This window comes from Pseudocitrobacter sp. 73 (genome assembly GCF_008369545.1).
GTDB classification, from domain to species: Bacteria; Pseudomonadota; Gammaproteobacteria; order Enterobacterales; family Enterobacteriaceae; genus Pseudocitrobacter; species Pseudocitrobacter vendiensis.
The window spans coordinates 1-57,545 of the sequence record NZ_VTZO01000026.1 but is presented as its reverse complement, the minus strand read 5'-3'; the positions used below and the strand labels follow the sequence as shown (position 1 = coordinate 57,545).

At 52.7% G+C, this 57,545-nt stretch carries 56 protein-coding genes and 2 pseudogenes (1 of these 58 running past the window's edge); 19 read left to right on the top strand and 39 right to left on the bottom strand.

Translation table 11 applies throughout. The features are described 5' to 3' along the window. The 5 genes from fabD to yceD form a co-directional block, all read right to left on the bottom strand. Positions 1-238, bottom strand: partial view of an ACP S-malonyltransferase gene (fabD, locus tag F0Q32_RS21850; protein ID WP_149464702.1) — the start only. 692 nt of this gene lie to the left of the window's left edge; only the first 238 of its 930 coding nucleotides appear in the window; it begins with the start codon at positions 236-238; its stop codon lies beyond the left edge, outside the window. A 16-nt stretch (positions 239-254) separates the two neighbouring features. Next, positions 255-1,208 (bottom strand): beta-ketoacyl-ACP synthase III, encoded by a 954-nt coding sequence (locus tag F0Q32_RS21845; RefSeq protein ID WP_015964858.1) that lies wholly within the window; start codon positions 1,206-1,208, stop codon positions 255-257. 60 nt (positions 1,209-1,268) lie between these two features. Next, positions 1,269-2,327: a phosphate acyltransferase PlsX gene (gene plsX / locus F0Q32_RS21840; protein ID WP_149464701.1), complete on the bottom strand. Its 1,059-nt coding sequence runs from the start codon at positions 2,325-2,327 to the stop codon at positions 1,269-1,271. A gap of 203 nt (positions 2,328-2,530) precedes the next feature. Beyond that, entirely contained in the window at positions 2,531-2,704 is a 174-nt protein-coding gene (rpmF, locus tag F0Q32_RS21835) for a 50S ribosomal protein L32 (protein ID WP_002440227.1), read from the bottom strand. Between the two features lie 16 nt (positions 2,705-2,720). After that, the gene (yceD, locus tag F0Q32_RS21830; RefSeq protein WP_149464700.1) at positions 2,721-3,242 is read right to left on the bottom strand and encodes a 23S rRNA accumulation protein YceD; all 522 of its coding nucleotides are present in this window, start codon (positions 3,240-3,242) and stop codon (positions 2,721-2,723) included. A 142-nt stretch (positions 3,243-3,384) separates the two neighbouring features. Here yceD and F0Q32_RS21825 point away from each other — a divergent pair, with 142 nt between their 5' ends. Then, positions 3,385-3,969: a nucleoside triphosphate pyrophosphatase gene (locus F0Q32_RS21825; RefSeq protein WP_149464699.1), complete on the top strand. Its 585-nt coding sequence runs from the start codon at positions 3,385-3,387 to the stop codon at positions 3,967-3,969. A 43-nt stretch (positions 3,970-4,012) separates the two neighbouring features. Here F0Q32_RS21825 and F0Q32_RS21820 read toward each other — a convergent pair whose 3' ends face one another. The 7 genes from F0Q32_RS21820 to rluC all read right to left on the bottom strand — a co-directional run bounded on the left by F0Q32_RS21820 (position 4,013) and on the right by rluC (position 13,788). Next, positions 4,013-4,798 carry a sulfite exporter TauE/SafE family protein gene (locus F0Q32_RS21820; RefSeq protein WP_149464698.1) on the bottom strand — a complete coding sequence of 262 codons (786 nt, stop codon included), beginning with the start codon at positions 4,796-4,798 and terminating at the stop codon, positions 4,013-4,015. Between the two features lie 83 nt (positions 4,799-4,881). Further along, positions 4,882-7,362, bottom strand: a complete 2,481-nt coding sequence (locus F0Q32_RS21815; RefSeq protein ID WP_149464697.1) for a formate C-acetyltransferase/glycerol dehydratase family glycyl radical enzyme — start codon at positions 7,360-7,362, stop codon at positions 4,882-4,884. 34 nt (positions 7,363-7,396) lie between these two features. Continuing rightward, the gene (locus F0Q32_RS21810) at positions 7,397-8,353 is read right to left on the bottom strand and encodes a glycyl-radical enzyme activating protein (protein ID WP_255475685.1); all 957 of its coding nucleotides are present in this window, start codon (positions 8,351-8,353) and stop codon (positions 7,397-7,399) included. Between the two features lie 173 nt (positions 8,354-8,526). Then, complete coding sequence (locus F0Q32_RS21805) at positions 8,527-9,630, bottom strand: response regulator transcription factor (protein WP_149464696.1); 1,104 nt, start codon at positions 9,628-9,630, stop codon at positions 8,527-8,529. A 157-nt stretch (positions 9,631-9,787) separates the two neighbouring features. Beyond that, entirely contained in the window at positions 9,788-10,939 is a 1,152-nt protein-coding gene (locus F0Q32_RS21800) for an iron-containing alcohol dehydrogenase (protein ID WP_255475684.1), read from the bottom strand. 34 nt (positions 10,940-10,973) lie between these two features. Then, entirely contained in the window at positions 10,974-12,404 is a 1,431-nt protein-coding gene (locus F0Q32_RS21795; RefSeq protein WP_149464695.1) for an SLC13 family permease, read from the bottom strand. Positions 12,405-12,828: 424 nt separating this feature from the next. Further along, positions 12,829-13,788: a 23S rRNA pseudouridine(955/2504/2580) synthase RluC gene (rluC, locus tag F0Q32_RS21790; protein WP_149464694.1), complete on the bottom strand. Its 960-nt coding sequence runs from the start codon at positions 13,786-13,788 to the stop codon at positions 12,829-12,831. Positions 13,789-14,608: 820 nt separating this feature from the next. Between rluC and rne the strand changes: the two genes are divergently transcribed. Further along, complete coding sequence (rne, locus tag F0Q32_RS21785) at positions 14,609-17,830, top strand: ribonuclease E (protein ID WP_149464693.1); 3,222 nt, start codon at positions 14,609-14,611, stop codon at positions 17,828-17,830. A gap of 42 nt (positions 17,831-17,872) precedes the next feature. On the opposite strand, the gene F0Q32_RS21780 is transcribed toward rne, so the two are convergent. After that, complete coding sequence (locus F0Q32_RS21780; protein ID WP_149464692.1) at positions 17,873-18,802, bottom strand: LysR family transcriptional regulator; 930 nt, start codon at positions 18,800-18,802, stop codon at positions 17,873-17,875. A 109-nt stretch (positions 18,803-18,911) separates the two neighbouring features. Between F0Q32_RS21780 and F0Q32_RS21775 the strand changes: the two genes are divergently transcribed. Continuing rightward, complete coding sequence (locus F0Q32_RS21775; RefSeq protein ID WP_149464691.1) at positions 18,912-20,114, top strand: MFS transporter; 1,203 nt, start codon at positions 18,912-18,914, stop codon at positions 20,112-20,114. Positions 20,115-20,154: 40 nt separating this feature from the next. Here F0Q32_RS21775 and flgL read toward each other — a convergent pair whose 3' ends face one another. The 11 genes from flgL to flgB form a co-directional block, all read right to left on the bottom strand. Then, on the bottom strand, positions 20,155-21,090 hold the full coding sequence (gene flgL / locus F0Q32_RS21770; protein WP_149464690.1) for a flagellar hook-associated protein FlgL: 936 nt from the start codon (positions 21,088-21,090) through the stop codon (positions 20,155-20,157). A 15-nt stretch (positions 21,091-21,105) separates the two neighbouring features. Next, on the bottom strand, positions 21,106-22,746 hold the full coding sequence (gene flgK, locus F0Q32_RS21765) for a flagellar hook-associated protein FlgK (RefSeq protein WP_149464689.1): 1,641 nt from the start codon (positions 22,744-22,746) through the stop codon (positions 21,106-21,108). Positions 22,747-22,819: 73 nt separating this feature from the next. Beyond that, a complete protein-coding gene (flgJ, locus tag F0Q32_RS21760) occupies positions 22,820-23,767 on the bottom strand; it encodes a flagellar assembly peptidoglycan hydrolase FlgJ (RefSeq protein WP_149464688.1) in 948 nt (315 codons plus the stop codon). After that, positions 23,767-24,864: a flagellar basal body P-ring protein FlgI gene (locus F0Q32_RS21755; protein WP_149464687.1), complete on the bottom strand. Its 1,098-nt coding sequence runs from the start codon at positions 24,862-24,864 to the stop codon at positions 23,767-23,769. Before F0Q32_RS21755 ends, flgJ begins: the two co-directional genes overlap by 1 nt. A gap of 11 nt (positions 24,865-24,875) precedes the next feature. After that, the gene (gene flgH, locus F0Q32_RS21750) at positions 24,876-25,574 is read right to left on the bottom strand and encodes a flagellar basal body L-ring protein FlgH (RefSeq protein WP_149464686.1); all 699 of its coding nucleotides are present in this window, start codon (positions 25,572-25,574) and stop codon (positions 24,876-24,878) included. Positions 25,575-25,710: 136 nt separating this feature from the next. Next, positions 25,711-26,493 carry a flagellar basal-body rod protein FlgG gene (gene flgG, locus F0Q32_RS21745; RefSeq protein ID WP_015964871.1) on the bottom strand — a complete coding sequence of 261 codons (783 nt, stop codon included), beginning with the start codon at positions 26,491-26,493 and terminating at the stop codon, positions 25,711-25,713. An 8-nt stretch (positions 26,494-26,501) separates the two neighbouring features. Continuing rightward, the gene (locus tag F0Q32_RS21740; protein WP_149464685.1) at positions 26,502-27,257 is read right to left on the bottom strand and encodes a flagellar basal body rod protein FlgF; all 756 of its coding nucleotides are present in this window, start codon (positions 27,255-27,257) and stop codon (positions 26,502-26,504) included. A gap of 18 nt (positions 27,258-27,275) precedes the next feature. Continuing rightward, positions 27,276-28,529 (bottom strand): flagellar hook protein FlgE, encoded by a 1,254-nt coding sequence (flgE, locus tag F0Q32_RS21735; protein ID WP_149464684.1) that lies wholly within the window; start codon positions 28,527-28,529, stop codon positions 27,276-27,278. Between the two features lie 14 nt (positions 28,530-28,543). Further along, positions 28,544-29,233 carry a flagellar hook assembly protein FlgD gene (gene flgD / locus F0Q32_RS21730; RefSeq protein WP_108475748.1) on the bottom strand — a complete coding sequence of 230 codons (690 nt, stop codon included), beginning with the start codon at positions 29,231-29,233 and terminating at the stop codon, positions 28,544-28,546. An 11-nt stretch (positions 29,234-29,244) separates the two neighbouring features. Then, a complete protein-coding gene (gene flgC / locus F0Q32_RS21725) occupies positions 29,245-29,649 on the bottom strand; it encodes a flagellar basal body rod protein FlgC (RefSeq protein WP_149464683.1) in 405 nt (134 codons plus the stop codon). Positions 29,650-29,652: 3 nt separating this feature from the next. Next, positions 29,653-30,069, bottom strand: coding sequence for a flagellar basal body rod protein FlgB (flgB, locus tag F0Q32_RS21720; RefSeq protein WP_149464682.1), 417 nt, complete (start codon positions 30,067-30,069; stop codon positions 29,653-29,655). Between the two features lie 157 nt (positions 30,070-30,226). Between flgB and flgA the strand changes: the two genes are divergently transcribed. The 3 genes from flgA to flgN all read left to right on the top strand — a co-directional run bounded on the left by flgA (position 30,227) and on the right by flgN (position 31,703). Further along, positions 30,227-30,886: a flagellar basal body P-ring formation chaperone FlgA gene (gene flgA / locus F0Q32_RS21715; protein ID WP_149464681.1), complete on the top strand. Its 660-nt coding sequence runs from the start codon at positions 30,227-30,229 to the stop codon at positions 30,884-30,886. 93 nt (positions 30,887-30,979) lie between these two features. Beyond that, positions 30,980-31,273, top strand: a complete 294-nt coding sequence (gene flgM, locus F0Q32_RS21710; protein ID WP_149464680.1) for a flagellar biosynthesis anti-sigma factor FlgM — start codon at positions 30,980-30,982, stop codon at positions 31,271-31,273. A gap of 4 nt (positions 31,274-31,277) precedes the next feature. After that, complete coding sequence (gene flgN / locus F0Q32_RS21705; RefSeq protein WP_149464679.1) at positions 31,278-31,703, top strand: flagella biosynthesis chaperone FlgN; 426 nt, start codon at positions 31,278-31,280, stop codon at positions 31,701-31,703. Positions 31,704-31,751: 48 nt separating this feature from the next. Here the strand turns inward: flgN and murJ are convergent, their stop codons facing one another. From murJ to rimJ, 4 genes are all read right to left on the bottom strand, one after another. Next, on the bottom strand, positions 31,752-33,287 hold the full coding sequence (gene murJ / locus F0Q32_RS21700) for a murein biosynthesis integral membrane protein MurJ (RefSeq protein ID WP_149464678.1): 1,536 nt from the start codon (positions 33,285-33,287) through the stop codon (positions 31,752-31,754). Between the two features lie 142 nt (positions 33,288-33,429). Further along, positions 33,430-34,353, bottom strand: a complete 924-nt coding sequence (locus tag F0Q32_RS21695; protein WP_149464677.1) for a Gfo/Idh/MocA family protein — start codon at positions 34,351-34,353, stop codon at positions 33,430-33,432. A 2-nt stretch (positions 34,354-34,355) separates the two neighbouring features. Beyond that, positions 34,356-35,003 (bottom strand): YceH family protein, encoded by a 648-nt coding sequence (locus F0Q32_RS21690; RefSeq protein ID WP_149464676.1) that lies wholly within the window; start codon positions 35,001-35,003, stop codon positions 34,356-34,358. 9 nt (positions 35,004-35,012) lie between these two features. Continuing rightward, positions 35,013-35,597, bottom strand: a complete 585-nt coding sequence (rimJ, locus tag F0Q32_RS21685; RefSeq protein WP_108475757.1) for a ribosomal protein S5-alanine N-acetyltransferase — start codon at positions 35,595-35,597, stop codon at positions 35,013-35,015. A gap of 230 nt (positions 35,598-35,827) precedes the next feature. On the opposite strand from rimJ, the gene mdtH reads away from it, so the two are divergent. The 7 genes from mdtH to F0Q32_RS21650 all read left to right on the top strand — a co-directional run bounded on the left by mdtH (position 35,828) and on the right by F0Q32_RS21650 (position 41,442). Continuing rightward, positions 35,828-37,036, top strand: a complete 1,209-nt coding sequence (gene mdtH / locus F0Q32_RS21680) for a multidrug efflux MFS transporter MdtH (RefSeq protein ID WP_149464675.1) — start codon at positions 35,828-35,830, stop codon at positions 37,034-37,036. 171 nt (positions 37,037-37,207) lie between these two features. Beyond that, positions 37,208-37,768: a lipoprotein gene (locus F0Q32_RS21675; protein WP_149464674.1), complete on the top strand. Its 561-nt coding sequence runs from the start codon at positions 37,208-37,210 to the stop codon at positions 37,766-37,768. A gap of 146 nt (positions 37,769-37,914) precedes the next feature. Beyond that, on the top strand, positions 37,915-38,961 hold the full coding sequence (gene pyrC, locus F0Q32_RS21670; RefSeq protein WP_149464673.1) for a dihydroorotase: 1,047 nt from the start codon (positions 37,915-37,917) through the stop codon (positions 38,959-38,961). A 71-nt stretch (positions 38,962-39,032) separates the two neighbouring features. Beyond that, complete coding sequence (gene dinI / locus F0Q32_RS21665) at positions 39,033-39,275, top strand: DNA damage-inducible protein I (protein WP_149464672.1); 243 nt, start codon at positions 39,033-39,035, stop codon at positions 39,273-39,275. A 399-nt stretch (positions 39,276-39,674) separates the two neighbouring features. Continuing rightward, entirely contained in the window at positions 39,675-39,929 is a 255-nt protein-coding gene (gene bssS / locus F0Q32_RS21660; RefSeq protein WP_015964888.1) for a biofilm formation regulator BssS, read from the top strand. Positions 39,930-40,078: 149 nt separating this feature from the next. Further along, entirely contained in the window at positions 40,079-41,197 is a 1,119-nt protein-coding gene (gene solA, locus F0Q32_RS21655) for an N-methyl-L-tryptophan oxidase (protein WP_149464671.1), read from the top strand. 131 nt (positions 41,198-41,328) lie between these two features. Then, positions 41,329-41,442: a DUF2770 family protein gene (locus F0Q32_RS21650; protein ID WP_149464670.1), complete on the top strand. Its 114-nt coding sequence runs from the start codon at positions 41,329-41,331 to the stop codon at positions 41,440-41,442. Here the strand turns inward: F0Q32_RS21650 and F0Q32_RS21645 are convergent, their stop codons facing one another. After that, on the bottom strand, positions 41,443-42,492 hold the full coding sequence (locus F0Q32_RS21645; RefSeq protein ID WP_149464669.1) for a rhodanese-related sulfurtransferase: 1,050 nt from the start codon (positions 42,490-42,492) through the stop codon (positions 41,443-41,445). Between the two features lie 221 nt (positions 42,493-42,713). On the opposite strand from F0Q32_RS21645, the gene F0Q32_RS21640 reads away from it, so the two are divergent. From F0Q32_RS21640 to F0Q32_RS21630, 3 genes are all read left to right on the top strand, one after another. Next, positions 42,714-43,634, top strand: a complete 921-nt coding sequence (locus tag F0Q32_RS21640) for a Kdo(2)-lipid IV(A) acyltransferase (RefSeq protein ID WP_149464668.1) — start codon at positions 42,714-42,716, stop codon at positions 43,632-43,634. Positions 43,635-43,752: 118 nt separating this feature from the next. Then, positions 43,753-44,979, top strand: coding sequence for a multidrug efflux MFS transporter MdtG (gene mdtG / locus F0Q32_RS21635; RefSeq protein ID WP_149464667.1), 1,227 nt, complete (start codon positions 43,753-43,755; stop codon positions 44,977-44,979). A gap of 121 nt (positions 44,980-45,100) precedes the next feature. Next, a complete protein-coding gene (locus F0Q32_RS21630) occupies positions 45,101-45,475 on the top strand; it encodes a MysB family protein (protein ID WP_149464666.1) in 375 nt (124 codons plus the stop codon). Here F0Q32_RS21630 and F0Q32_RS21625 read toward each other — a convergent pair whose 3' ends face one another. From F0Q32_RS21625 to mdoG, 3 genes are all read right to left on the bottom strand, one after another. Then, on the bottom strand, positions 45,476-45,703 hold the full coding sequence (locus F0Q32_RS21625; RefSeq protein ID WP_149464665.1) for a YceK/YidQ family lipoprotein: 228 nt from the start codon (positions 45,701-45,703) through the stop codon (positions 45,476-45,478). 65 nt (positions 45,704-45,768) lie between these two features. Further along, positions 45,769-48,297, bottom strand: a complete 2,529-nt coding sequence (gene mdoH / locus F0Q32_RS21620) for a glucans biosynthesis glucosyltransferase MdoH (RefSeq protein ID WP_149464664.1) — start codon at positions 48,295-48,297, stop codon at positions 45,769-45,771. Then, entirely contained in the window at positions 48,290-49,843 is a 1,554-nt protein-coding gene (gene mdoG / locus F0Q32_RS21615; protein ID WP_188016900.1) for a glucans biosynthesis protein MdoG, read from the bottom strand. The genes mdoH and mdoG overlap by 8 nt, the downstream gene beginning before the upstream one ends. Before the next feature lie 252 nt (positions 49,844-50,095). Between mdoG and mdoC the strand changes: the two genes are divergently transcribed. After that, a complete protein-coding gene (mdoC, locus tag F0Q32_RS21610) occupies positions 50,096-51,247 on the top strand; it encodes a glucans biosynthesis protein MdoC (RefSeq protein WP_149464663.1) in 1,152 nt (383 codons plus the stop codon). Positions 51,248-51,292: 45 nt separating this feature from the next. Here mdoC and ymdB read toward each other — a convergent pair whose 3' ends face one another. The 3 genes from ymdB to csgC form a co-directional block, all read right to left on the bottom strand. Further along, positions 51,293-51,835 (bottom strand): O-acetyl-ADP-ribose deacetylase, encoded by a 543-nt coding sequence (gene ymdB / locus F0Q32_RS21605; protein WP_149464662.1) that lies wholly within the window; start codon positions 51,833-51,835, stop codon positions 51,293-51,295. Positions 51,836-51,929: 94 nt separating this feature from the next. Beyond that, positions 51,930-52,253 (bottom strand): hypothetical protein, encoded by a 324-nt coding sequence (locus F0Q32_RS21600; RefSeq protein ID WP_149464661.1) that lies wholly within the window; start codon positions 52,251-52,253, stop codon positions 51,930-51,932. A 248-nt stretch (positions 52,254-52,501) separates the two neighbouring features. Beyond that, positions 52,502-52,834 carry a curli assembly chaperone CsgC gene (gene csgC, locus F0Q32_RS21595; protein WP_149464660.1) on the bottom strand — a complete coding sequence of 111 codons (333 nt, stop codon included), beginning with the start codon at positions 52,832-52,834 and terminating at the stop codon, positions 52,502-52,504. Positions 52,835-53,348: 514 nt separating this feature from the next. Here csgC and csgD point away from each other — a divergent pair. Further along, positions 53,349-53,999 (top strand): biofilm master transcriptional regulator CsgD, encoded by a 651-nt coding sequence (csgD, locus tag F0Q32_RS21590; RefSeq protein ID WP_149464659.1) that lies wholly within the window; start codon positions 53,349-53,351, stop codon positions 53,997-53,999. A 174-nt stretch (positions 54,000-54,173) separates the two neighbouring features. On the opposite strand, the pseudogene F0Q32_RS21585 reads toward csgD, so the two are convergent. The 4 genes and pseudogenes from F0Q32_RS21585 to dfrA14 all read right to left on the bottom strand — a co-directional run. Then, positions 54,174-55,121, bottom strand: a pseudogene (locus tag F0Q32_RS21585) (type II site-specific deoxyribonuclease); the annotation flags it as partial. Between the two features lie 266 nt (positions 55,122-55,387). After that, positions 55,388-56,152, bottom strand: a complete 765-nt coding sequence (locus F0Q32_RS21575) for an IS6-like element IS6100 family transposase (protein WP_001389365.1) — start codon at positions 56,150-56,152, stop codon at positions 55,388-55,390. A 142-nt stretch (positions 56,153-56,294) separates the two neighbouring features. Then, positions 56,295-56,561: a plasmid mobilization relaxosome protein MobC gene (gene mobC / locus F0Q32_RS26845; protein WP_001144737.1), complete on the bottom strand. Its 267-nt coding sequence runs from the start codon at positions 56,559-56,561 to the stop codon at positions 56,295-56,297. A gap of 220 nt (positions 56,562-56,781) precedes the next feature. Then, entirely contained in the window at positions 56,782-57,255 is a 474-nt protein-coding gene (gene dfrA14 / locus F0Q32_RS21560; protein WP_004201280.1) for a trimethoprim-resistant dihydrofolate reductase DfrA14, read from the bottom strand. Positions 57,256-57,410: 155 nt separating this feature from the next. Between dfrA14 and F0Q32_RS21555 the strand changes: the two are divergent. Then, positions 57,411-57,545: pseudogene (locus tag F0Q32_RS21555) on the top strand (integrase); the annotation flags it as partial.

Here is a 57,545-nt window from a genome sequence, read left to right as displayed (position 1 = left end):
GCTGCTGCCACAAACGGTACAGCGCAACGGATGCGGTCAGCAGCGCAGGCTGTGTCTGCCAGGTTTTGTTCAGCTCTTCAGCCGGGCCCTGTTGGGTCAATGCCCACAGATCATAACCCAGTGCGTCAGACGCTTCACGGAAAGTCTCTTCAATAATTGGGTAAGTTGCCGCTAATTCAGACAACATCCCAACCGTTTGAGAACCCTGCCCAGGGAACACAAAAGCAAATTGCGTCATTTTTTTATCCTTATACTTAGAAACGAACCAGTGCAGAGCCCCAGGTGAACCCGCCACCAAAGGCTTCCAGCAGCACCAGCTGCCCGCGCTTAATACGACCATCGCGCACAGCTTCATCAAATGCGCACGGCACAGAGGCCGCAGAGGTATTGCCGTGGCGGTCCAGCGTCACCACAACGTTATCCATTGGCATACCGAGTTTTCTCGCCGTCGCGCTGATGATACGCAGGTTGGCCTGATGCGGCACTAACCAGTCGAGTTCAGCACGGTCAAGATTGTTGGCCGCCAGCGTCTCTTCAACGATGTGTGCCAGTTCAGTGACCGCAACCTTGAACACTTCGTTCCCGGCCATGGTCAGATAAATGGAATTTTCTGGATTAACGCGATCGGCATTAGGCAGCGTCAGCAGGTCGCCATAGCTTCCGTCTGCGTGCAGGTGGGTGGAGATGATGCCCTGTTCTTCGGACTGGCCAAGAACCACGGCGCCCGCACCGTCACCGAAAATAATGATCGTACCGCGATCGGTCGGATCGCAGGTACGTGCCAGCACATCGGAACCGATCACCAGCGCATTTTTCACTGCACCAGATTTTACGTACTGGTCAGCTACGCTCAGGGCATAGGTGAAACCCGCACAGGCCGCAGCGACGTCAAACGCCGGGCAGCCTTTGATGCCTAACATGCTCTGAATTTGGCAGGCAGCGCTGGGGAAAGCGTGCGTTGCAGAGGTGGTAGCAACAACGATCAAGCCGATATCATTTTTATCCACGCCCGCCATTTCCAGCGCGCGCTGAGCAGCTTCAAAGCCCATTGTTGCAACGGATTCATCCGGGCCTGCAATACGGCGTTCACGGATACCTGTGCGCGTGACAATCCACTCGTCAGTCGTATCCACCATTTTTTCCAGGTCGGCGTTCGTACGCACTTGCTTGGGCAGATAACTGCCGGTACCAATAATCTTCGTATACATGTACGCTCAATCTTATCCGGTAATATACCCATCAGCCTGGCACATCAGCACGTCGCCCGCTTACTTTGCGTCGCCGTCCTGCGGCTTAAAACCAGCCGGGTATAACAATTCCAGGCGAGCGGCAATCCGCTGAGGGACTTGTCGCTGCACCGCCTGCACTGCCTGTTCGATCGCCACGCAAAATGCGCGTTGATTCGCCGCACCATGACTCTTAATCACCGTGCCGCGTAATCCTAACAGACAGGCACCATTATACTGGTCGGGGTTGAGGTGACTGAATCGCCGGGTCAGACTTTTTTGTAACCAACGTTTTAATAAAATCAGCCACCACGCCGTTTTTTTCCCCTCGCCCTGCGATTTCAGCAGCGAAAGGAACATTCTGACAACCCCTTCCATGGTTTTTAGCGTGACGTTACCTGTAAACCCGTCACAAACCAAAACATCTGTTTTCCCCGTCAGCAATTCGTTCGCTTCCAGGTAGCCAATATAGTTCAGAGACGGCAATGTTTTTAGTTTCTGTGAAGCATCGCGAATGCTGTCCAGCCCTTTCGTCTCTTCTTCACCGATATTTAGCAGCGCCACGCGAGGGTTTTCAATGCCAACCACTTCTTCCGCGAGCACCGAGCCCATCACCGCAAACTGAACCAACATTGTGCTATCACAATCAACGTTAGCGCCCAGATCGAGCACCACCGTTTTCCCCTTCTGCTGATGCGGTAATACCGTCACCAGCGCCGGGCGCTCAATCCCCTGTAGCGGTTTGAGCAGTAATTTTGCCAGCCCCATCAGCGCACCGGTATTCCCGGCGCTAACACAGGCTTCGGCTCGCCCTTCTTTCACAAGCTCCAGCGCCACACGCATCGATGTTCCGCGACTGTTGCGGATGGCGTGCGAAGGCCGTGCATCACTGGCAATAACTGACTGGGCAGGGATAATCTGCAGACGAGAACGTGTCTCAAAATCAGCTTTGGCGAGTAATGGCGTAATGTCGTCGGGGTTACCGACCAGAAGAAGTGTGAGTTGCGAATAGGAATTCAGTGCCTGCAGTGCTGCAGGCACTGTCACGGTAGGGCCAAAATCTCCCCCCATGACATCTAACGCCAGGGTTAGATGTGTCAAGGTTATCGTCGCCGCTCGGTTTGGATGTTCCCTGTCGAAGCAGGGAACGCCTCACTAAGCTTCACCACGCTTGAACTCGTCGTCTTTCACGCTACAGGGGCGTTGGCTGCGTTCGCTCACCCCAATCGCATAGTTATCTATGCTCAGGGGATTCTCTCGCTTGCCGCCTTCCTGCAACGCGAAATCCTTAGAGTATCGCGTGATTACTTAGCGATAACCTTGCGACCGCGGTAGAAACCGTCGGCAGTGATGTGGTGACGCAGGTGGGATTCACCAGAAGTCTTGTCTACAGACAGGCTGGTAACTGCAGTCAGCGCGTCATGGGAACGACGCATGCCACGTTTGGAACGGGTTGGTTTGTTTTGTTGTACGGCCATGGACCTTACTCCTCAATTACTTACGCTTTAAGCTGGCTAATACGGCAAATGGGTTTGGCTTCTGCGCCTCTTCAGGCAATTCACCAAAGACCATGTCCGCCTCGGACACTTCACAGTGTTCAGAATCATGCACCGGAACCACTGGCAAGGCGAGGATGATTTCATCTTCAACCACCGCCAGCAGATCGATTTCACCGAATTCGTTAACCTCAATCGGCTCATACGCTTCCGGGAGTGCTTCAACCTGATCATCATTTTTGACCGGGCTGAAACAATACTTTGTGTAAACCTGATGAGTAAACGGTTGCCCGCAACGCTGACATTCCAGCGATACCGTCACCTTCGCATCACCGGCCAGAACCGCGAGGCGTTGGTTATCGATAGCGAAGGACATCTCGCATTCTACATCACTGTCTACACTGACTACGGACGCGGCGACGCGCTCCGCTTGATCGGGGGTATAGATACCCTGGTAATCAAGGCGTTTTTGAGCCGTACGAACCGGGTCGAGAGTCAGGGGTAATTTTACCTTTTGCATAGGGCGCGCATATTAACTTTGTAACGTCATAGAGTCAAAGAAAAAGGCAGCCTCAGGTTGCCTTTTGCCAATAATTCGCACACATTGCGGCGTGTAGTTTAAAATGTCGCAATCTAATTCGCCAGAGTTTACCTAAAAAATTATGCCTGAACTTATTTTAGCCTCCACATCGCCATACCGTCGCCTGCTGTTAGAGAAACTCGGCATCCCTTTCACCTGTGCCGCGCCGGAAGTCGATGAGCTGCCGCTGCCCGCCGAAACGCCGCGCCATCTGGTGCTACGTCTGGCACAGGCGAAAGCGCAGGCGCTGGCCGAGCGTTTTCCGCATCACCTGATTATTGGTTCTGACCAGGTTTGCGTGCTGGATGGCGAAATAACCGGCAAACCGCACACGGAAGAAAACGCGCGTAAACAATTAAAGAAAGCCAGTGGCAATATTGTGACCTTTTATACAGGCCTGGCGCTTTATAATTCTGTTAATGGTCAGTTACAAACTGAATGCGAACCTTTTGACGTCCATTTTCGTCACCTGACTGAGCAAGAAATAAACCATTACGTGCAGAAAGAGAGCCCGCTAAATTGTGCTGGCAGTTTCAAAAGCGAAGGGCTCGGCATCGCGCTGTTTGAACGCCTCGAAGGGCGCGACCCGAACACGCTGGTTGGGCTGCCGCTGATTGCGCTGTGCCAGATGCTGCGCCGGGAAGGGTTTAATCCGCTGATGAAATAGCACCGTGCTAAGGGCAGCCCCTGGCCGCCCTTAGCACGCTATTTCATGCTAACGCCATCAAGCTTGTGAACAGCATATTGCCACCGACAAACAATAAGACGCAGTAAACAATCCGCAAGAATGTTTCTTTATTGATTCGTTGCAGGAATGCCATCCCGAGGAAAAAGCCAATTGCCGCCATCGGGAAACCGATGGTAAGCGCGCTGCCCAGGTGCGCAGTAAATGCACCGTTGCGATACTGGTTGAAAGCATTCCAGGTGTTAAAAACGACCCAGACCATATTCATGGTGTTGCGGAACTTTTCTTTTTCCTTAACAGCCTCAATGGTATACACCGTAATCAGTGGGCCACCAATAGTGAATGCGCCGTGAACGACCCCACCCAGAATCAGGCAGCCGTAGCGAAAACACTGCTTCGCTTTGGTATCGGCTACGGTCGCCACTTCTGTCTTCTTGAAAATAAGCGGGTTAACAATGTGTTTGTAAATATTCATTACCGCAATGATTGTTACCATCGCACCGATGCATATTTTCGCGACATTCGGGCTTATCGTATAAAACAGATAGTTTCCGACAAGGATCCCCGGCACACACAATGCAACAATCTTCCCCAGATCTCGCCATGAGACATCCCGCCAGGTTCTGACGGCTAGAAAGTAGAGAAAGGGTAACGTTATTAATGTGCCATAAGGCACGCCTACGCTGGTTCCCAGTATGCCGTTTGTCACCGATGCCGCAATGACAGTGCAACCAAACCCTGTACAGCCCTGAACAAAGAACCCTACAATTTGCATCAGGCCGACGAGAATCAAATCTGTACTAAAACTCATTTTATCCTTCCTGGATATCAGGTAATCGATTCACCAGATACCTAACCAACCGGATATCTGGCCGACTATTTTTGCCGGAAATATCAGAAGTGCAGCTCAGTACGCTGAATCAAATCCTTCTGCAGCGGTTTGCCCAATTCGACAAAGTAAGCGCTGTATCCCGCCACCCGCACCAGCATGTCACGATACTCCTCCGGCTTTTTCTGTGCTGCGCGCATGGTGGCTGAGCTCATGATATTGAACTGTACATGCATCGCCTGTTTCGCGATGTATTCATCAATAAAGCTCACCAGCGTATCGCGGCCTTCAACACCTGCGACGGCCTCCTGCGGGAATCGCAAATTCATCAACGTGCCGTTGGTGGCAAGACTATGATCGACCTTAGTCAGTGAGTTGACGAGCGCCGTGGGGCCACAAATATCATGTGAGCCCCCATCGGTATGTACCGGGCCCATATTATCGGAGATAGGTTCGAATTTTTTGCGGCCGTCTACCGACGCATTAGTATTCAGCCCCATGGCCACATTGGCATTTACCGAATAGACCCCTGGGCTAAATTCCCCACCGCGTGAGGTTGGCCTACCGCTGATGTGGCGGCAGTAGCATTCGAACATATATTTGAAGAGGTTATCGGCGTAGTCCAGGTCATTGCCATAGTGTTGCACTTTTGCGCTATTCACTAATGCATACAGCTTTTCATGCCCAACCCAGTTGTCTTTCACCGCCTGCAATAGCTCAGCCCCGGAATAACGTTTTTCATCGAAAATCAGTTGCTTGATAGCGGCAAGGCTGTCAGCGCAGGTGGCCATACCCGCAGCCTGCGGGCCTATACCGTTATATTTCGCCCCGCCTTCGGTTAAGTCTTTACCGGTCGCCACGCAATCTTCATAGAAAGCAGAAACATAAGGTACTGGTTTGAGTTCACGATGAGCTTTATCGATAATGTTAAGGCTGCTGCACATTTGATCGGTCCAGTATTCAAACTGCTTATCAACGCTTTCCAGTACCTGCTCAAAGCTTTCATAGGTATCCAGACTTCCGGTATCCGGGCCTAACTGCTCGCCGGTGCTCAGGCTACGTCCACCATTCAGCACCATTTCCATCATTTTCGGCGTGTTTACATACGCCGCATCGTGCCAACCATATTCCTTACCCGGCAGGTCGATCTCAACACATCCCACAACACAGTATTCACGCGCTTCTTCCAGACTCATACCTTTGCGCATCATGCCTTTAATCGCTGGCGTGTCATTGAAAATTTTCGGGTGCCCATACCCTGCCCGGATGCATTCCACCGTTTTCACCTTCAGCTCGTAAGGCGTATTTTCATGCATACGTACGCACACCCAGGGATTCATCATTCGGGTATGCGCGGACCCTTCCAGTACTAACATCGTTAAATCATTTGTCGCATCTGTTCCGTCCTGCTTCACGCCACCGATTGTCAGGCTTTCACCACCAAATCCGCGCCCGTTGCGCACTGCAACGGTTCCCTTGTCTTTTAATTTGGTGGGGTTGTTCATCTTAACGAACTGGACTTCGAGTAGCTCAAGCGCGAAGGCTTTGCTGATAGTGTTATTTTTGATATCCGCGGCGTACCAGGGATAAAGCCATTGATCCATGCGCCCATAGGATATGGAGTGACCATTGCTTTCAATCTGAATCAATGATGTCGCAAAGTTAAAAAGCTGTAGAGCTTGCCAGAACGACTGGGGAGCACCACCTGCAATTTGCTGACAGTTGGCCGCCATCTCTTCCAGCTCTTTCTTACGCTGCGGATTTTTCTCTTTTACCGCATGATCTGTAGCAAGTTGGGCGTATCGGGCAATGTATTTTTTAGCGGCTTCAAGCTGGATGATCATCGCCTGATAGAAGTCACGCTTATCACCATAGTCCGGATCGCGTAGACTCAGCTTCGCCAGTCCATCCTGCGCGCTTGCGATCAAGCCGTCATAGCCCAGAGACATCAGGCGCCCGTAGTCAATCGCTAAATGACCTGCCCCAGCATAGTGGTAAAGGTTAGTCTGGAATATCTTCTCTCCGACTTCCGATCCCTTGATCTGATCTTTTTCAAGCCGGATATTGATTCGGTCGTCAACGGTTTTACCCTCCCAGTAGCGGCAAAGTTCAACGATTTCTTTGCGATCCTCTTCATTACGGATATAGAACTGATCGTTTGCACGCTCTTCAAAAGGGGAGTTGAGAATTTCATCGATAATCCAGTGAACCGAGAATTCTGGATAAATGGGTGACGCCTTGGCGGGTGCAGCAATCTCCCCCAGAATCAGATCATCCTCATAAATGTAAAGGGGCGTTTTGAGCAAAATATTTTCAAAGGCATAGGCACATTTTAATTTCGCAGTATCATTTTCGTGCTTTTTATAAGCTTCGGTAACCAACCGCAATCTCTCAACATCGATATCATAGGGCCTATCAAGAAAAGCCTGGCGGAGGCGATTAACACGTGGAAACGGTGACCAGTCTTCATGATGGACCTGATACCCTAAACTGTAAGTTTGATCATAGGGCTGAGTTCCGCAGGCCGATGTATGATTCTCTTTCATAACAAAAGTCCTCTACAAGATTAAAATGGATAAACTATTTTTCTTTTGTCCCCACCACGCAATGAATGCCGCGTTGGTTAAAATATTCAGCGATGCTATTAATATGCTTTTGAAATGTACGGCGGTTCAATTTCACGCCTTGCATAGGATAAGTAAGGCCCAAGGAGGCGTATTTCTCTTCACCTAATCGCATAAAGCTCAATAACTGTAAGGTGCGAATATTCCCACCGAGTTCATTGATAATAAAGTCGGCGGTGGCCGTGATATTTCCCTGGTCATCATTGACATTAGGTATCACAGGAATTCGCAAAATGATTTCACGCTTCTCTTGCGCCAGACGGCGCAAATTGTTCAGAATTTTGTCATTGGAAACCCGCGTATATCGTTTGTGAATAACGGGGTCCATATGCTTGATATCAGAAATAATCAGGTCGGTGTAGGGCAGAACATTTTGAATTTTCTTCCAGTCCAGGAACAATGAGGATTCAACACAGGTGTGAAAGCCTTCCGCTTTGCAGGCGGCCAGTAATCGGGCCACAAACTCGCTTTGTAGTAGCGGCTCGCCACCTGAAACTGTTACGCCACCACCTGAGCGTTCATAATATCCTTTGTCTCTGCGGATCTTTTCCATACACGCTTCGACAGAGAGGGGTTCACCCCACAATTTAAGCGTATCTGAAGGGCACGTTTCCTGGCATTTCAAGCAATTTGTGCACGCGTTTCTGTCTATCGCGCTGAGTTTCCCGCGCGTGAAAATCAAAGCGTCACTTTGTGGGCAAACCTCTTTACAACTGCCACAATGTTTCTCGCGTATACACTTAGTTTTATAGACGCCAATCTGTGGATATGGCATTAAACTTTCAGGATTGCTACACCATTCACAACGCAGCGGGCATCCTTTAAAGAATAACTCCGTTCGCATACCAGGGCCGTCATGGATGGTGAAGCGCTGAATATTAAAAATAACGCCATATTGAGACAACTGTTCCACTTCATGCTCCTGCTACACGATGCAAATGATACAGGCAAACATAAATTAATTATGCACACTTACGTCATCATTTGACCTGGATAATAAAGTTAGCGTAGCGCAGCAGCAATACACATTAAAGTGGTGACTATAACTATTTGAGTAGGGAACTCTCCCTATGCATTATAGATAACTTACTTATCCTCCAGCCATTTATAAAGCTGATAACGGCTATTGACACCACATTTGATATATATATTTTGTATGTGTTTTTTTACCGTGTGGTAGCTGATAATTAACTCATCCGCGATAGCCTGATAGGTTAAGCCATTATACATGAGGCGTGCTACCTTTAACTCCGCCTGCGTCAATGGAAGCGTGGAGTTATCATACGCCACACTCTTACCGCTATCTTTACGTGATATAGTAATCCAATGATAAACATCTACTATCCCGTTTGAATAAGTCTGTTGATACGTATATATCTTGAAAATATATTCTTTAATAATCCGGGTATGCACCCGATTGGTAGCGGCGCTATCGCCCTCATTGCCCAGCAAAAAAGGCAGCCAACTGCAAGAGTGCGAATGACCTATCTGTTCAGTCACTGACGTACCCAGAATGTCTTTGAGATAAGTTTTCGCCTGTTCATTACAACTCATAATATGTATAAAATCGTCAGTAACCAGATAAGCCCTTTCGCCTGATGTAATGATTTCATTCTGAATATTAGATACGATTTTTGCCTGTTCATGTTTTTTGAAATTTTTATAAGAATTGGCTATATAGATATAGATCTTGTTCAGAACAGCAAGCTCAGCATTCGTGAAGTCGCCCTCCTCTTTACTTTTGAAGAATGCGACCTGAATATAGGCATTAATACCAAAAGCCATGGTCACACTGTAATGCTGTTGAAAATTCTCTTCCAGAAAACGGACATAGCCCGAATACTCATAATCAACGGAGCGGATAATATCGGTAGATTTATAGACACGTGGTGCAACATTAAAATAGGTTAACTGATCGTTGACAGCATCCTGGTGAAGAACATGCCTGATAACATCATTCGAAACAAAATGATGGTAAGGATGCTCTTTGCTATCCAGACGAATACCTTGCCAGTTAACCCATGAAAGAAATTTACCCTGCGTATCAAAATAAGAGATAAGGATATGTTTAAAGCCAAAGTGACGCTCAAGAGAGTCGAGCAAAACGTTACTAAAGAATTCACGTGCGGAGATTTGTCGCTCTGACATTTCCGAAAAAAAATCCATTTGACCGAGACTCTCAACATCCATGCTCACTCTCCTTCGTGTGATATAAAACTATCTCAACCCGGTTTAACAAAAGAATTTTTACCTGGCAATTTTTTTCGATGATAAAAAGCTGAACATTTAACAGCGATCAAAATGCTCAGCCTTGATAACAAAAACATATCTAAAAATTAATAAATAATCAGAGAGCCTTATTATAGAGTTCAACAATATCTTTGAACGTAGACTGGCGCGGATTGACTAAAATATTTCCACTCTTCATCGCATCGTTTGCCATTTCGGCGATCAATGTGTCTTTTACGCCAACGCAAGAAAGTGAGGCTGGAATTCCGCAGTCAGCATTCAATTTTTTGACAGCATTGATAAGCATTTCAGTTTTAAAACCTTCAACCGGGTCATTGCCTTCTTTAATTGCGCGATAAATGACTTCATAGCGACCGTTATCTGCCAGCGCGTTATATTCGAGGACGGTTGGTAGCAGAATGGCATTCGCCACGCCATGTGCAACATGATAATAAGCACTTACAGGATGGCTCATAGCATGAACATTCCCCAAACGGGCCCAGGCGAAAGCAATACCGGCGAAATTACTCCCCAGCATCATATCGCATGCCGCAGACTCGTCCTTGCGGTTGGCCACAAACCGGCGCAAACTTTGACCAATCAAAGCCATGGCTTTTTCGGCCATAGCATCAGAAAATGGCGTGGCATTGAGCGAAAGAAAAGCTTCAATGGCATGAATGAGTGCATCAATCCCACAGGCAGCGGCAATAGATGCAGGTACAGTCATAATCAACTGCGGATCGAGAAGGGCATATTTGGGAATGATTTCAAAACTAATCACGGACAGCTTATAATTTCGTGACTCATCAGTAATCACTGACGACGCAGTCACTTCACTTCCCGTACCTGCAGTTGTGGGAATGGCTATGATAGGCGCAATCGGCCCGGGCACATTATTACTACCTTCGTAGTCGGTAATTCTGCCCCCGTAAGTCGCCAGTACACCAACCGCTTTTGCGACATCCATTGTGCTGCCACCGCCGAGGGCAACAATGGTGGTCGCACCGCTGGCCTGATAGGCCGCGGTAGCTTCATTCACAATATGCACCGTAGGATTGGGCAAAACATCGAGATAACACGTATATTTTATTCCTGCGCTAATAATGATCTCTTCGACCTGCTTAACAACGCCTAACGACTCAAGCCCACGATCGGAGATCAGGAATACATGATTCGATTGGTTACTCGCTAAAATCTGCGGAAGTTTTTTTAAACATCCAGGACCAAACTCTATCGTTTGCGGTATTTTAAAATTAAAATCCTTCATCATCTTCCCTTCTGTATAAGTAGATTACTCATGTATCTCAAAAAGAATAATTAGAGAGCTGACTAAACGCAGGCCAGAATTGAATGGCGGCATAACCTACAATCACAACAAAAATGATATGAATACAGGCCATCAAAGCACCGCCTTTAAGCATTTTCCGTGCATCCAGACCGTAGGATACCGGGATGGCACGCACGCTGACGGGTAACATAAATTCAGCATTAAACGCCATGACGGTAATTAACCAATACGGTATTGGGTTCAGCCCGAGTTGGCTGGTGAACCCCATAACAATCGGTAACACGACAGCCGCAGATGCGGTGGAATTCGTCGCCTCGGAAACCATACGTCCCAGCACCACAAAAATGAGTATGGTCAGAAAACCGCCATCCAGAGACTGCCCGGAAATAACTGCCGCAATGCCCGCGCTGGCGCCAGAATCATTCAGGAGTTTGCCCAGAGCCAATCCACCGCCAAACAGTAAAAGCATTCCCCACATGGTCTCCTTTTCTGCACTTTCCCACGTCAAAAGCGGAGCCTTGTCGATTGCAGTCAGTACAAAGCAGAGCATGCCAAGAATCAAATACAGATGCGCAGGCGTTAGCGCAGGAAATAATGAGAGATACAAAGGACGCGTGAACGCGCCTATCAGGCCCAGAAAAAACAGGAGGGAGCACACTTTTTCATCACGCGTCATGGGACCCAGTTCGCGATAGTTTTTTAAGAAATATTCTCGTGTCCCTTTAAGCTGCTTCACTTCACAAGGCATAAGAAGCATGCAACACAGCATCACTAATGAAATAATAATGAAAAAAGGTGCCATGCGTATCAGCCAATCGATATAGATGAACTCTTTACCAATTTGCTGTTCAAGGATTGAAATTGCCGCCAGGTTCATTGCCCCACCGAGCGGGCTCCACACGCCACCAATACCCACTCCCCAGCCAATCGCCAGCAGGATAGGCACTGCGGGTTTACAAACCGAGATATCGTTGTAGCCAGAGGCGTGAAGCATTGCTATTGCAATAGGGGTAAAAAGTGCGCAAACCATCACGTTGGGTAAGATAGTCGACGCCACAATACTCGCCAGGAGCCATACGGTTATTTGCGAGCGCATCGAAGGGCCGATAAGCGACAACACTTTCAGGGCAACGCGACGATCCAGCCCAATTCGCGCCCATGGGATACACAATAAACCGGAACCAAAAATGAGAATGATGCTATCTGACCAGTATTGCGCTGTAATACCAGACATAGGGACGATATTAAAAATGGCATTGATGATGATAGGTAAAAGGCTGGTTACAGCAATATGAACGGGGCGTGTTACCCACCAAAATATCATCCACAATAACGTACCGACTGCCTGTGCGCCAGGTGTCGTGATCTCATATTCGAATAACAGTTGAGCGGCAAAAAAAATGATGGGTCCAGACAACAAAAATAACCAACGGCGCGAAGTACTCATAATATTTATGCCTGTTAATCCCCAAAACATCAACATTACAACAGGAAGTTATTGACAAGCCAGTTATTAAAAAATTAAAGGGATATGATTTGAAATATATCTAACCTAATATCATTCCTGAGTGTTATCGGTGACAATCAATAATTCCCATGCCAGATCTGACATTTTACTTTTTAACGTTATCATAGATTAATTAAATAAATTAATCTCTTTTTAAATAAATCTATAATGACAATTTTTACGGGGATAGACTACCCAACATGATTACGCAAAAAAAGCAGGCATTCTTACTATTTTACGTAGGGAATTCTCCCTATTTTGAGCACATTAGTGATAAAACGCCTCTGGAAGTGAAGCACTCATTGGCCATGAGAGGAAGCGTGGGTGAGAGGAATCGGGCAGTTGACCCTGCCCGAGAAAGGCACTACTTGATATTCCGCAGCACCTGCAGACAGCGCTTCAGCGCGTTATCCATTGGCGCTTCTACGCGCATCACTTCGCCCGTACCCGGGTGAGTGAACTTTAACGCTGCCGCATGCAGGAACAGACGTTTCAGCCCGGTACCCGCTTCGGTGAGTTGCTGATCGAATTCGCGGTCGCCGTAGCGATCGTCAAAAGCAATCGGATGACCAGCATGAAGGGTATGCACACGAATCTGGTGTGTACGCCCCGTCACCGGGCTACAGCGCACCAGCGTGGCGAACGCATAGCGCTCTTCCACTTTAAAACGCGTTTCCGACGGTTTCCCTTCCTGGCTGACACGCACAATACGCTCGCCGCTTTGCAGAATATTTTTCAGCAATGGCGCCTGTACCGCTTTGACGTGTGACTGCCACTGACCGCGCACCAGCGCCAGATAATCTTTCTGCATCCCTTTTTCACGCAGCTGTTCATGCAGCGAACGCAGCGCAGAACGTTTTTTCGCCACCAGCAGCACGCCGGATGTATCACGGTCAAGACGATGGACCAGTTCCAGGAAGCGAGCTTCCGGGCGCAGCGCGCGCAGGCCTTCAATCACGCCGAAGCTCAAACCGCTGCCGCCGTGCACCGCCGTACCCGATGGCTTATTCAGCACCAGAATGTGTTCATCTTCATAAAGGATAACGTCGCTCAACGCGGCCACTTTTTGCAGATGCGGTGAAACGGCGTCTTCTTCGCGTTCCGCGACGCGCACTGGCGGGATACGCACTTCATCGCCCGCTTCCAGTTTGTATTCGGGTTTGACGCGTTTTTTGTTCACCCGCACTTCGCCCTTGCGCAGGATGCGGTAAATCATACTCTTCGGCACGCCCTTCAGTTGGGTGCGCAAAAAGTTATCAATTCGTTGCCCGGCTTCGTCAGCGCTAATGGCAACCATTTTTACGGTTGGAGTCTCAGTTTTCATGGTGGGCGATTCTAAATATCCCCGCTCGATAGCGCCACTCATTTTTCTGTGCTTATACTCTTCATAGTTCAAGTTGCCTGTGCGTTGGCTGCACTCGCTCACTCCAGTCACATACTTATGTATGCTCCTGGGGGTCACTCGTTTGCCGCCTTCATGCAACTCGAACTATTTTGAGTAGATATTGATCATTGCCCCGACTCACAGTCTTCTTCACTGAACACGTTGATTGTTATTAGAGCAATCTCAACGAGCAAGTGAAAAAACTGTGATTAACCGGGTGATAAAAGGTGAAAGTCAACTTGCTATAACAAGGTTAGCAAGGAATAATGAAGACGTTTTCCGTGTTCATCTTGTTAGTGCAAGGAATTAAACGGAATGACCAGTTTTGTCTGTCCGATCATCCACGCAGCAATGGCGTAAGACGTATTGATCTTTCAGACAGTTAGCGGGCTGCGGGTTGCAGTCCTTACCGGTAGATACTTTACTGGATTTCACCCAACAGAATGACGGCAAGCCGGGCGTCCCCGGAAGCTTACCTAAGTCAAAGCAACTGGGGTAAGCAGGCGAAGCCACGCGTCTGTTGAGTGAATGACGATGAGTATAAATGGAATCTTCTCTGGAGAGTTATCCCAGGCTGTTCCCCTGATAATTGCGCTGTGTTTCCGTTTGAAATACAGGCTACCGACACTCTGCGCCTCTTAAGCGAGCGACAACCGTGAGGTTGGCGACGTGAACAGTCACGAGGCCATCGGTTTACCCCGGAAAGGTATCACTCTGCTCGCAGCTTAGTCGTCAATGTAAGAATAATGAGTAAGTTACGATGAAAAGAATGTTAATCAACGCAACTCAGCAGGAAGAGTTGCGTGTCGCCCTCGTTGATGGGCAGCGTCTGTATGATCTGGATATCGAAAGCCCAGGTCATGAACAGAAAAAAGCGAACATCTACAAAGGCAAAATTACCCGCATTGAACCGAGTCTTGAAGCAGCGTTTGTCGATTACGGCGCTGAACGTCACGGTTTCCTCCCCCTCAAAGAAATTGCCCGCGAATACTTCCCTGCTAACTACAGCGCACATGGCCGTCCGAACATCAAAGACGTGCTGCGTGAAGGTCAGGAAGTGATTGTTCAGATTGATAAAGAAGAACGCGGCAATAAAGGCGCTGCGCTGACCACCTTTATCAGCCTGGCGGGCAGTTATCTGGTGCTGATGCCGAACAACCCGCGTGCGGGCGGTATCTCTCGCCGTATCGAAGGCGACGATCGCACTGAACTGAAAGAAGCGCTGGCAAGCCTTGAGCTGCCGGATGGCATGGGGCTTATCGTTCGCACCGCAGGCGTTGGCAAATCTGCCGAAGCATTGCAGTGGGATTTAAGCTTCCGCCTGAAACACTGGGAAGCCATCAAAAAAGCCGCTGAAAGCCGCCCTGCGCCGTTCCTGATTCACCAGGAAAGCAACGTTATCGTGCGTGCCTTCCGCGACTACCTGCGCCAGGACATCGGCGAAATCCTCATCGACAACCCGAAAGTGCTGGAGCTGGCTCGCCAGCATATCTCCGCGCTGGGCCGTCCGGATTTCAGCAGCAAAATCAAACTGTACACCGGTGAAATCCCGCTGTTCAGCCACTATCAAATCGAATCGCAGATCGAATCCGCTTTCCAGCGTGAAGTTCGCCTGCCGTCCGGTGGTTCTATCGTTATCGATAGCACCGAAGCGCTGACCGCTATCGACATCAACTCCGCACGTGCCACCCGCGGCGGCGATATCGAAGAAACCGCGTTCAACACCAACCTTGAAGCCGCCGATGAAATTGCCCGCCAGCTGCGCCTGCGCGACCTGGGCGGTCTGATTGTTATCGACTTTATCGATATGACGCCGGTACGCCACCAGCGCGCGGTAGAAAACCGTCTGCGTGAAGCGGTGCGCCAGGACCGTGCGCGTATCCAAATCAGCCACATCTCTCGCTTTGGTCTGCTGGAAATGTCGCGTCAGCGTCTTAGCCCGTCACTGGGTGAGTCCAGCCATCACGTCTGCCCGCGCTGCTCCGGAACAGGTACCGTGCGTGACAACGAATCCATGGCCCTCTCTATTCTGCGTCTGATTGAAGAAGAAGCGCTGAAAGAGAACACCAAAGAAGTTCACGCCATCGTCCCTGTGCCGATTGCGTCTTACCTGCTGAACGAAAAACGTGCCGCAGTGAGCGCCATCGAAACCCGCCAGGGTGGCGATGTTCGCTGCATCATCGTGCCGAACGATCAGATGGAAACGCCGCACTATCACGTACTGCGTGTGCGTAAAGGTGAAGAGACCTCAACCCTGAGCTATCTGCTGCCGAAGCTGCACGAAGAAGAGATGGCGCTGCCGTCTGAAGATGAGCCTGCTGAGCGCAAACTGCCTGAGCAACCGGCTCTCGCGACCTTTGTGATGCCGGAAGTTCCGCCTGCGCCGACAGCTGAAAAACCAGCCGCCCCGGCAGCACCGGTAAAAGCAGCGACATCTGCTGCACCTGCCGCACCGGGCCTGCTTTCTCGCTTCTTTACCGCACTGAAAAATCTGTTTGGCGGTAGCGAAGAGCCGGTTGTCGAGCCGCAGCCGGAGAAGAAAGAAGAGAAACCTGCTCGCCAGCAGGAGCGCCGCAAGCCGCGTCAAAACAACCGTCGCGATCGTAATGACCGCAACGACCGAGGCGATCGTGGTGAGCGCAACGAACGCCGTGATAACAACCGTGGCGATAACGAAGGACGCGAAGCCCGCGAACCGCGTGAAGGCCGCGAAGGTCGTGAAGACAACCGTCGCAATCGTCGCGAGAAACCGCAGCAAAATGTGGAAACACGCGACAACCGTCAGCAGAACATCGCTGAAGATAGCGATAAAGCGAAATCCCGTGACGAGCAGCAGCCGCGCCGTGAACGTAACCGTCGTCGTAACAACGACGAAAAACGCCAGACGCAGCAGGAAGCGAAACCGCAGGTTCGTGGAGATATCGTTGCCGACGACAACGCGCAGGAAGAACGCGTTCAGACCATGCCGCGTCGTAAGCAACGTCAGCTGACGCAGAAAATCCGCATTGAAACAGCGGAAGAAACGGCGGCACGCGAAACCTTCGAAGACGATATCCCGCAGGAAACTGTCGCACCACGTACCGAGCTGGCGAAAGTCGATCTGCCTGCTGTCGTTGAAAGCGCACCGGTTCAGGCCGAGCACGATGACAACGGCGAAGCACGTGATGCCGCAGGTATGCCGCGTCGTTCACGCCGTTCCCCGCGTCATCTGCGCGTGAGCGGTCAGCGTCGTCGTCGCTATCGTGACGAGCGTTATCCAACCCAGTCTCCGATGCCGCTGACCGTAGCGTGCGCATCGCCGGAACTGGCGTCAGGTAAAGTGTGGATCCGTTACCCGGTAACCCGTCCGCAGGATCAGATTGTTGAAGAACAACGCGAGCAGGACGTCGTGGTTCAGGAAACCATTGAGCAGGTTGTTGCGCCAGTCGCGGTCGCTGAACCTGTGGTTGCTGAAACAATCGTTGCCGAAGCACCCGTTGCCCCGGTAGAAACCGTTGAACCTGAAGCTCAACCGCAGCCTGTTGCTGAAGTCGCTGAGCCTGTGGTTGAAACCACTCATCCGGAAGTGATTGAAGCACCAGTAACTGAACAGCCGCAAATCATTGCCGAACAAGATGTTGTGGTTGCCCAGGAAGTGGTTGAAGAAGTACAGCCTACCGTGGTTGAGCCGGAAGCACCGGTTGCAGAAGTAATGGCAGAAACCGCTGCCCCGGTTGAAGCGCCAGTGGTCGAAGAAGCACCGGTTGCCGTCGCCGAGCCAGAAGTGGTGGCTAAGCCTGTTGTCGAAACTGCACCTGCTGCGGCCCATCACGCCAGCGCGCCGATGACTCGCGCACCGGCTCCGGCTTATGTGCCGGAAGCGCCGCGCCATAGCGACTGGGTTCGCCCGGCGTTCGGCTTCGACGGTAAAGGTGCTGCGGGTGGCCATAGCGCAACCCATCAGGCCTCTGCGGCGCCGACGCGTCCGCAGCCTGTTGAGTAACTTACACGTTAAAAAGCAAACCGGCCCCTGAGGCCGGTTTTTTTATGCTTTTCCTGGCAACTGCATCCCGGCAATTTTCGGCATGACTTCGCGCATCAAATCAAGAAACTTACGTAAGCGGGTCGGATAATAACGCGCCCACGGATAGACCAGATGAACAGGTAGCGCTGCCGCCTGCCAGTCAGGTAACAGTTCAACCAGCCGCCCCTGCGCCAGGTCCTCTTCTACCGTCCAGCTTGATACGATAGCAATACCCAGACCCGCCAGCGCAGCATTTTTGGCGACGTAGAGACTGTCGGTGCTCAGACGCGGCACCAGTGAAAACGTCACGCTCTCTTCCTGACGATGCAGCGTGACATCATGCTGATAGAACGTACTGATCGCAATCCACGGCAACGCGGACATCATCTGCGGATGGGTAATTTCAGGAAACTTTGCTAACAGTTCAGGAGAGGCCACCGTACAGCGCGGCACCTCCGCCAGCAGTACAGAGACGGTAGCCGGGTCGACTTCCGCCCCAACACGGATCGCACAATCAATATTGTCACTCATAAAGTCGACGTTTTTATCATTGAGCATCCACTCGACCGACAGTTGAGGATGATCGGCCAGAAAACCAATCAGCGGCAGCAATAGCTGCTCCTGGCCGAACGCATGCGGCGCACGCACCCGCAGCGTACCGACGGGCTGATCGTCCGTGAGCTGTAATTCATCTTCCAGCGCTAACCAGGCGTCAACGACCTGACGCTCGTGTTGATAACAGCGCTCACCATCGTCAGTCAGTTTCATCGCATGCGTGGAGCGCAGAATCAATTTTGCCCCCAGCAGCGATTCCAGTGACTGTAAACGACGGCTGATGGTGGCCTGCGTGGTCTCCAGCTGACGGGCGGCAGCCGATAGTGAACCCGACTCAACAATGCGAATAAAAGTCCGCATCAACTCAACCCTGTCTATACGCTCTTGCTTCTTCATTAACCACTTACCTATACGTCAAACGTATAACTGTTTTACCACCACACAGGCTACCGCGCCAGCGCGCTTCGGGGAAAAATAGCGCCATAACGAATCTGAGGAATACCTGATGAAAACACATGTTAATCCGGGCTGGCTTATCTTTATCCTTGCGCTGGGCGCAGGGTTTAGCGTCGCCGCCATCTACTATGCCCAGCCGCTGCTACCACTGATGGGCGACAGCTTACATCTGAATGTTGAAGGAATGGGGCTGATCCCTACCCTCACCCAGGCGGGCTATGCGTTGGGGATTTTATTTCTGTTACCGCTCGGCGACCGCTACGATCGTCGTACGCTGATCCTGTTGAAAAGCGTCATGCTGGCAGCCCTTCTGCTGCTGTGCAGCGTGACGCAGCATTTTCATCCACTGTTAGTCGTCAGCCTGTTGATCGGTATGGCGGCAACAATGGCGCAGGATATCGTGCCTGCCGCCGCTATTCTCGCCCCGGCAGGGAAACAAGGGAAAATGGTCGGCACGGTAATGACGGGGTTATTACTGGGAATTTTACTGTCGCGAACCGTGAGCGGCGTGATTGGCGAACTCTTTGGCTGGCGGGTGGTGTATCAGGCCGCGGCAGTGAGTATCGCGCTGATTGGCGTGCTGATGTGGCGCGTACTGCCACGCTTTACCGCGCACTCCAGCCTGAGCTATCCGGCATTAATGGTTTCACTGGTACATCTGTGGCAGCGTTATCCCACCTTACGTCGTGCCGCGCTGGCGCAGGGGCTACTTTCAATTGCGTTTAGCGCGTTCTGGTCAACGCTCGCGGTGATGCTGCTGGAACATCATCATATGGGCAGCGCCGTCGCCGGTGGTTTCGGGATTGCCGGGGCAGCAGGCGCTCTCGCCGCGCCGCTGGCCGGTGGGCTGGCAGATAAAGTTGGCGCCGAGAAAGTCACGCAGTTAGGCGCTGCACTGGTCACGGTTTCCTTTGCACTGATGTTTATTCTGCCTGTTTTGCCACCGATGGCCCAACTGGCGTTAATCGCCCTCTCCGCCATTGGCTTCGACCTGGGCCTGCAATCAAGCCTGGTTGCGCACCAGAACCTGGTTTATAGCCTGGAACCTCAGGCGCGTGGTCGCCTGAATGCACTGCTGTTTACGGTGGTATTTATTGGCATGGCGCTGGGGTCAGTCCTGGGTAGTCAGCTGTATGCGCTGGCGGGTTGGGAAGGGGTTGTCGGGCTGGCGACGCTTGCGGGTGCCTGCGCTTGGGGTGTTCGTTGGATGGAAACCCGACGCCTGCGCCGCGCCGCGTTGCAAACTGCATAGTCACGCTTACAGGCCGGATAACCGTATCCGGCCTGTAGCATTATTTATTCAACTGAAACAGCGACATTCCCTGCATATCACTAAACGCTTTATACGATGCCTGTAGCGCCGTTTGCTGCATCACGTAGTTAGAGATAGTCTCATTCCAGTCCACATCCACCAGGTTACTCATCTGCTGCGTCTGGCTTAATGCGCGGTCATCACCCAGGGCGTCAAGTTTATCCAGCTCATTAAGCTGCGTGCCCAGTTCAGCACGCACGCTCAGCACATTGTTAAGCGAGTTGCTTAGCCCACGGTTGGTTTTGTCGATAGCGGCACTGGCAAGAGCCTGCGCGTCTTCGTCATCGCTCACCGGCGTATTCAGCGCCGCAATGGCGCTATCCAGCATTGCAAACACGTTGCTGTCCGTGTCCGGTTTCGCATTACTTGTCAGGCTATCAAAAATCTTGTCACCCGTATGACCAATCACCATTGAACGCGACGCATCGACCTGCTGTGCTACGTTCTCAGTGCCGCCGACATACTTACCCTCGTCAGAAAACGGCGCCGTGTCAGTTTTATAACCGGCAAAAATATAGCGACCATTCCCGTCCTGGCTGTTCGCCAGATTGAGAAGCTGATCGCGGATCCCTTGCAGGTCGGTTGCCAGCGAGGCCCGGTCGTCATCGCTCAATGTACCGTTCCCGGCGTAAACGATTTTCTCTTGCGCTGATTGAATCGCGGTAGTCACCTGCGCCAGCGTATTTTCTTCCATCGATACGCGCTGGGTGGCGAATGTCCTGGCGGTGGCAAACTGGCTGTTTTGCGCCTGAGCCTGGGACAGCACCACCGCCTGTGATGCCGCCACCGGGTCGTCGGATGCACGGTTAACCCGCTTGCCGGTTGACATCTGTTCACCGTATTTCAGCCATTCTGACTGGGAGCTGGTGATCCCGCGCATATTCTGCTGATACATCATCAGGGTACTGACACGCATGCGTTATTCCTCTCCTTAGCGAATATTAATCAGGGCATCAAACAGGGTGCTTGCCGTTTGCAGCACCTGGGCATTCGCCAGATAGTACTGCTGGAAGAGTTGCAGGTTGCTATACTCTTCATCCAGGTTCACGCCGGAAATGGATTGCTGCTGTTTGCTGAGCTGTGTGACGACATTGCTTTGTGTGGTGCTGCTGGTTTTAAGCGTCGAGGTTTTATTCCCGATATCGCTGACCAGGGCCGCATACGCGTCGTTAAAGGTTTTCGAATTTCCCACCAGCTTCGCGTTTTGCAGGTCCAGCAAAGCCTGGCCGTTACGGTTATCACTTTCGCCATTTTCAGCGTCATCAATCCCCAGCGCGAGCTCAGATTCATCGCTGATCGCCACACTCATATTGACGATCGCATCACTGACCGGCTTCACGGTAAAGCTGTCGTTTTCCGCTGGTGTGCCGCTCACCGTGACGGAGAGCCCGTCAAAGTTTAATGCACCATCCTTCTCTTGCACCTTCACCGTGGTGTTATCGGAAAGACGCGTCACCTGCCATTCACCGTTTTTATAGCTCACGCGATAATCCGTGGCCTGTACACTAGAGGCATCCGTCACCTCCGCCGTCAGCGACGCCTTACCGCTATTTTTACTGTTCGCCACAACAGACGGGGCGCCGATGGCGAAGAAGTCTTTTCCTTTGTCGCCATTCGCGTCAATACCCTGTGCATGCTGGGCATTAAACGCATCCGCAAAGGCCAGTGCCATTTGGTTAAGGCTATTGCGAGTCTGGTCGAGGTCCTGCGAGCGGAAGGTCAACAAGCCACCCAGTGAGCCGTTGTTGAGCAGTTTTTCCGGAATTTCAATATTCCCCGCGACGTTATCCACATACGCCACGGTGGTACGCGTCGGGTCGCTGCTGCTCGGTACGGCGGCGAGCTGACGCGCATTACTGCCCTGCACCAGCGTATAACCGTTCGCCATGGTGACGTTGAACGTTCCGCTGTCCTGCACGTTGACTTCTACGCCCACCAGCTTATTTAACTCACTGACTAACTGATCGCGCTGATCCAGCAGGTCGTTCGGAGAAGCCCCTGCACCCACGCCGGTCAGGCGAGAAATTTTATCATTCAGGCTGGCAATCTGGTTCGCGTAGTTGTTGATTTGATCAACGGTTGTCGCGATAGAAAGGTTCACCTGTTTATCCTGGTCGCGGAGATACTGATCGGCGACTTTAAACTGATTGACCAGACCATCCGCTTTACCCAGAACGGTCTGACGCGCGGCGGGATCTTCAGCGTTGCTCACCAGCGTTTGCATGCTGGAGAAGAAATCCTGAAGCGTCGTGGAGAGGGAGTTAGTGGTGCCGGAAAGCATATCGTCGATTTTCGACATCTGCTCATAACGCGTGGTCAACCCGCTGCTCTGACTCTGCGCCGTACGCAGCTGGTTAGTAATAAATGCGTTGTATTCGCGCTGAACGCCAGAAACGTAGACGCCATTGCCGACCCAGCCTCCCGCACCTAACGTACTGTTCGCCGAAGCGAGTACCGTGGTCTGGCGGGTATAGCCCGAGACGTTGTAGCTGGCAATATTATTACTGGTGGTATTCAGTGCCGACTGTGCCGCACTCAACCCACTCATGGCGCTATTGATTAAACTGGACATGTTCTTCCTTTTATACGTTCAGACGCGTGGCCTTTAATCGTTATCGGTCGCCGCCTGGCAAACTTGAGGTGTATCAGAAGAGATTTTCAATATCATTTCGGTACGCGCTGCTGACTTTATCGCTTAAGGATTTAAGCTGCTGAATCATATTGGTTAACTTACGCGCATACTGGGGATCAGTGGCGTATCCGGCATTCTGCAACGCCTGCGCCCCCTGCTCGGCCGTTGATGCGTTGGTGACCGCGGCATAGCGCGGATTACGCGTCAGCAAACCCACATAATCCGACAGCGCTTCCAGATACGAACCGTAGACGCGGAATTTCGCTTTCACCTTTTTCGCTTCACCGTTTTCATATTCGGTGGTGGTGATTTCCGTCACCGGTCCTTTCCAGCTGCCCGAGGCTTTCACGCCAAAAAGGTTATAACTGGGTTCGCCGTTTTCACGGCGAATTTGCCGTTGGCCCCATCCCGACTCCAGCGCGGCCTGCGCCAGAATCAGGTGGTGCGGAATACCGCTCTGCTCGCTCGCCACCTGCGCCGGAAGCGCCAGTTTCGCGAGGAAATCTTTGCTGTCGCCGGAGAGCGGCGCATCGCTCCCGCTCGACGTTTTCGGCAGCGCTTTGCGCACCATCTGAGTCAGCGCATCGTTCTGGAAGCGGGTGACCGTTTGCAGATCAAACTTCATCGGTACCTGGCCCACCGCAGCGGACGGTTCTTTCTGCGTCTGCATCTGCTTCACCATCTCTTCCGCCAGCCCCAGCCCTTTCCCGGCGGTCATCTGCTGGGCAATTTGCTGATCGTACATGCTGGTGTAGAGCCGGGTCTGATCGCTGCTGAAGAGACCATCCTTCGGCAGCGCCTCGCGCATACTCTTCAGCATCATCTGCACGAACATACCCTCCACCTGACGGGCGACAGGCCGCAGGTGAGCCTGCGGATCCTGCCCGGCTTTCGCCTTGAGTTCGTTAAGCGATTGCGCATCCCACGCTGCGCTGGCAGTTAATTTGCTGTCGCCCAGCATCAGACGATCTCCACTTTCGCACGCAGGCACCCGGCGCTTTGCATCGATTGCAGAATCGACATCAGCTCCATCGGTGTCGCGCCCAGCGCGTTCAGGGCGCGTACCACATTGTTCAGATTGGCACTTTCACGCACGCTTTGCAGCGAGCCGCCGCTCTGACGCAGATCGATCTGCGTTTGCGGTGTCACCACCGTCTGGCCGCCGCCAAATGGCGTATCCGGCTGGCTGACCTGCGCCTGTCGGTTCACAGTAACGGAGAGGTTGCCCTGCGCGACGGCACAGGTATCCAGCGTCACTTCACGGTTCATCACCACCGAACCGGTACGCGAGTTAATAATCACCTTCGCATCCTGCGGTACGCCGCCCACTTGCAGATTCTGGATATCCGCCAGCAAACGCACCTGACCACTGCCGCCCTGCGGCGCACGAACCTGCACGGTGCGGGCATCCAGCGCGGTGGCGTTGCCAAAACCACTGCGACGATTAATGGTGTCGGCAATCTGCTGCGCCATGGTGAAATCGTCCTGATTCAGTTGAAGGTTAATGGTGTTCCCCGCGCCAAATTGTGTCGGCAACTCGCGTTCAATGGTGGCCCCGCCGGTAATGCGCCCGCCGTTAAGCTGGTTGACCTGCACGCTACTGCCGCCCGCCGACGCGCCTGCGCCGCCCACCAGAATGTTACCCTGCGCCAGCGCATACACCTGGCTATCAACCCCTTTCAGCGGCGTCATCAACAGCGTGCCGCCGCGCAGGCTTTTGGCGTTACCCATCGAGGAGACCACCACATCGATAGTTTGCCCCTGACGCGCAAACGCCGGGAACTGGGCGGTGACCATCACCGCCGCTACGTTTTTAAGCTGCATGTTGGTGCCTGCCGGAACGGTGATCCCCAGTTGCGACAGCATGTTGTTCAGGCTCTGCGTGGTGAACGGCGTCTGCGTCGTCTGGTCGCCCGTACCGTCCAGCCCCACCACCAGACCGTAGCCAATCAGGGAGTTTTCCCTGACGCCCTGCACGCTGGTAAGATCGCGAATGCGATCGGCCTGTGCCAAAGTACTTACCAGAATCAGCGCCACGCTAATCAGGGTTTTAAACATATTGCACCTCATTACATCGGCGATAAATTCAGGAAGAAACGCTGCAACCAGCCCATATTCTGCGCTTCGTTGATATAGCCGTTGCCCACATATTCAATACGCGCATCCGCCACCTGGGTGGACGGCACGGTATTACTGCCGCTGATGGTGCGCGGGTTAACCACGCCCGAGAAGCGGATAAATTCGGTGCCCTGATTAATGGCAATCTGTTTTTCCCCCACCACGTGAAGGTTGCCGTTCGCCAGAACCTGATCGACAGTGACGGTTAATGTGCCGCTAAAGGTGTTGCTGGCATTCGCGCCGCCTTTACCGTTGAACGTATTACCGCCGGAGGCGTCAACATCCGCGCGCGCGTTGCCAAACAGACCTTGCAGGTAACGCGGTACGACGTCAAAGCCAAAGTTGGTTTTGCCATCGCGACTGGCGTTGGCCGAAGAACTCTTGCTGGCGCTGACGTTTTCCTGCAGTACGATGGTGAGCGTATCGCCAATATTGCGCGGGCGACGGTCTTCAAACAGCGGCTGATAACCGTAGTTGATCGGCTGCGCCGTCTGAAATATTGAGCCGTTCGCTACCGGTACCGGGCCGGGGATCGGCTGTGCCGAGGTTGCGCCTTCCACCAGTGGCTTGCTGGGAATGAAAGCACACCCGGTCATGGAGAGCGCCAGTGCCGTTAAAAGCGGATAGCGAAACGCTGCGGTTATTTGCATGGTTCTCATCTTTTGGTTTGCGCCGGATGCGCTGCGCTTATCCGGCCTGGAGGTAGCATTGGTAAGGTGTTTGCCAGATGGCGTTACGCCTATCCGTTTGTAGGTCGGATAAGCGCAGCGCCATCCGACACAGCCGTTACAGTTGCGTCAGTTTCTGCAGCATCTGGTCGGTGGTCGATACCGCTTTACTGTTGATTTCGTAGGCGCGCTGTACCTGAATCATATTGACCAGTTCTTCCGCCACGTTAACGTTGGACGTTTCAACATACCCCTGGTAAAGCAGCCCCGCGCCGTTCAACCCCGGCGTGGAATCATTCGGCGCACCGGATGCCTGCGTTTCGACATACAGGTTTTCACCAATGCTCTCCAGCCCGCTGTCATTCATAAAGGTGGTCAGATTAAGCTGCCCCACCTGTACCGGGTTGGTCTGCCCCTGCTGGGTCGCGCTGACGATGCCATCGCGGCCAATGGTGATACTCAGGGTATTCGCCGGAATGGTGATCGCCGGTTGCACCTGAAAACCGCCCGCCGTTACCAGTTGACCATTCTGATCGACCTGGAATGAACCATCGCGGGTATAGGCGGAAGTACCATCCGGCAGCAGCACCTGGAAGAAACCCTGGCCTTTAATCGCCACGTCTTTGCTGTTATCGGTCTGCGACAGGTTGCCCTGGCTATGCAGACGTTCGGTGGCAACCGGGCGCACACCTGTACCAATCTGCAAACCAGACGGCAGCGTGGTTTGTTCCGAAGACTGCGCCCCTGGCTGACGTACCGTTTGATAAAGAAGATCTTCAAACACCGCGCGCTGACGCTTAAAACCATTGGTACTGACGTTCGCCAGGTTGTTGGCGATAACGTCCATATTGGTCTGCTGCGCGTCGAGGCCGGTTTTGGCGATCCATAATGAACTGATCATGTTTTTCCTTAGCTCATTGACAGCAACTGGTTAGCTTTCTGCGTGTTTTCATCCACGCTGCTGATAACCTTCATCTGCATTTCGAATCGGCGGGCGCTGGCAATCATATCGGCCATCGCCGCCACGGGTTTGACGTTACTGCCTTCCAGCACACCGGACTGCAAACGGATAGACTGATCGGCCTGTAACGCCTGGCCACGGGTGGCTTGCGCTTCTGCGGTCAGGCGAAATACGCCATCATCGCCGCGCACAATTTCCGAGTTATCCGCTTTTACCATTTTCAGCCGTCCCACCTGCGCGACCGTATTCGGCGGATCGCCAGGGTTAAGCGCCGAAATCGTGCCGTCCGCCGCGATGGTGATTTCCGCGCCTTCCGGCACGGTGAGCGGGCCACCATCGCCCATTACCGGATTGCCCTGAATGGTCAGTTGACCGGTTGGCCCTACCTGAATGTTGCCGTTACGGGTATACCCCTCCCCGCCATCCGCGGTTTGCACCGCCAGCCAGCCATCCTGTTGTAGCGCCACGTCCAGCGGACGCGAGGTGTAGTCGAGCTGGCCAGGCGTCATATCCGCCCCCGGCGTGGAGGCCGTTACCAGCGTTCGCGTCGGCACTGACATTCCCTCGACCGGTACCGCGCGCATGGCGTTAAGCTGGGCGCGAAAGCCCGGCGTCGAACTGTTAGCCAGGTTGCTGGCGGTGACTGCCTGCTGCTCCATTGTCTGGCTCGCCGCGCCCATCGCCGTATATATTGCGTGATCCATAAAGCTGCCTTATCGGGATTAACGCAGGTTAACCAGCGTGTTCAGGATCTGATCCTGGGTTTTGATGGTCTGGGCGTTAGACTGATAGTTACGCTGGGCGACAATCATATTGACCAGCTCTTTGCTGAGATCGACATTAGACGCTTCCAGCGCGCCGTTGGTCAGGCTGCCAAAGTTACCGCTGCCCGCGGTGCCCAACAGCGCCACGCCGGAGGACTGTGTGGCAGACCAGACGTTATCGCCTTCTGATTGCAGGCCTTCGTTATTGGCGAAGTTCGCCAGTACGATTTGACCGAGTAACTGGCTTTGCTCGTTGGAGTAGTTCCCAACCACGGTGCCATCTTCGTTAATCTGATAGCTCACCAGATCACCCGGCGCATAGCCGTTCTGCGAAGTGGCGACGATGTTGTTGGCACCGGTATTCTGCTGCATGGAGTTGAGGAAGCTCAGGGAGAAAGAACCGGCGGCGGAGCCGTTAAGCGGATCAATCGCTATCTGAACTTCAGGATTGGCGTTAGCATCGGTTGCGAGGACACCCGCATTGTCATAATTGCGGATCCCGCTCAACGTGCCATTGCTGCTAAAGGACATCTGCGCAGCTTTTTTCGCAGCCGCACCGCTTACGCTGGTGTCCTGGGTATAGATATCCCATTTGTTGTCATCGGTTTTTACGTAATAGATATTCATGTCATGGGCGTTACCCTGACTGTCATATACGGTTACCGTGCCTTTTTTGTTGTAGCTGTCAGCGTTGGTCGGGTCGAACGTTGCAACGCTCGGTTTAGCATCCGTCGAGTTGAGGTTGACCTGCATCGCCGCGGTGGTGGTCTCTTTTGCCGACATCAGCGAGTTCGGGATGGTAATCGCCGTCGGATTCGCCCCCTGCTGAATGGTCGGCGGCGTGCCGGACGCCGGATAACCGGTCACCTGCAAGCCCTGAGTGTTCACCAGTGTACGGTTTGCATCGAGGGAAAACTGGCCGTTACGGCTATAGAAAACGGAACCGTTGCTGTCGGTGAGACGGAAAAAACCGTTCTGGCTGATGGCGACATCCAGCGCGCGCCCGGTACTGGTGGTGGTCCCGTCAGTAAAGTCCTGGGTGATCCCGGCGACTTTCACACCCAGCCCCACTTTCGAACCAGCAAACATATCGGCAAACGAGGCAGTGCCTGATTTAAAGCCGTAGGTTGCGGAGTTAGCAATGTTGTTGCCGATAACATCGAGATTACTGGACGCGGCATTCATGCCGCTGACTGCTTGAGAAAAGCCCATGTTTCACTCCTGAATTAGATAATCTGACGAACTTCGTCGAGCGTGGTGGTGCCGTAGGTGCCAAGATCCAACTGGTTGCCATTGCCGCTCAGCGTTACCCCCTGCACCAGCGCAAATTTCAGCGGTTGCGCCACCAGCTGCGTGGTGCCGCTGCTGGCGGTAATGCTGACGTTGTACGCACCATCCGCTACCGCCGCGCCGTCCGTGCCGGTGCCGTCCCAGGTAAAGGTGTGCACGCCTGCGGTCAGTGCGCCGATATCCAGCGTTTTGACGACATTGCCGTTACTGTCGGTTATCGTGGCGGTCACTTTGTCGGCCGCCTGCTCAAGCTCAACGCCAAACGGTGTGGTATCTGTACCGTCGCCATCGCTGTTTTTGCCCGCCAGCACTGTCGTGCCGGGGATCATCACGCCGTGACCAATCAGCGATGACGCCTGCAATGATTTGCTGCTGTCGATTTGCCCGGAAATGGACCCCAGCGACGTATTGAGTTTCTCAATACCGCTTACGGTGCTGATTTGCGCCAGCTGGCTGGTGAGCTGGCTGTTATCCATCGGGTTGGTGGGGTCCTGATTTTTTAGCTGCGCCACCAGCAGTGTCAGGAAACTGTTCTGTAAATCATCCGCGCTGCTGCTGGTCAACGACCCGCTGTTGCTGGTAGCGCTGGTCGCGCTGGTGCTATTGACGTTCACTGCAATGGACATTGTTTTCTCCGTTATTGACCCAGCGTGAGGGTCTTGAGCATCATGCTTTTCACGGTGTTCATCACCTCGACGTTGGCCTGGTAGCTGCGCGAGGCCGACAGGGTATTGACCATCTCGCCGACCACATCAACGTTTGGCATGCGCACATAACCCTTTGCATCCGCCAGCGGATTACCCGGCTGGAAGACCAGCTTGTCGGGCGCCTGGCTTTCAATCACATCGCTCACTTTTACCCCGCCCGTTGCCGCCCCCGGCTGCGCGTCCACCTGAAAAACAACTTGTTTTGCACGATACGGCTGACCATCCGGGCCGGTGACGCTGTCGGCGTTTGCCAGGTTACTGGCGGCCACGTTCAGCCGCTTGGACTGCGCGGTGAGCGCTGAGCCCGCCACATCAAAAATATTCAGTAAGGCCATACATTAATTCCCCTGCTGGAGGACGCTCATCATCCCCTTGATTTGCCCACCCAGGACCGTAAGCCCGGTCTGATACTGCAAACTGTTATCGGCGAACTGCGTGCGCTCGCGATCCATATCGACAGTGTTTCCGTCGAGTGCGGGCTGATCGGGAATGCGGTAAAGCAAATCGGTGGCGGCAGATGAGAGATTTTGTGCGGGTATGTGACGAACGGATGTGAGCGACAGCGCCACGCCGTTGGTGCCAGCCCGTCCTCGTTCCATCACTTTTTTCATTTCACTGGCAAAATCGATATCGCGCGCCTGATAACCCGGGGTATCGGCGTTGGCGATATTGGCGGCCAGAATCTCCTGGCGCTCAGCGCGCAGATTCAGCGCTTCCTGTTGAAAACGCAGCGCGGCGTCGAGTTTATCGAGCATGGCTCCTCCGCAGATGACAAAATTCCAGCCGACAGCTTAATTCGCCTTATGCGCGCGTTATCGCCGGAATAAACACAATATGCGTCGCTATTTATTCCGTTGAAGTCAGTAGCAGATGCGTAAAATACTCACACTACCCTCTCTGACGGAGTGTTCGATGCTGAAGCTCACTACCTCACTGGCCGCGTGTTTACTGCTCGCCAGCCCGTTCGCCCACGCTCTGGACCTGCAAAGTCAGCTGTCGTCGTTTTTCAGCCAAAGGCTGGAAGGGTTAAGTGATGAGGTTGTGGTACAACTGCGTAGCCCGCTCGCGATGCAGCCCTCCTGTGAGCAACCAGTGCTCAGTACGCCAGGCAATGCCCGGCTGTGGGGGAACCTGAACGTGGTGGCACGCTGTGGCAATGAAAAACGCTATTTGCAGGTAACGGTGCAGGCCACAGGCAATTATGTAGTCGCCGCCGGGCCGATTGCGCGTGGCACCATGCTGAATGCACAGTCGGTCACGCTGAAGCGTGGCCGTCTGGACCAATTGCCGCCGCGCACGATGCTGGATATCAATCAGGCACAGGATGCAGTCAGCCTGCGCGATGTTGCCGCCGGGCAAGCGTTACAGCTGACCATGATCCGCGCCGCCTGGCGGGTAAAAGCCGGGCAACGCGTCCAGGTCATCGCGAAAGGCGACGGTTTTAGCGTCAACAGTGAAGGTCAGGCGCTGAATAACGCCGCCGTGGCGCAAAACGCACGCGTGCGTATGTCCTCAGGCCAGGTGGTTAGCGGCGAAGTGAATGCGGATGGGAATGTTCTGATTAACTTATAATCTTAATAAAGAAAGTACGGCGATTGCCGATAAAGTATTAACAAATGAAAATGGCAATCCCTGCGCCATCATAAGCCTCCATGAGGAAAGCACATGAGCATTGAACGTACATCGCCTCTGAATCCTGTTAACGCGGTACAGGCTCGCGAACCAAACGAGACCCAAACGCCGAAAGCGCGTGTGGAAAAAAACGCTGAGATTAACAGCACCAGCGTCAAACTGAGTGACGCCCAAACAACCCTGACGCAATCAGATACCCGTGATATCAATCTGGATCGCGTGGAAGCGTTGAAAACCGCTATTCGCAACGGTGAGCTAAAAATGGATACCGGTAAAATTGCTGATGCGTTGATTCAGGAAACGCAGAATTATCTACAGAGTAACTAACCGCATGAGTCGTCTGCCCGATATTTTGGATCAAATGACCGCTATCCTGAACTCGCTGAAAGAGGTGATGGATGCCGAGCAACAGCAGCTTTCTGCCGGAAGCGTGAACGGAAGCCTGCTGCAGCGCATAACCGAAGATAAAAGCTCGCTGCTGGCGGCGCTCGATTATCTGGAACAACAGCGTCGCATGGAGCAGGAAGCGCAGCGTTGCGCCAATGACGATGACGTGACTTCGCGCTGGCTGAACATTACGCAGAAAACGCAGCAACTGCGTGATCTCAATAAGCACAACGGCTGGTTGCTGGAAGGCCAAATCGCCCGTAACCAGCAGGCGCTGGACGTGCTGAAGCCTTTTCAGGAGACGGGATTGTATGGCAAGGATGGGCAAACGGCGGGACAACCGCGCAGCGGCAAGAAATTTACCGTCTAACTGCAATCAGGACGGCGGGAAACATCACGCTCCCGCCGCCGCATCTTATTACGCCGTCCGGCGTGTAAACTCTTTCACTTTGAAACCCAACACCGCAAGCGTGGCGAAGTAGGCAAAAATCCCCACCACAACCACCGCCATCAGGCGTAACAGGCGCACCGGCATGGCCCCCTGCGACCACTCTGGCATAACGTGCATCATCCCCAGCAGCGCTGCAGCCATCACCAGCACCGCGACAATCAGACGCACCAGGAATTTGCTCCAGCCCGGCTGCGGGGTGAAGATTTTCTGCTTACGCAACTGCCAGTAAAGCAGGCTGGCGTTCAGGCAGGCCGCCAGACCAATCGACAGCGACAGACCCGCGTGTTTCAGTGGGCCGATAAACGCGAGGTTCATTAGCTGCGTCATAATCAACGTTACAATCGCGATTTTCACCGGCGTTTTGATGTCCTGACGCGAGTAGAATCCCGGCGCCAGTACTTTCACGACGATAAGCCCTATCAGGCCGACGGAATAGGCCACCAGCGCACGCTGCGTCATCGCCGCATCAAACGCGGTGAATTTACCGTACTGGAACAGGGATACGGTCAGCGGTTTCGCCAGAATACCCAGCGCCACGGCGCTCGGCAGCGCCAGCAGGAAGCACAGGCGCAGCCCCCAGTCCATCAGACGGCAATATTCATCATGATTACCGCTGGCAAAGCTTTTCGACAGCGACGGCAGAAGGATCGTCCCCAGCGCCACACCCAGCACGCCGGACGGGAACTCCATCAGACGGTCCGCGTAATACATCCATGAAACGGAACCGGAAACCAGGAAAGAGGCAAAAATAGTGTTGATAATCAGGGAAATCTGACTGACGGAGACACCAAGGATAGCCGGCCCCATTTGCTTCACCACGCGCATCGCGCCCGCATCTTTTAAATTGATACGCGGCAGCACCAGCATGCCAATTTTCTTCAGATGCGGCAGCTGATACGCCAGCTGGAGCACGCCGCCCACGGTCACCGCCCACGCCAGCGCCAACACTGGAGGGTTAAAATAGGGTGCGGCAAACAGCGCGAAACCAATCATGCTGACGTTAAGCAGTGTGGGCGCAAACGCCGGCACCGAGAAGCGGTTCCAGGTATTAAGAATGGCCCCCGCCAGCGAGGCGAGTGAAATCAGCAAAATATAGGGGAAGGTAATGCGCAGCAGCTGCGAGGTGAGGTTAAATTTATCCGCCGTATCGGCAAAACCCGGTGCGGTGATCGTAATAACCCACGGTGCCGCCAGCATGCCAATGACCGTCACCAGCGCTAACGCCAGCGTCAATAAACCGGAAACATAGGAAACAAATACGCGGGTCGCGTCTTCACCCTGCTTGCTTTTATATTCCGCGAGAATCGGCACAAAAGCCTGAGAAAACGCGCCTTCGGCAAAAATACGGCGCAGCAGGTTAGGCAGCTTGAACGCAACAAAGAAGGCATCTGTCGCCATTCCTGCACCAAAAACCCTTGCCACGATGGCATCACGCGCAAAACCCAGCACGCGCGAAAACATGGTCATCGAGCTGACAGCTGCCAGCGATTTTAATAGATTCATTAACGTGTTATTCCACAACCGGAAGCAAAATGCCTGCAACAGCCCGGCGCGATGGCCGGGCTGCGGTTTACAGGCAGGAGCCTGAAGAGGCGTTAGTCTACCGGGTTCGGGATGAATTGCTACTGCCAGATGTTACAGCAGGTTATTCATCAACGGCCTCGCGCCACAGCGCTTCTACGATACGTTGCGCCATCAGCGCCTGGTCGCCGGCGGTTTCCGGAACCGTCTGATTTTGCACGCATTCGATAAAGTGGCGCGCACAGCCGACAAATCCACGCTGCTCAAGCGTGGTCTGCCAGCCAGGTATGGGGCGGGTCAGCACGCCTGCGCCCCGATCTTCTCGCCATTCTCGCATATCGGTAATGTCATACAACGCACCGTCCGTCACCGCCTGCACCCACTCGCGCTGGCTACCGGCGCGGCGATGCATGCTGGTTGTCACGCTAAGCGTAGGATGGCTGAAGTGGTGCTCAGCGTAGAGCATCTCACCATCGTCTGTGGTTTGCAGCGTGCCGCTGCTTAAGGGCGCATTACCGCCCGCCAGCCACAGCGCGGTGTCGACCACATGCAGATAATCATCCAGCAGGGTGAAGTGCAGATCGTGCGGGCCGACGCTGTCAGTGCGATGTTTATCCATTCGCAGCGACGCCGCATTGGCGAGATTGCTTTTTAGCTCGCGGTACAGCGGCGCAAAACGGCGATTAAACCCCACCATCAGCGTTAACTTTTTGCGTGCGGCCAGTTCAACCAGACGCTCGGCATCACTCAGTTTTTCCGCCAGCGGTTTGTCGACGCAGACGTGCACGCCCGCATTCAGCAGTTCGCTGACCACCGAATAGTGCGACGCCGTTGCGCTGTGGACAAACACCGCATCGCACTGCGCCGCCAGCGAAGCCAATGAGTCCGCATACGGCATGCGGTAGGTTTCGCACACTTTCAGCGCCTTCTCTTTACCCGGTGACCAGGCCGCCTGCAACGTCCAGTCGGTGGCGGCGCTGAGGACCGGAAGCCACGCCTTCTGCGCGATCCCACCCAGCCCAACCACGCCTACGCGTAATTTTGCCATCGTTATTCTCCGAGGTGCGCCAGCAGGGAATCCAGGCGCTGTTTCAGCTCCGCCACTTCGCCTTCCAGTGCATCAACGCGCGCGCGGAGATCGTCATCCGCCGGGGCGACATCATCGGCGACCTGGGCCAGCACTTCCATTTCACCGCTGAAAAGGTGCATATAGCGGCTCTCGCGCTTGCCTGGCTCGCGCGGCAAACGCATCACAAACGGGCCATCATCGCGCGTAGCCAGGCGTTCAAGCGTGGCTTCCACTTCCGCCATATCGCTGAATTCATGCATGCGCTGCGCGCGGCCCCGTAACTCACCCGGCGTTTGCGCACCGCGCAGGAGCAGCGTGGTGATGAGTGCCACTTCGGCGCTGGAAAGCTTCAAATCGCCGAACTCAGAATTGCAGAAACGTTGTTCATATTTGGTCACGCGATTGCCAAAGCCGCTGACCGTGCGCAGATAGTGGCGTTTGACCAGCGTATCCAGCAGATCCTGTACGTCAGACTCGCTGAGCGTCATCACCGGTTCACGGTTGGTTTTCTGGTTACAGGCCGTCACCACGCCGTTAATCGACAGCGGATACTGCTCGGGTGTCGTGACCTGCTTTTCCAGCAGGCAGCCAATCACGCGCGCTTCCAGCGGGGTTAATTCATATTTCATCTCTTCTCCTTAGCGACCGGCTGTCCATTCTTGTGTAGTGAGTGCGGTTAAGACGTGGTCACGCCATTCGCCGTCAATCAGCAAATAGTTTTTGGCATAACCCTCTTTTTCAAACCCCAGCCGCGCCAGTAAGTCGCCGCTGCGCTGATTGTGTGGCATATAGTTAGCCATAATGCGGTGAATATGTTGGGTGCGTTGCATATAACGAATAGCGCTGGTCAGGGCTTCAAACATCAGCCCCTGCCCTTGCCACTTTTGCCCAATCGAATAACCAAGGTAGCAGGCGTGGAACGATCCGCGCACCACGTTAGAGAAATTGGCGACGCCAATGATTTCTTTCTCCTCCGGGTCGAGCAGCGCAAAATAGTACGCGCTTCCCTGCTTATGGAATTCATTAATCATCGACAAGCGAGCCTGCCAGCCGGAAGGATAACAGTGGCTATCGTCACGGATGGGCTCCCAGGGTTTCAAAAACTGCCTGTTTTCTGCGTAATAATCGGCAAGACGCCATGCATCACGGTCATGGACCAGACGCACAACCAGACGATCGGTTGTCAAACGCACTTTCGGTACGTTACTGCGATAGCCAAACATCTCTTACTCCTGTACCTGAATAATAACCCGGGTTAACTCACTATACCTGTCCACAGGGGGTCTGTGAAAACAGCAACATACCTTTTTTCATACCCCGATCGCGATTTCGATAAACAAGCTCAATCAAAGCACCATTTTGATAAAAAAATATTGTCGCTGGCAATATGGGAAAAGGTGAAGCGACCCGGCAGAATGGAGAGGTTCATCTCTTTTATTCCCCTGGAGGGGAAATGTCCCGCGTATCGCAGGCAAGGAGCCTGGGTAAATACTTCCTTTTAGTCGATAACATGCTGGTTGTGCTGGGCTTTTTTGTCGTCTTTCCGCTGATCTCCATTTGTTTTGTCGACCAGATGGGCTGGGCGGCATTAATGGTCGGGATTGCGCTCGGTCTGCGTCAGTTAATTCAGCAAGGTTTGGGTATTTTTGGCGGGGCGATAGCTGACCGTTTCGGCGCCAAACCGATGATTGTGACCGGCATGCTGATGCGCGCAGGCGGTTTTGCCATGATGGCAGTCGCGCACGAGCCTTGGGTGCTGTGGCTCTCCTGTTTGCTTTCCGGGCTTGGCGGCACGCTGTTCGATCCCCCGCGTTCCGCACTGGTGGTGAAGCTGGTGCGTCCGGCGCATCGAGGCCGCTTTTTCTCACTATTGATGATGCAGGACAGCGCCGGCGCGGTCATCGGTGCGCTGATGGGCAGTTGGCTGCTGCAATATGACTTCCGACTCGTATGTAGCGCGGGTGCGGTGCTGTTCATTCTGTGCGCCATTTTCAACGCCTGCTACCTTCCGGCATGGAAACTCTCTACTGTGAGAACGCCAGTACGTGAAGGGCTTGCGCAGGTGCTGCGTGATAAACGTTTTGTCACCTACGTGTTAACCCTCACGGGTTACTACATGCTGGCGGTGCAGGTGATGCTGATGCTGCCAATCATGGTGAATGATATTGCGGGCTCGCCTTCTGCCGTGAAATGGATGTACGCCATCGAAGCGGCGCTGTCGCTGACACTGCTCTACCCTATCGCACGATGGAGCGAAAAACGTTTTCGCCTTGAGCAGCGTCTGATGGCGGGCTTGCTGATCATGACGGTTTCCATGTTGCCGATTGGTCTGGCTACCTCGCTACAACAGTTATTCACGTTAATTTGTACATTCTATATCGGTTCGATTATCGCGGAGCCAGCACGTGAAACCCTGAGCGCACATCTGGCAAATGCCCGCGCGCGCGGCAGCTATATGGGCTTTAGCCGTCTGGGCCTGGCCTTTGGCGGCGCCCTCGGCTACACCGGTGGCGGCTGGCTATTCGACAGCGGGAAAGCGCTGAACCAGCCGGAACTGCCGTGGGCGATGCTGGGGCTTATCGGCATCATCACGTTTGTTGCATTATGGTGGCAGTTCAGCCCTAAACGCGCCGCCTCCGGCATGCTTGAACCCCGCCATTAACCCTTTTATTCTGCATCATTGATGGTCTGCAAATTACGCAGTCCATCAGTAAAATCTCATCCTAAGAAAGAAGATATGGCACTTTCAGTATTTTCCGCTGTCATAATCACGACTGAAAGCGCAAGCTGCCTGCGGACAGGATTACAGCACAGCATCATATTGAGGAACTTCATGAAGAAATTTTTTGTCATTGCCGCACTGATCGTTGGCGGCCTGGTGGCGGGTTGTAATCAACTGACGCAATACACAGTGAGTGAACAGGAAATTAATCAGGCGCTGCAAAAGCACAATAATTTCTCGAAAGATATAGGCCTGCCCGGCGTGGCCGACGCGCACATCGTGCTGAATAATCTCACCAGCGCCATAGGCCGTGAAGAGCCGAATAAAGTCACCCTCACCGGTGACGCTAAACTCGATTTAAACTCGCTGTTTGGCAGCCAGAAAGCGACCATTGACCTGAAACTGAAAGCGTTACCGGTCTTCAACAAAGAGAAAGGTGCGATATTCCTGCAAGAGATGGAAGTGGTCGATGCCAAAGTGACGCCGGAAAAAATGCAATCGGTGGTGCAAACTTTGGTGCCTTATCTGAACCAGTCGCTGCGTAATTACTTTAATCAGCAACCGGCTTACGTGCTGAAAGAAGATGCCAGCAAAGGCGAAGCACTGGCCAAAAAATATGCGAAAGGCATTGAGGTAAAACCAGGACAAATTATTATCCCGTTCACGGATTAACATCGTAAATAAGACGCCCGGCGGATATTTTCGCCGGGCGTCTTTTTTTACAGAAAGGAGTGCAAAGGAAAACGTTTACGTTTATCCTTAGTGCCCGGCAAAAAACAGCCCTAATGACTGATTTCCCACCAGGCCGGAGCACACCCATGACCGCATTACCGCAAGTTTTGAAAATTCGCCGCCCAGACGACTGGCATATCCATCTGCGTGATGGCGAGATGCTGAAAACCGTCGTGCCTTATACCAGCGAGCTCTATGGTCGTGCGATCATCATGCCAAATCTGGTACCGCCTATCACCACCGTGGAAGCGGCAATCAGCTACCGCCAGCGCATTCTGGATGCCGTTCCGGCAGGTCACGATTTTACTCCGCTGATGACCTGTTATCTCACCGACTCCCTCGATCCAAATGAAGTGGAACGCGGTTTTCAGGAAGGCGTATTTACGGCAGCTAAGCTGTATCCGGCAAATGCGACAACCAACTCCAGCCACGGCGTCACCAGTATCGATGCAATAATGCCGGTGCTGGAAAGAATGGAAAAACTCGGAATGCCGCTGCTGGTTCATGGTGAAGTCACTCATGCCGACATCGATATTTTCGACCGCGAAGCACGCTTTATCGAAACGGTTATGGAGCCATTGCGCCAGCGACTGCCGGGGCTGAAAGTGGTGTTTGAACACATCACCACCAAAGATGCCGCCGATTATGTCCGCGAGGGTAATGAACTGCTGGCTGCGACAATCACCCCGCAGCATCTGATGTTCAACCGCAACCACATGCTGGTTGGCGGCGTGCGCCCACATCTTTACTGCCTGCCGATCCTCAAACGTAATATCCACCAGCAGGCGCTGCGCGAACTGGTCGCCAGCGGCTTCGAGCGCGCATTCCTCGGGACTGACTCCGCGCCGCATGCGCGTCATCGCAAAGAAGCCAGCTGCGGCTGCGCGGGCTGCTTTAATGCGCCCACCGCGCTGGGCAGCTATGCCACCGTCTTTGAAGAGATGAACGCATTACAGCACTTCGAAGCCTTCACCTCGCTGAATGGCCCGCGCTTCTATGGCCTGCCGGTGAATGAGTCTACCGTTGAGCTGGTACGAGAAGAGAGCCAGGTGGTTGAGAGTATTGCCCTTTCTGACGATACCCTGATCCCCTTCCTCGCCGGTGAAACCGTACGCTGGACGGTAAAAAAATAAATCGCACGCTCCCTGTTGTAAGTTTTTCGCTTTAACTGTATAAATATACAGTACACATACAGGGGGCAACCATGCGCATTGAAGTGACTATTGCTAAATCCACAACCCTCCCCGCTGGGGCGCTTGACGCACTGGCGGGTGAACTCTCCCGACGAATTAACGATCAGTTTCCAGATAGCGGCGGCACCGTTTCGGTACGCTACGCATCGGCAAATAACCTTTCGGTTATCGGTGGCATTAAAGAAGATAAAGACCGGATCAGCGAAATTCTCCAGGAGACCTGGGAAAGCGCGGATGACTGGTTCATACCCTAAATAATTCGAGTTGCAGGAAGGCGGCAAGTGAGAGAATCCCCAGGAGCTTACTCAAGTAAGTGACTGGGGTGAACGAACGCAGCCAACGCATCTGCAACTTGAAGTATGACGGGTATAACCGACTAATTTGCTCCCTCATTGTGTTCTTTGCCGGGTCGCCCCGGCTTTTTTATTTCTCGCCGCCCACTTCTTTTTGGCCCTATTCTGATTCCATTAATAAAACCTCAGCCATAATGGTGATTTATTGCGCAACAAAACGCGTACTTTAGGAATTTGTGTTGCATTTTATTTAAAATCTCGAATATTAAGTAAGTTGTTGGTATACTGAAAAAGCTTCGAAAAAAACCTGCATTGAACCTCGAGAGTTGTTGCCTTTTAACAAAGATATAAGGGGTTATGATGGAAAAGAATAATGAAGTCATCCAGACCCATCCCCTCGTTGGATGGGACATCAGCACCGTTGATAGCTACGATGCGCTGATGCTGCGCCTGCACTACCAAGACCCCAATGAATCGAGCAAGAAAGAAGCTGAAATAGGTCAAACGCTTTGGTTGACTACCGATGTCGCTCGTCAATTTATTTCTATATTAGAGGCGGGCATCGCCAAAATTGAATCCGGCGATTACCAGGCGAATGAGTATCGCAGGCATTAGTGCTGATACGAATAATTATCAAACAGGCACCTTCGGGTGCCTTCTTTATTTTCAGGCTTGTATCAGGCTGGCTTGTTAATTACCCTGCTATACACGTCATCATCCTGCATGCTGATGTGGCTTAACAAAAAACAATTCCAGGAAGCGCTATGCAATATGACCTGATCATTGTCGGCAGTGGCTCCGTCGGGGCGGCTGCCGGATACTACGCCCGTAAAGCGGGCCTTAATGTCCTGATGACCGACGCCCACATGCCGCCTCATACCGAAGGCAGCCACCACGGCGATACACGACTGATTCGCCACGCGTATGGTGAAGGCGAAAAATATGTTCCTCTGGTGCTGCGCGCGCAGCAGCTGTGGGATGAACTGGCCGCCGCCAGCGGTGAAGATTTGTTTGAACGTAGCGGCGTGGTCAATCTTGGGCCCGCGGATTCCACCTTTCTTGCCACCGTAGCGCAGAGTGCGGAAAAATTTGGCCTTGATGTAGAACGACTGGATGCCGCAGGCGTAATGGCCCGCTGGCCTGAAATTCAGGTGCCCGAAGACTATCAGGCCATCTTTGAGCCCGCGTCTGGCGTGCTGAAAAGCGAGCTGGCGGTAAAAACATTGATCGCGCTGGCAAAGGAAGCAGGTTGCGCACAACTCTTCAACAGCCCAGTCACCGCGATTGAACATCACGCTGACGGGGTCGCGATAGAAACGTCAGAAGGCCGCTTTGAAGGGAAGAAACTGTTGCTCAGCGCTGGTACCTGGGCTAAACAACTCTACCCGCAATTACCAATACAACCGGTTCGCAAAGTGTTTGCCTGGTTCCAGGCCGATGGGCGTTACAGCCGCAAAAATAACTTCCCGGCGTTTACGGGGGAGTTGCCGAATGGCGATCAGTTCTACGGTTTCCCGGCGGTTGAGAATGAACTTAAAATCGGCAAGCATAATGGCGGTCAGCTTATCAATACGCCACAAGGGCGCAAACCGTTCGGTACCGTCGCCACCGATGGCTCTGAGGCTTTCAGCTTCCTGCGTAATATTCTGCCCGGTATTGGCGGCTGTTTGCACGGTGCCGCCTGCACCTACGACAACACCGCGGATGAAGATTTCATTATCGATACGCTACCCGGTCAGCCAAATACTTTACTGATTGGCGGATTGAGCGGTCATGGGTTCAAGTTCGCGACCGTGCTGGGTGAAATCGCCACGCGATTCGCGCAGTCACAGCCAGAAACCTTTAACCTGGCGCCCTTCTCGCTTTCCCGTTTTGACGATTAATGAGTGCGGTTTGCCTGATGGCGCTGCGCTTATCAGGCCTACATTCGAACCCATTTGTAGGTCAGGTAAGCGCAGCGCCACCTGACAAAAACGCAGGCGTATACGAAAATGTGCCTTTAAAGAGAACAACAATGCAGCGTCTATATAACTACCTGGTCAACAACCTGCGCGAACACTTTATGATTTACGTCGCGCTCTGTCTGCTGCTGGCCTTGATCGATCTTATCTGGATTTTTTTCGCCTGATCACTCTGGGTCAGGAATACCCAGTTTAGTATTCAGCCGACCACGCGATTTATTAAAAATCTTGTTGCCATTTTCACGTCCGGCGCGGCGTTTACGCTGCTCCTCTTCCGGCAGTTTGTGCTCTTCCTGGCAGGCTTCGCTACAGCATCCGTCATATTTTTCCGCGCAGGTCGGGCACTGAATGAAGAGCAGATGGCAGCCGTCGTTAAGACAATTCGTGTGGCTATCGCAAGCCGTCCCGCACTGGTGGCAGTGGGCAATCACCTCGTCAGAAATACGCTCTCCCATCCGCTCGTCAAACACAAAGTTCTTGCCGATAAAGCGCACCGGTAACCCCTGCTCACGCGCGCGGCGGGCATATTCAATAATGCCGCCCTCAATGTGCCACACCTGCTTAAACCCGTTATGTTTCATCCAGGCGCTCGCTTTTTCGCAGCGAATTCCCCCGGTGCAGTACATTACAATCTTCTTGTCTTTATGTTCCTGCATCATCTCGACGGCTTTCGGTAGCTGATCGCGGAACGTATCTGCCGGGATCTCCATGGCGCGTTCGAAATGGCCGACTTCATACTCATAGTGGTTGCGCATATCGATGAACACCGCATCCGGGTCATCCAGCATGGCGTTGACTTCCGCCGCTTTTAAATAAGCGCCGACATCGTTCGCATCAAATGAGGGATCGTCAATACCGTCCGCCACAATGCGGTCGCGCACTTTCATGCGTAGCACCCAGAATGATTTGCCGTCGTCATCCAGCGCGATGTTAAAGCGCAGCCCGTCCAGCGCAGGGTCAAAACGGTATAACAACTCGCGTAGCGCATCGACATTACTTGCGGGAACGCTAATCTGCGCGTTGATCCCTTCATGGGCGAGATAAATGCGACCAAACACGTTCAGTTCGGAAAGTGCGAGGTAAAGGGCATCACGGGTCGCTTTCGGGTTAACGATGGTGAAATACTTATAGAATGAGATTGTCGTGCGTGGCTCGGTTTCAGCGAGCATCTGCGCCTTCAGGGTCTCATTCGATATGCGGTTATGTAACACTGGCATGGTGCTCTAATCCTGCAAAAGGGAATGAATTTATAAATCGGGCGGATGATATAGCAATCATCGACAATTTACATCCACACATTTTGCGCTACATTTGTCTCTCCATCAAAACATCGAATGAAACATTTGCACGAATTATCGACACTCGTACTCTGGTTAGGTTTGGCTGACGGAAAAATAGTGCGACAATAGCGGAAGTGGCTCGATAAAACAGGAAAGACATGACCCAGTTACCCAAATTTACCGCGGCGTTGCTGCATCCACGTTACTGGCTAACCTGGCTGGGAATTGGCCTGCTGTGGCTCATCGTACAATTGCCCTACCCGATCATTTATCGCCTCGGTAATGCCATAGGTCGTGTGGCGATGCGTTTTATGAAGCGTCGTTCAAAAATCGCCTATCGCAATCTCGAGCTATGCTTCCCACAAATGAGTGAAGCTGAGCGTCATCAGCACGTTGTGAAGAATTTCGAATCGGTTGGTATGGGCCTGATGGAAACCGGGATGGCGTGGTTCTGGCCCGATCGTCGTATCGATCGCTGGACGGACGCCAGCGGTCTGGAGCATATCTCCGCCATGCAGGAACAAAAACGTGGCATTTTGCTGATCGGTATTCATTTTCTGACACTGGAAATGGGGGCACGAATGTTTGGTTTCTTTAACCCAGGCATTGGCGTCTATCGCCCCAACGACAATCCGGTTATCGATTTACTGCAAACCTGGGGACGGATGCGTTCCAATAAATCGATGATTGACCGGAAAGATTTAAAAGGCATGATCCGCGCGCTGAAAAACGGCGAAATCGTCTGGTATGCACCTGACCACGACTACGGCCCACGCGCCAGCGTATTTGCGCCGCTGTTTGCCGTCGAGCAAGCGGCCACAACATCAGGCACATGGATGCTGGCAAGAATGTCGAAAGCCAGTATTGTGCCCTTTGTGCCGCGCCGCAAACCTGACGGGAAAGGCTACGAATTGATTATTCTTGAGCCAGAACTCTCCCCACCGCTGGATGATGCCGAAACCACCGCCGCGTGGATGAACAAGATTGTCGAGAAATGCATTATGATGGCCCCGGAGCAGTACATGTGGCTACACCGTCGCTTCAAGACGCGCCCGAAAGGGATGCCTTCCCGCTACTGAACGTTAGCGCAGCCTTCACGGCTGCGCTGATGCCTGGCATTGCAGTAACAATCACACAAGCGCATAATTAGCAGGCTTATTGAATTCTCTGTTCCCCCCTGCTCACTTTTGGAATTTTATGCCTGCTTCTGATGTTGATGCTCCCATAAACTGGAAACGTAATCTTACCATCGCCTGGCTTGGCTGCTTCCTGACCGGCGCGGCATTCAGTCTGGTGATGCCTTTTCTCCCCCTCTACGTCGAGCAACTTGGCGTCACCGGTCACAGTGAACTTAATCTGTGGTCAGGCATTGTCTTCAGTATTACGTTCCTGTTTTCCGCTATTGCTTCGCCATTCTGGGGCGGTCTGGCCGATCGAAAAGGCCGAAAAATCATGCTGCTTCGCTCGGCGCTGGGAATGGCTATCGTCATGCTGCTGATGGGTTTGGCACAGAATATCTGGCAGTTTTTAGTGCTGCGCGCGCTACTTGGCGTGCTGGGCGGTTTTGTGCCGAATGCCAATGCGCTGATTGCCACCCAGGTGCCGCGAAATAAAAGCGGCTGGGCGTTGGGGACTCTCTCCACTGGTGGCGTCAGCGGCGCGCTTCTCGGGCCGCTGGCGGGCGGTTTACTGGCCGATAGCTATGGTTTACGGCCCGTCTTCTTTATTACCGCCACGGTGCTCTTCCTGTGCTTTGTATTGACCTTGCTGTTGATACGCGAACGGTTCACTCCGGTAAATAAAAAAGAGATGCTGCACGCCCGCGAGGTGATCAGCTCACTGAAAAATCCCAAACTGGTGCTCAGCCTGTTTGTCACCACCATGATCATTCAGGTCGCTACCGGCTCCATTGCACCAATCCTGACGCTTTACGTTCGCGATCTCGCAGGTAACGTCAACAACATTGCCTTTATCAGCGGGATGATTGCCTCCGTACCCGGCGTCGCCGCGCTGCTGAGCGCGCCAAGGCTGGGCAAACTGGGCGATAGAATTGGCCCGGAAAAAATCCTTATCACGGCACTGATCCTCTCCGTGCTGCTGTTGATCCCCATGTCGTTTGTACAAAATCCGTTGCAACTTGGCATCCTGCGTTTTCTGCTTGGTGCCGCCGATGGAGCGTTACTGCCCGCGGTGCAAACGCTGCTGGTGTATAACGCCAGCAACCAGATTGCCGGGCGGGTATTCAGCTATAACCAGTCGTTTCGCGATATTGGTAACGTGACCGGGCCGTTGATTGGCTCGGCGGTGTCGGCAAGCTACGGTTTTCGCGCGGTGTTTTGCATTACCGCCGCCGTGGTGTTGTGCAATGCGGTTTATACCGGCTTTAGCCTGCGCCGTCGCGCTCCAGCTAAGACTGTCGGGTGAATTTCAGCCATTTTTTCTTGCCCGTTCCAATCTTAAGCTATTCTTTCCCTGAATATACCCGGAATGTTGCCCGTCTCAGCGGGCAACGCCTGAGACCACGTCAAATCGCAGGGAGAATAAGATGACTATGTATGCCACGCTTGAAGAAGCTATTGACGCGGCGCGAGAAGAATTCCTCGCCGATAACCCCTCCGTTGAAGAGAGCGATGCGGATGTTCAGCAGTTGAATATCCAGAAGTATGTTTTGCAGGACGGCGACATCATGTGGCAGGCTGAATTCTTTGCCGACGACGGCGAAGAAGGTGAATGCATGCCAGTCCTGAGTGGGGAAGCGGCCCAGAGCGTCTTTGATGGCGATTATGACGAAATTGAGTTACGCCAGGAGTGGCTGGAAGAAAATACGCTGCATGAGTGGGATGAGGGGGAATTTCAGCTTGAACCCCCGCTGGATACCGAAGAGGGCCAGGCGGCGGCAGATGAATGGGATGAGCGTTGATTATTCGTAAGGGCCGTGGCTGGCGTCGATAGGCAGCAGGAGCGTATCGAAGATCAGCGAAAATGGCAGATCTATAATTGTCAGCCAACGCCACGCGGAATCCCGCAGGTCCCACTGTACGCCGGGATAGTATTGATTTCCGTGCCCCTGGCCTGGAATGGTGCGGCTGATTATGCTGCCGCATCCGCTCAATAGCAGCGTCATGGCGATGACCAGTACGATTTTCATGCAACACCTCAACGTCAGACAAAAAAATACCGGCTTTAACGCCGGTATTTTCCTTTTATTACGGCTTATTTGGCTTTCATCGCCAGCGGGTTGATCGCCAGTTTCGAATACTCATCCACCCAGGATGTGTATTTCTCAGGCGCAGCCCATACGCGGTAGTGCATACGCGCCATGGTCACCGGGTCGCTCAGCAACACTAAACGACGGTCGCGGTTGAGTTTGTCCGGCGTTTCGTTCAGCGCCTGCTCAACGTGGCGGTCGCGCGCAATTTCCAGCACATGGCTGGCACGGTGACGTGCGGTTGCCATAGCCGTCGCCAGCGCGTTGTATGATGGGTTAAACACCGCGTGCATAAAGCCATCATCCAGTGTGCGGTTGCGGTTCAGTTGCAGGTAAGCATCCGTATCCGCCAGCACTTTCGGCGTGTTGTACTCTTCCGGGATCAGAAACAGTTTCCAGCGCTTGGTGCGCAGACCGATCGTTGAACGGCTCGAAATAACCGAGACGAACGGCGACAGGATCAGCGAGAAGACAATCGGCGCCAGCCAGAACAAGAAACGCAGATCCAGCCATGCCATTCCAACAGCCCACACCAGCCCCAGCAGCAACTGAGAGCCGTGACGCATAAACGCTTCGCCCCACGGCGTAGAGTCATCATCACGTTGCGGCGAATTCCAGACCACTTCCCAGCCGAGGAACGCGCTGACCACGAATACGGTGTGGAACAGCATACGCACCGGCGCCAGCAGCACGGAGAACAGCACTTCCAGCAGCAGAGAAATCGTTACGCGGATAAAGCCGCCGTACTCTTTCGGCCCCTTACACCACACCAGAATAATACTGAGCAGTTTCGGCAGGAACAGCAGCACCATGGTTGAAGCAAACAGCGCGATCGCCAGTTCAGGACGCCACTGCGGCCACACCGGGAACAGCTGACGGGGTTGCAGGAAGTACTGCGGCTCAGTGAGCGCATGCACCACCTGAAGCGCCGTTGACAACGCCAGGAACAGGAACCACAGCGGCGCAGAAAGGTAAGACATTACGCCGGTCAGGAACACCGCACGGTGAACCGGGTGCATCCCTTTTACCAGAAACAGGCGGAAGTTCATCAGGTTACCCTGACACCAGCGACGGTCACGCTTAAGCTCATCGAGCAGGTTCGGTGGCAGTTCTTCATAGGAGCCCGGCAGGTCATAGGCAATCCACACGCCCCACCCTGCACGACGCATTAACGCAGCTTCTACGAAGTCGTGCGACAGAATCGACCCGGCGAAGTTACCGTCGCCCGGCAGCGGCGCTAACGCACAGTGCTCGATAAACGGTTTCACGCGGATGATGGCGTTATGCCCCCAGTAGTGGGATTCACCCAACTGCCAGAAGTGAAGGCCGGCGGTGAACAGTGGGCCATAGACGCGCGTGGCGAATTGCTGACAACGGGCATACAGCGTATCCATACCGGACGCGCGCGGTGAAGACTGGATGATCCCGGCGTTCGGGTTCGCTTCCATCAGGCGCACGAGGTTGGTCAGGCAATCGCCGGACATCACGGAGTCGGCATCCAGCACCACCATGTAGCTATATTCGCTACCCCAGCGGCGGCAGAAGTCATCGATGTTACCGCTTTTACGCTTCACGCGACGACGACGGCGACGGTAGAAGATCTGCCCTTCGCCCTGCACTTCGGCAATCAGCTCCATCCACGCTTTCTGTTCTGCAACACAGATATCCGGGTTGTAGCTGTCGCTCAGAATGTACACATCGAAGTGTTTCTGCTGACCGGTGGCTTTCACCGATTCCCAGGTTGCCCGCAGGCCCGCGAAGACGCGATCGACGTCCTCGTTACAGATAGGCATGATAAGCGCAGTGCGATGCTCCGGGTTCAGCGCCTCATCGCCCACCGTGGACGCGGAAATACTGTATTTATCCCGGCCAATCAGCAGTTGCAGGAAGCCCATCAGCGCAGTCCAGAAACCGGCTGAGACCCAACAGAACAACACAGCAAACAGCACCAGGATGCCACTTTGCAGCAGATACGGCAGCAGCTGCATGAAAGAGACCCACAGGTCCTGGCCGACCATATCGGCAGGGTTAATAAATGCCCATCCCTGATACGGCAGAATGGTTTTCATGTACCAGGTCGCTACGACCGTCTGCGCCAGCGTCAGGATCAGCAGAATGTAACGGCGGATCGAACCCGTCGTACGCCATTTTTGCTCGTGCTCCTGCTCTTCTTTCGTCAGACGAGAGACATAGCGCGGGGTAACATCACGACCACGCAGGCGATCCCAGAAGCGACCAATCGGGTTGGTGCGCCAGGGGTCCGGGAACATGGAAGATCGCTTCGCTTTCGGCATCGCCTGAAGCTGAGTGCGACCTTCGTCATCTTTGATGAGCGGGTCACCGGCCAGAGAGTCTGGCCAGTTTTGCTCAAGACGCGCTTTCACGGATGCGAGCGGGGTATCGTCATCGCGTTCAAACGTTTGATGCTCGGTATCCAGCGCTTCGTGCACGGCACGCAGGCTGGAATCGGGCAGCGCCGATTTTTCCGCCTCCGTGAGCGACAGCGCGTCAATGTACTTCGTTGTCTTATTCATTGGCAGGCAGCTGATAGCTCCAGGTTTCACTCAGCGTTTGGTCAGCGTTGACCAGCGCCGCGCGCATTTCAGTGGTTTTCTTCGGATCTTTCACTTTAACGCGCAACGTCAAGCGCCAGCCTTTGGTGACCGGGTTATAACGTACGCTGTTTTCAACGATTTCACCGTTATCGCCAATGCTGGCTTGTGAAGTAACAGGCGTATCCTGCGGCAGTTTTTTCATGTCCGCGCCGGAGAAATCCACCACGAAGGCTATCGTGCCATCCGGTTGACGAATCAGGTTGGACTGTTTCACATCACCGGTAGAGCGACGGGTCTGCACAACATACGCGCTATCCGGCGCATGCAGTTTGTCTTCGTCACGGCTAAAGGTGATGCTGTATTTGTAGTTCATCTCTTTACCGGCTTCCGGGAGTTGGTCCGGTGTCCAGTAAGCGACGATGTTATCGTTGGTTTCATCGTTGGTCGGAATTTCAACCAGTTCAACGGTCCCTTTACCCCAGTCACCTTTCGGGGTGATCCAGGCGCTTGGGCGCAGGTCATAACGATCGTCGAGATCTTCAAAACGGGAGAACTGACGGCCACGTTGCAGCAAGCCAAAGCCCTGCGGGTTCTCAGTAGCGTAGCTGCTGACCGCCAGATGTTTCGGGTTATTCAGCGGACGCCAGATCCACTCACCATTGCCCGCATGAATAGACAGACCGTTTGAGTCATGCAGTTCCGGACGATAGTTAGTGACCTGCGACGGCTGGTTCGGCCCAAACAGGAACATACTGGTCAGCGGCGCAACACCCAGTTTACCGACTTTGTCACGCAGGTAGATTTTGGTTTGTACATCTACAACCGTGTCACGACCCGGCATGATGACAAAACGGTAAGCCCCTGTAGCGCGAGGAGAATCCAGCAGTGCGTAGATGGTCAGGCGCTTGTCGGTGGCTTTTGGACGCTCGATCCAGTATTCACGGAAACGTGGGAACTCTTCACCGGACGGTAAAGCAGTGTCGATAGCAAGACCACGTGCGGATAAGCCATACACCTGCCCCTGGCCCAGTACACGGAAGTAGCTGGCACCCAGCATGCTAACGATTTCGTCGTTTTTGCCTTTGCTGTTAATAGGATAAAGCACTTTAAAACCGGCAAAGCCCAGGTCTTTTACCGTGTCTTTATCGTGCTGTACATCACCAAAGTTAAAGTAGTCCGGGTTGTATTTAATTTTGCGTACGGACGTAGCGGTAACTTCGTTAATGGTAACCGGCGTGTCGAAGTACATACCCTGGTGGTAGAACTCGAGCTTAAATGGGGTCTTAACGTTGCTCCAGTAGGCCTTATCGTGGTTGAACTGAATCTGTTGGTAGTCCGCGTATTTCATCTCGCGGAATACGGAAGGCAGGTTGCTTTTCGGCGCTTCATAGCTCTTCCCGGCCAGTGATTTCGCCTGCTTTGCAACGTCATCAATGCTAAACGCCCATGCAGATGAAGTACACAGGGACAACATTACGGCAGCGCCAATCCAGCGCATTTTCATCATCTGTGGTTTATTGTTCATATAGCTAAGCACTTCCCCCTTTGTGTGCTTAAATCGATCCGATCCATTTTACTGGAAACTCAAGCAATCCGACAACATAATCCCCATATTGTTCAGCATAGCGGCTCAGGGAATAAGCAACCGTTAACTGCTTTTTGCACTTTGCGTGCTTATCCTGGAGACAGGTACCCGGACTTCGTGTAGGGTTGCGTCGAATGTAAACGTTATCGCCGCGTGCGATAAGACGAATAGTCTGAGAATTTAGCTAACTCTATGAATAATGTACCTGCACAGCGCGAGTATTTCCTCGATTCCATCCGCGCATGGCTGATGCTCCTGGGTATCCCTTTTCACATTTCTCTGATTTACTCCAGCCACACCTGGCATGTTAACAGCGTTGAACCCTCATGGTGGCTCACACTATTTAATGATTTTATTCATGCCTTCCGCATGCAGGTGTTTTTTGTCATCTCCGGCTATTTCTCCTACATGCTGTTTTTGCGTTATCCGCTGAAGAAATGGTGGAAAGTGCGCGTAGAGCGCGTCGGGATCCCCATGTTGACCGCGATCCCTCTGCTGACGCTGCCGCAGTTTCTGATGCTGCAGCACGTCAAAGGCAAGACGGAAAGCTGGCACACGCTGTCGCTCTATGACAAATATAATACGCTGGCCTGGGAACTGGTGTCGCATCTGTGGTTTTTATTGGTTCTTGTGGTGTTGACCACACTTGGCATCTGGGCATTTAAGGTGATTAAGCGCCGCCAAACGCCAGGATGTTTAGATAACCTCACCATGGGCAAACTGACGTTCGGGTTCTTGCTGCTGGGCATACTGTACGCCGCTATCAGACGCACGCTGTTTATCGTTTACCCGCCAATTCTTAGCGATGGTCTGTTTAATTTCGTGGTGATGCAAACGCTGTTCTATGTGCCCTTCTTCGTGCTGGGGGCGCTGGCATTTATTCACCCACGCGTAAAAGCGCTGTTTACCACCACCTCCTGGCCGTGTGTCATTGCCGCCATCGCGGGTTTCCTCGCTTATCGTATGAATCAACAATATGGTTCCGGCGATGCGTGGATGTATGAAACCGAGTCAGTGATTACTATGGTGCTGGGTCTGTGGATGGTTAATGTGGTGTTCTCTCTGGGCCACCGTCTGCTGAATTTTCAGTCTGCACGCGTGACCTACTTCGTTAACGCCTCGCTGTTTATCTATCTGGTGCACCATCCGCTGACGCTGTTTTATGGCGCGTGGATCACGCCGAATATTAGCTCCAATATCGTGGGCTTTATCACCGGGCTGGTCTTTGTGATTGGGGTTGCGCTGGTGCTTTACGAGATCCACCTGCGTATTCCGCTACTGCGTTTCCTGTTCTCAGGCAAACCACAGCAGAAGGTTGAAAAAGTGCAGCCTTCACGCGGCTAACACCCAAACAAAAACGCCTGATACGTTGCGGTATCAGGCGTTTTTTTATGCCTCGACGTCGTCGCCCTGCTGGCTTAATAAACGTTTATACAGCCGGGTGTTTTCTTCGTCATAACAGACAAACCAGACTTTCTCCGGCGTGCGGTGAAACGTCAGAAAACGCTCAACCGTATGAAAAGCGATTTCTGCGGCGGCGGGTTTCGGGTAGCCGTACACGCCGGTCGAGATTGCCGGAAAAGCAACGCTTTGATAGCCGTTATCCAGCGCCAGTTGCAAGCTGTTACGATAGGCCTGCTCCAGCAGCGAGGCTTCATGCGCATCGCCACCCTCCCATACTGGCCCGACCGTGTGGATGACCGCCTTCACCTTCAGATTACCCGCATGAGTAATCACCGCATGACCCGGCGGGCATGTCCCTTGTTGCTGGCGCACAACCGCGCAGGCTTCTGCTAACGCGGGGCCTGCGGCACGATGAATGGCACCATCAACGCCGCCACCACCCATCAACGATGGGTTTGCCGCATTCACGATAACATCCACATCAAGTTGGGTGATATCTCCCTGCACCACCTGAATACGTGCTGTCATGCTGACCTCCTGCCGACCACAAATCTGTTATCCGTTAGACAATAGAGGTGGTGAGCTTACTGACAAATAATAGAACCCCTCTGCGGGGTTGCCATTATTGATACTGCACACTAATCACAGCAAGCGTTTTCTGTTTGTTAAGCCACTGCAGATCCAGCGTGGCCTCCTTCAGGTGTTGTGTTTCTCCGTGAGAAAGCGACGTGACGGGAATCGTATTTTGATGATGATCGCCGTCGCGGTAGCAAGAAACGTTGACGTTGCGCGTCGAGGGAACCACCGAGCATCCGCCTTCCACGATCTGGCCGCGAAAGTGAATAACGCCTCCCTGGCCTAATCGCTCGGATCCCGCCAGCGCATCGAAACAGAGGGCGGGAGTAAAACAGAGTATCAACAACGCATTACCGAAAAATGCTTTCATGTAAGCCTCTTAACAAAGCTTCATCCCTGATTGTTGATTACGGGTTGTCATCTGTGCATCTTCTCAGGCTAGCAGCACATAAGAAGTTTTGGGGGCATCAGCAATCAGCGAATGAAATTAAATGTTGTGTTGATCAATACGTCATTTATTTTCAGAGAGTTAAATGACTCGCTATTAGCAATTCAGACAGCGATTACCAACAGAGAAGCTATCGGCAGTGGGGGAAGATACTTTAGACAGAGAGGCATTCAGGTTTGTGGCGGGTCAAGGGTCCAGGTTTGCGTGAGATCGATATTGCGGCCATCAGACACATGAACAGTCACCACCACATTGTCGCCCGGTGAAGGTGTCAAAATTAGCGTTGCCAGCGCCTGGGGTCTGCGCGCCTGTATTACCAGCACACTTTTTTGTCGACTTCGGCTTGTTCCCGATGTGCCCTGCCGTTCGGTATCCATACTGACTTCACACTGGCACTCTACGGGCAGCGTCACCATCGGTATCACCGTGACCTGATCGCCCTCTCTTTTTGACTCAAAACTCAGCGTTCCAATAACCATTGCAGCAAAAATGAGAGCGGGCATCGTGTAATTACCTCTCTGCAGAGAGTCAGAAACAGGGCCGAGTCAACGCAACACGCCGATAAACATTCACCATCATTATCTCAATAAGAATTATCCTAAGTTATTATTACCACTCGTTAAATCCCCTTGAAATATTATTTATAATACAATGAAAAACGTTAACAGAATTAAATTGCAATCTATCTTATCTGCGCAGGCCATGTAACTAATGCTTTTTTATTATTTTTTTAAAAGACTTTAATATCAAGGTGATACGTATTAATGTCGCTTTTAATATTTGACATTCATCATACGAAACAAAAATCAAAAAAATAAACATAACTCAAATTTACATTTTGTTACATTATAAAAACTTGTTTAATTAATTTTGCCTACCTAAATTTTAGATTAATTCATATTTCGTAGTCCATTGGCATTGCCGCGATTCCTGCGGTCGCCTGAGCGTGCGTGTTGTTGCTGTTTAACCTTATATTTCAACTATATAAAAATGGCATATATCTCTCTGGAGCGAACCATGAGAACGAATAAGAATCCGTCTGAGCCCCGATTTTTGTTTCTGATAACCAAGCCGTCATTGCAATCAACGCTTTTGTTACAGGCACTTAAGAAGCGGTTCTATAATGAAGTGACACTTAAACATTGTGATGTCATCGACAGTTCAACAATTGAAGATGGCGACCTGCTTTTATTCGATATGATGTCTCTTGAAGAACAGACTTCACGACAGTGGTGCCAGGACCTGCAACACTGTCAGAAAAAGTTTAAAACACTACTTTTCAATATTCCGCCACATTATCATCACCGCGATATTGTCGAATGGCCGATGATTAGCGGTATATTTCATACAGAAACCGGCGAAGAAAATTTAATAGAAGGTATCAGAACCGTATCCCGGGGTGAGAAATTCTTTCCGAAGTCGATTAATGACTATCTGACACAGCAGCTAAATTTGTCCCATCCGCAGTGGAATGAAACCGTTGACCTGACACATCGCGAAAAACAGATCCTGAGCAAACTTCGACAAGGTGCCTCCAACATCGAAATTGCTCATCTGCTGTTCATCAGCGAGAACACGGTCAAAACGCATATCTACAATCTCTTTAAAAAGCTCTCGGTGAAGAACCGAACTCAGGCCGTGTTTTGGGCGAACAAATACCTACGGTGACTATCATGAAAACCGTTCCTGTATTGGCAACAGTTCTGCTTTTACATCTTGCACCAGCCCCGGCGGCAGAACTTGAAGTTCCAGGGTTGATTGTCACTCGTGCCGTTACCTCGGTAGGACAAAAATTTTGCCGAGATTTTAGCGAGCACTGGACAGATAATAAAATTAACCTGACAGATTTTCTACGGGAAACTCAGTATCGTGGTAAGCCCCTGCGGAAGGGAAAAGGAAATCGGGTTTTTTATTACCTTCTGTGATGGCCTGCGTCGCAAAGTGTCGCAGGCCGTGCTCAATGAATAGATGCTCCAGGTGCAGTTCCAGCGACTTCCCGGCTCTGGATTTACGGCGATTGCTGACAGAATTGGCCAGCGCAATAAATTCATCCACAGAGCCAAATCCTTTCCGGATGATATCCAGAACATGCAGTTCCTCAACCAATAGAAATATGTCGTACTCCACGCGCCGGCGGTCAAGAAGTTGCTCATCCGGATCAAGGGAATTTTTCACATAATGGCTGGCTGCATACTGAATAATTTCACTTCCCGACGGAAAGCGCAGGTGCCAGTCTTCAGGTAGAATATATTTATGATTTACTGGCGCTTGCTGTAGAGATAGTCCGCCTAGAATCTGTCCTGCGGGGCCGGATATAAGCGCTCCGGGTATAACTTCACCAATAGCGGTCTCAATGACGTCCTCTTCATCAGTGCTGGCGCATACCCAAATATTTACTTCCTTACAGTCCCCCCCTTGCTCATCAAGCTTGAAAGCCAGGAGCGTCAGAGCCCCTGTATTTTCAGGATCCTGAAGTGGGCTGCCTCTACCCCAGCGGGTAATCCTTTTTTCATTCCGGGTTTTACCAAAATGACGGCTGTTATAATAAATTGCCCTGGCTTCGCTGTCAGGGCAATCATGCGATGACACATGTGCGGTGAGAAAAACCGAAGGGTTCAGTTCACGGGTATGGTTGATAGACGGAAAGAGTTTTTCAACGATACCTGAAGGGATATAAAGCCCTACCTGGTGACCACCTGTTGCGCCGGTATCGTTGGCGGAAAGGCGTTTGATGTAGACGAAGTAATTCTCACATGCGATCTCAAGTAGCCAGTTGTGGAAAACCGACATAAGCATCCCCTGTTACCCTGAAACTCTACTCACCATTTTTTCATGATTATATACAAACAGTGTCATTTTCAGAAGACGACTGCACCAGTTGATTGGGCGTAATGGCTGTTGTGCAGCCAGCTCCTGACAGTTCAATATCAGAAGTGATCTGCACCAATCTCGACTATGCTCAATACTCGTGTGCACCAAAGCGAGGTGAGCATGGCGACGGAGGCTCTGGTGCAAAGATTGGCGGCAGTCAGAGGTAGGCTGTCGCTCTGCGCCGATCAGGCGGCTGCTGCGAAATGGTGGTTGAGCATGCCCATGGCCTCCGTCAGCGCCGAGGGCCCAATGCCAAAAGCTCTCTCCACAAGGCGCACCTCGCCCCTGATGCCGGGCTGCAGGCACCAGGGGCGAGCCTGTCCTTTGCGCAGGGCTCGCATGACTTCGAATCCCTTGATCGTGGCATAGGCCGTGGGGATCGATTTGAAACCGCGCACCGGCTTGATCAGTATCTTGAGCTTTCCGTGATCGGCCTCGATCACGTTATTGAGATACTTCACCTGCCGGTGGGCCGTCTCCCGGTCCAGCTTTCCTTCGCGCTTCAATTCGGTGATCGCTGCACCATAGCTCGGCGCTTTGTCGGTATTGAGCGTGGCAGGCTTTTCCCAGTGCTTCAGGCCTCGCAGGGCCTTGCCCAGGAACCGCTTCGCTGCCTTGGCGCTGCGGGTCGGCGACAGGTAGAAATCGATCGTGTCGCCCCGCTTGTCGACTGCCCGGTACAGGTAGGTCCACTTGCCCCGCACCTTGACGTAGGTTTCATCCAGGCGCCAGCTCGGATCAAAGCCACGCCGCCAGAACCAGCGCAGCCGCTTCTCCATCTCCGGGGCGTAGCACTGGACCCAGCGATAGATCGTCGTATGGTCGACCGAAATGCCGCGTTCCGCCAGCATTTCCTCAAGGTCGCGATAGCTGATCGGATAGCGACAATACCAGCGCACCGCCCACAGGATCACATCACCCTGGAAATGGCGCCACTTGAAATCCGTCATCGTTCCGTCCGTCCAATCTCCGCCAAGCATGCTCAAGCTTCACGATTTTTGCAACAGAGCCCACACGAGTATTGAGCATAGTCGAGATTGGTGCAGATCACTTCTGATATTGAACTGTCAGGAGCTGGCTGCACAACAGCCATTACGCCCAATCAACTGGTGCAGTCGTCTTCTGAAAATGACAATCGTGCCACCGGCTCCAGGTCTTATCGAACAGCTCAGACACATGGTCCAAATGCTGGTCGATCCGTTCGGCCAGTTTTTCGATGGCCTCTTGCTTGAGCTTGTCACTTTCCCTGAACTCGATGTTCAAGGCCCTGGCCACCTGGTTGAGGTTCCGGCCGATAGCTCCAAGCTGCCGGCACGATTCCCGTACGGTGTTCACTTCTTCATCAGTGAGGACCGGCATCCGGTTCAACGACCGCAGTCATTTCTGTACCTAAACAGTCCTGCGAATATGTGAGTTTTGACCTAATGAGCCACAAAAACTCATTTTCGCCCACGATAATTTTTCTACTTCCTTTCTTTGGAATGCTCATTTCAATATTCACATAACGTCGCTATCAATCGCGGAAAAGGCGTAGTGCGCGAAGCGAACGAAGCTTTTTGCCGTCGATTGCATAGCTTTGTTAACCCTTTTTCCAAATTTGATAGCAATAGTTAATGTTTGAAGTAAAGTGTTGCTCAAAAACAACTTCGAAGGTATTTGGAATACTCGGGAAGAAAACATCCCCCTCTGGCTCGATGTCGATCGTCGATAAGTGGAGCGTAGAGGCCATGGGTAATGTTTCTCGGTAAATTTCTCCGCCACCAGACACTATAACGTGACCGGTGAATTCAGCTAGCCTGTCCATGGCCTCTTCGATTGACTGAAATACAACTACATTGTCATCATTTGATGTCCAACCTGAGCGGGTAACGACCGCGTATTTCCTATTGGGGAGTGCGCCCATAGATTCAAACGTCTTGCGACCCACCAGAAGCCACTGATTGTAGGTCAATGCTTTAAAAAGTAGCTGCTCCCCTTTCGCGGACCAGGGTATGTCTGGACCGCAACCAATCACGCCGTTTTTCGCTTTCGCAGCCATCAATGATACTTTCAAGGTTCTCATCCTGGGTTAACTTTGTTTTAGGGCGACTGCCCTGCTGCGTAACATCGTTGCTGCTCCATAACATCAAACATCGACCCACGGCGTAACGCGCTTGCTGCTTGGATGCCCGAGGCATAGACTGTACAAAAAAACAGTCATAACAAGCCATGAAAACCGCCACTGCGCCGTTACCACCGCTGCGTTCGGTCAAGGTTCTGGACCAGTTGCGTGAGCGCATACGCTACTTGCATTACAGTTTACGAACCGAACAGGCTTATGTCCACTGGGTTCGTGCCTTCATC

Bases quoted from the DNA above. Each gene is read 5' to 3' on its own strand.
- F0Q32_RS21815 (WP_149464697.1), bottom strand. From the start codon at position 7,362: ATGAAAGAGAATCATACATCGGCCTGCGGAACTCAGCCCTATGATCAA.
- flgA (WP_149464681.1), top strand. From the start codon at position 30,227: ATGCTGAAGCTCACTACCTCACTGGCCGCGTGTTTACTGCTCGCCAGC.
- mdoG (WP_188016900.1), bottom strand. From the start codon at position 49,843: ATGAACAATAAACCACAGATGATGAAAATGCGCTGGATTGGCGCTGCC.
- flgL (WP_149464690.1), bottom strand. From the start codon at position 21,090: ATGCGTGTCAGTACCCTGATGATGTATCAGCAGAATATGCGCGGGATC.
- F0Q32_RS21575 (WP_001389365.1), bottom strand. From the start codon at position 56,152: ATGACGGATTTCAAGTGGCGCCATTTCCAGGGTGATGTGATCCTGTGG.
- F0Q32_RS21775 (WP_149464691.1), top strand. From the start codon at position 18,912: ATGAAAACACATGTTAATCCGGGCTGGCTTATCTTTATCCTTGCGCTG.
- solA (WP_149464671.1), top strand. From the start codon at position 40,079: ATGCAATATGACCTGATCATTGTCGGCAGTGGCTCCGTCGGGGCGGCT.
- flgJ (WP_149464688.1), bottom strand. From the start codon at position 23,767: ATGCTGGGCGACAGCAAATTAACTGCCAGCGCAGCGTGGGATGCGCAA.
- murJ (WP_149464678.1), bottom strand. From the start codon at position 33,287: ATGAATCTATTAAAATCGCTGGCAGCTGTCAGCTCGATGACCATGTTT.
- F0Q32_RS21625 (WP_149464665.1), bottom strand. From the start codon at position 45,703: ATGAAAATCGTACTGGTCATCGCCATGACGCTGCTATTGAGCGGATGC.
- mdtH (WP_149464675.1), top strand. From the start codon at position 35,828: ATGTCCCGCGTATCGCAGGCAAGGAGCCTGGGTAAATACTTCCTTTTA.
- csgC (WP_149464660.1), bottom strand. From the start codon at position 52,834: ATGCCCGCTCTCATTTTTGCTGCAATGGTTATTGGAACGCTGAGTTTT.
- F0Q32_RS21780 (WP_149464692.1), bottom strand. From the start codon at position 18,802: ATGAAGAAGCAAGAGCGTATAGACAGGGTTGAGTTGATGCGGACTTTT.
- flgD (WP_108475748.1), bottom strand. From the start codon at position 29,233: ATGTCCATTGCAGTGAACGTCAATAGCACCAGCGCGACCAGCGCTACC.
- ymdB (WP_149464662.1), bottom strand. From the start codon at position 51,835: ATGACAGCACGTATTCAGGTGGTGCAGGGAGATATCACCCAACTTGAT.
- mobC (WP_001144737.1), bottom strand. From the start codon at position 56,561: ATGCCGGTCCTCACTGATGAAGAAGTGAACACCGTACGGGAATCGTGC.
- F0Q32_RS21795 (WP_149464695.1), bottom strand. From the start codon at position 12,404: ATGAGTACTTCGCGCCGTTGGTTATTTTTGTTGTCTGGACCCATCATT.
- F0Q32_RS21755 (WP_149464687.1), bottom strand. From the start codon at position 24,864: ATGTTTAAAACCCTGATTAGCGTGGCGCTGATTCTGGTAAGTACTTTG.
- mdtG (WP_149464667.1), top strand. From the start codon at position 43,753: ATGCCTGCTTCTGATGTTGATGCTCCCATAAACTGGAAACGTAATCTT.
- pyrC (WP_149464673.1), top strand. From the start codon at position 37,915: ATGACCGCATTACCGCAAGTTTTGAAAATTCGCCGCCCAGACGACTGG.
- rne (WP_149464693.1), top strand. From the start codon at position 14,609: ATGAAAAGAATGTTAATCAACGCAACTCAGCAGGAAGAGTTGCGTGTC.
- mdoC (WP_149464663.1), top strand. From the start codon at position 50,096: ATGAATAATGTACCTGCACAGCGCGAGTATTTCCTCGATTCCATCCGC.
- flgM (WP_149464680.1), top strand. From the start codon at position 30,980: ATGAGCATTGAACGTACATCGCCTCTGAATCCTGTTAACGCGGTACAG.
- F0Q32_RS21695 (WP_149464677.1), bottom strand. From the start codon at position 34,353: ATGGCAAAATTACGCGTAGGCGTGGTTGGGCTGGGTGGGATCGCGCAG.
- F0Q32_RS21845 (WP_015964858.1), bottom strand. From the start codon at position 1,208: ATGTATACGAAGATTATTGGTACCGGCAGTTATCTGCCCAAGCAAGTG.
- F0Q32_RS21675 (WP_149464674.1), top strand. From the start codon at position 37,208: ATGAAGAAATTTTTTGTCATTGCCGCACTGATCGTTGGCGGCCTGGTG.
- dinI (WP_149464672.1), top strand. From the start codon at position 39,033: ATGCGCATTGAAGTGACTATTGCTAAATCCACAACCCTCCCCGCTGGG.
- flgH (WP_149464686.1), bottom strand. From the start codon at position 25,574: ATGCAAATAACCGCAGCGTTTCGCTATCCGCTTTTAACGGCACTGGCG.
- F0Q32_RS21650 (WP_149464670.1), top strand. From the start codon at position 41,329: ATGCAGCGTCTATATAACTACCTGGTCAACAACCTGCGCGAACACTTT.
- flgC (WP_149464683.1), bottom strand. From the start codon at position 29,649: ATGGCCTTACTGAATATTTTTGATGTGGCGGGCTCAGCGCTCACCGCG.
- F0Q32_RS21820 (WP_149464698.1), bottom strand. From the start codon at position 4,798: ATGAGTTTTAGTACAGATTTGATTCTCGTCGGCCTGATGCAAATTGTA.
- F0Q32_RS21600 (WP_149464661.1), bottom strand. From the start codon at position 52,253: ATGAAAGCATTTTTCGGTAATGCGTTGTTGATACTCTGTTTTACTCCC.
- flgN (WP_149464679.1), top strand. From the start codon at position 31,278: ATGAGTCGTCTGCCCGATATTTTGGATCAAATGACCGCTATCCTGAAC.
- flgK (WP_149464689.1), bottom strand. From the start codon at position 22,746: ATGTCCAGTTTAATCAATAGCGCCATGAGTGGGTTGAGTGCGGCACAG.
- rluC (WP_149464694.1), bottom strand. From the start codon at position 13,788: ATGAAAACTGAGACTCCAACCGTAAAAATGGTTGCCATTAGCGCTGAC.
- flgG (WP_015964871.1), bottom strand. From the start codon at position 26,493: ATGATCAGTTCATTATGGATCGCCAAAACCGGCCTCGACGCGCAGCAG.
- mdoH (WP_149464664.1), bottom strand. From the start codon at position 48,297: ATGAATAAGACAACGAAGTACATTGACGCGCTGTCGCTCACGGAGGCG.
- F0Q32_RS21640 (WP_149464668.1), top strand. From the start codon at position 42,714: ATGACCCAGTTACCCAAATTTACCGCGGCGTTGCTGCATCCACGTTAC.
- F0Q32_RS21740 (WP_149464685.1), bottom strand. From the start codon at position 27,257: ATGGATCACGCAATATATACGGCGATGGGCGCGGCGAGCCAGACAATG.
- flgE (WP_149464684.1), bottom strand. From the start codon at position 28,529: ATGGGCTTTTCTCAAGCAGTCAGCGGCATGAATGCCGCGTCCAGTAAT.
- F0Q32_RS21690 (WP_149464676.1), bottom strand. From the start codon at position 35,003: ATGAAATATGAATTAACCCCGCTGGAAGCGCGCGTGATTGGCTGCCTG.
- bssS (WP_015964888.1), top strand. From the start codon at position 39,675: ATGGAAAAGAATAATGAAGTCATCCAGACCCATCCCCTCGTTGGATGG.
- flgB (WP_149464682.1), bottom strand. From the start codon at position 30,069: ATGCTCGATAAACTCGACGCCGCGCTGCGTTTTCAACAGGAAGCGCTG.
- rimJ (WP_108475757.1), bottom strand. From the start codon at position 35,597: ATGTTTGGCTATCGCAGTAACGTACCGAAAGTGCGTTTGACAACCGAT.
- yceD (WP_149464700.1), bottom strand. From the start codon at position 3,242: ATGCAAAAGGTAAAATTACCCCTGACTCTCGACCCGGTTCGTACGGCT.
- F0Q32_RS21800 (WP_255475684.1), bottom strand. From the start codon at position 10,939: ATGATGAAGGATTTTAATTTTAAAATACCGCAAACGATAGAGTTTGGT.
- F0Q32_RS21645 (WP_149464669.1), bottom strand. From the start codon at position 42,492: ATGCCAGTGTTACATAACCGCATATCGAATGAGACCCTGAAGGCGCAG.
- csgD (WP_149464659.1), top strand. From the start codon at position 53,349: ATGAGAACGAATAAGAATCCGTCTGAGCCCCGATTTTTGTTTCTGATA.
- rpmF (WP_002440227.1), bottom strand. From the start codon at position 2,704: ATGGCCGTACAACAAAACAAACCAACCCGTTCCAAACGTGGCATGCGT.
- F0Q32_RS21630 (WP_149464666.1), top strand. From the start codon at position 45,101: ATGACTATGTATGCCACGCTTGAAGAAGCTATTGACGCGGCGCGAGAA.
- F0Q32_RS21805 (WP_149464696.1), bottom strand. From the start codon at position 9,630: ATGGATGTTGAGAGTCTCGGTCAAATGGATTTTTTTTCGGAAATGTCA.
- F0Q32_RS21825 (WP_149464699.1), top strand. From the start codon at position 3,385: ATGCCTGAACTTATTTTAGCCTCCACATCGCCATACCGTCGCCTGCTG.